The sequence below is a fragment of the Methylotenera sp. genome, assembly GCF_029945705.1.
Taxonomy (GTDB): Bacteria; Pseudomonadota; Gammaproteobacteria; order Burkholderiales; family Methylophilaceae; genus Methylotenera.
This window is the reverse complement of the sequence record NZ_JAQSDC010000060.1, coordinates 1-57,671: the sequence shown is the minus strand read 5'-3', so window position 1 is coordinate 57,671 and position 57,671 is coordinate 1. Positions and strand designations below refer to the sequence as shown.

Sequence of the window (57,671 nt, the reverse complement as noted above, 5' to 3'; positions counted from 1 at the left end):
TGCAATAGCCCAGCGTGGCGCGCGCGAAACAAAACCAAGTTCATTTTGCTGATTGAATTGATTGACTTTATAGACTACGCCATCAATATCAAAGGGTAATTTATCACGTAGCTGCCCAATCTTTTGATAATAACCACGTAAACCAGATACTCCCATCACCAATTGCCGCACTTCGCTAACAGGAAAATACAAACTCGCTAGATAATCCATCGCCATGCTATGGCTACTTAAGGCTGGAACTCCGTCTGCCACACCTAAGCCGTAAGCAAAAAAACTTAGTGGGCGTGTTGCGGTGATCTTTGCATCTAATTGGCGCAAACTGCCAGCTGCGGCATTTCGAGGGTTGGCAAACAACTTTTCACCTTTGGCCAACTGCGCTTGATTTAAGTTTTCAAAGTCGCTCTTAAACATCAACACTTCACCACGCACCTCTAGTAATTTAGGCGCTTGCGCACAATTAAGCCGCATTGGGATTGAATGCAGTGTGCGTAAATTATGGGTGACATCTTCACCAGTATAGCCATCGCCACGGGTTGCGCCTTGTGTAAAGATGCCATTTTCATAAGTTAATGTAATAGCTAAGCCGTCAAACTTTGGCTCAACTGCATATTCAACTTGCGCTTGCCCTAATGCTTCGCGGATGCGCTTATCAAATGCTTCTAATTCACTTTCTTCAAACGCATTATTGAGTGACAGCATGGCTTGCCTGTGCGTAATGCTATTAAAGGCATTGGCTGCGGAACCGCTTACACGTTGCGTTGGTGAGTCTATTGTAATTAAATCCGGGTGCTCTTGTTCTATACACTGCAACTCGCGGTAGACACGGTCGTATTCGCTATCAGGAACAGATGGAGCATCCAATACATAGTATTCGTGGTCATATTGGGCTATCAGTTGCCGTAATTGTTGGCAGCGTAATGGCAAATCAGACTGCCCTGAACTTGCAAATAGGTCTGGCTGCGCCATGGGATCTAACATAGGCTGTCTAACATGTGATGACCAAAATATTTAAAGTTAATTACAAAGATTAAAGACGTAACGCGTTAAGAGAATAATCTATGCGCGCTATCTGAGCCTGGGACGATACCACGTACCAACATGGTGGCTTGCAACACCTTAATCTGCTGGCGAATCTTCTCAACTTGAATATCACCCAACAATTTATTGTTACTATCTACCAATGTTGCGTTTAGGCCTATTTCCATTTGTCGCGCCACTTGTACCATCTGGTTGAAGGTTTCAGCTGACTGTTTAACATGTGGAATATCTAATTGAAAAGTAATGCCTTTTACCACGGATGACCTGAGCATTTCTGGGCTAAACGGATGGTCTTCACGATTAAACATCACAAAAGATGGAGGTTGCTTGTTAGCGAGTTCATCAGATGATTGATCAAAGTATTTAAATGCGCCATCTGATGCAAGTGTCAAACCTTGCGCCTCAGCCAAGCCACGTAACTTGGTGCCAGTAAATGCACCACTATCACCATGCACTAGATGAAAACCAATCGTTTTATCTACTTCTATACAAAATAAATCTAAAGAATTTGCCGTATTGAGAGCATCTCCTGCATTTTGCCACTCTACATGACCATTAATATCTAAACCCAACGTTTCAACCGCTAATTGAAAGCGATTTAAAGTGCTACGATCCACGGCTCCACCGCGGTCGGCAAGCTGCATGCTACAGGCTACTTTTGAAACCAGTCTGTTCAAAGCTTCTTGATTAGATTGCATTTCTTTTAATAAATGCCATTGTTTGTTGGCGTCTAAAACATGCACAAAAATTGGTTTATCAAAGTGATCAAATAATGAAGTCAAAGCCTGATTTAATGTACTAACAGGCGTATCTGTAGACAAATATAATAAAGCCGTTAAATCCATTTGCCCATGTAGCATTTCTGGCAAACTGAATGAAGTTTCTATTGGTAAAGGATTTTTTGCTTGTTGATTTTTTTCAACTGGATTTTCGATTGGTTCTTGATGCGTTAACGTTTGGTTAAACACAGCTTTGGAGTCACTAATTCGAGCACTCTCAACCTCTGCTAATTGCGCTTGTTGATGATAATCTTGTGAAACTAGCCTATCCAACTTTGAATTGATGAGCTCACTATAAGTATCATCAATTGACTCTTCTTCTTGCATCAGCAGTTCTGCTGCATTTTCATTTGGTAACTCTACAAATCTATCAGACTCTTCATCGTTTGTTTGTAATTGCGGCTTGCCAACTGTAGTGGCTTCATCGATAGAGAAGTGGCTATTAGCCCTATTATCTAGAGTATTGCTTGAAGAGTTATCAAATGCATTAGTGTGAAATTTTGGTTCATTTAAACTGCGCACATCAAAATTTGGTTCATGAGCACTAGGCTCAAAATTGGTATTGTCTAAATCATCTTCATTGTTGTCATCTAACAAAGCATCTCTTTGCAAGGGTGAAAAGCTCTTTTCCACTTGATTGTGAAATCGTTTTTCCTGCCACCAATTAATAATAAGCACTGCTAGAATAATCAGCGCACCTATGGCGATTAAGGCTATTTGTAATTCACTCATTTACATTTAACTTTCAAAATTGCTCTCATCATCATTGCTTTCCATAACGCTTTTAAAACGATAACTTTATTAAACTACGGCTTCTTCGATCATACGAACTGCAGCTTCCATATCCACATCCACAATACGTGAAACACCAGACTCTTGCATAGTAACACCTATCAATTGCTGCGCCATTTCCATGGTTATTTTATTATGACTTACGTATAAAAATTGTGTTTTCTCAGACATTTTTTTCACCATTGTGCAAAAACGCTCAGTATTGCTGTCATCCAAAGGCGCATCCACCTCATCCATCAAGCAAAATGGTGCTGGATTTAATCTAAACAAAGCAAATACCAAAGCTAATGCGGTAAGTGCTTTTTCCCCGCCAGATAACAAATGTATCGTGCTGTTTTTCTTACCAGGTGGTTGTGCAAAAACCTGCATGCCTGTATCTAATATCTCTTCACCTAACAGCTCTAATCTAGCTTGCCCACCACCAAACAAGGTAGTGAACAACTCCATAAAGTGGCGGTTAGCTTCATCAAACGTGGCTTGCAAGCGCCCTCTAGTTTCTTTGTCTATCTTGCGAATAGCCTCTTCTAATGTTTCGCTAGCATCGGTTAAGTCTTTACATTGACTATCCAAATATTGTTTACGTGTTTGTTCGGTTTCTAGTTCTTGAATAGCCGCTAGATTTACCGCGCCTAACTCTTCTATATCAAGAGAGAGTCTATCGCGTTTGCTTTCTAAATCAATCACTTTGAGCTTATTCTCACCACCATTTGCCGTTAGATGCTCAGTGAGTTCAGTTTCGCTCAATTGCGATGCTGATAACTCAGCCTGACATTGTTCAAAATACAAACGTGCTTCTTGCTCGCTTAGCCGACTTGCTTCCCGCTTATCTCGCAATGGATGCAACAATTGTTCGTTCTGCATGCGCATGCGCTCTTGCTGTTGCAAAGCCTGTTCACAATCACTCATTTGGTTCCGTGCATTGGTCAAAGTGAGCTCTTGCTGTTGTTTATTGTTAATCGCGGTTTCTAAATTAGCTTTTAATGCTTCCATTTTGGTGGCGGCTAATGTTGTTTCTACTTCATTGCAGCGTAATTTAAGACTTGAATTTTCCTCAAGTAAATAATTAATTTTATTATTTAATTCATTGATATTATTATTATTTAATTTAATATTAAAAGACTTTTCTTGATGCGAACGCTCCAACACTTGCAATTGATTTCGTGCTTCATTAAATGCCAACTCTGCTTGCTGCCTATTTTTATCAGCTAAGTCTTTTTCATGCTGTAACTGTTGAAGGCCATGTGAAATCTCAGCCACTAACTGCTCTTTCAATGTGGTTTCTGTTTTAAGTTTAAGTAATTTCTCATTCGCCAATGCGTTATCTGCTAGCAAGGTTTTTTCTCGCTGCAAAGCATTCGATTGCTGTTGTTTGAGCTGTTGTAGCGCCAAGCTTAATTGATGCGCCTGCTGCGTCACTGTTTTTAATTGCAAGTTGCGTGTTTGATGTTCATGGCGCAAGGTTTGCAATTGCTGCTCCAGTTCACTGACTTGATTACCAGCAAGCACTAAATTCCCTTGTAAATCTGGCAACCTTTTTACCAGTGCATCAAGTTGAGCCTGTCTTTCCAGCACACCGTGCAACATAGATTGTGCGCCAAAGTAGCTCACACTTTGCGTGGTATATATGTCACCTTGTTTGTTCACCAAGTACTCACCGTAAGCCAAGGTTTTACGCGAAACATTAATATCCACCCCATCCTCAAGCACATATGCATCTGCCAGCCAATCTTGCAGCACGGCTTGCAAGTCTGGTGTAATTCTTTCTATCAATGAATATAGTGTAGTTTGGTGCAGGTTAGCGGCAACATTGCCCGCAGTGACTAAATCAGACGTGATAGCTAAACTTAGCGCACTAGGTGGTCTATTCACTGGTAGCTTAGTAGCCATATTAACTTCAGAAGCAGTAAGCGCATTTAACCTTGCGCCCAAAGCCGACTCCAGAGCGGTTTCCCAGCCTGACTTAATACTAATTTTTTGCCAAATACGCGCATTATTATCTAGCCCAGCATTTTTTAGCCAGCTTGATAGCGCTGCCTCATTATTACCATTACGCATAGTTTGCTGAATTTTATTTAAAGAACCTATCTCAGCTTCTAATAAATTTAACTCTCGCTGTTGCGCTAAATGAGCATCTCGACTTGCTTTAAGTGATAGATTAAGCGATTGCTCATTTTGTAATACATCAGCCGCATGCTTTTCTAAGCTAGCAATCTCGGCTTCAGCTTTAGCCAGTTGCGATTCTTTCTCCACTAACACTTCATCCGAAGGAAATTGAATGCTATTCAAACTCTGCTGCAAGCGCTGCAACTGCCCGTTTGTTTCGGTTACGGTGCGCGCAATATGCCCAATATTAGCCTGCTCTAATTTTAAGCGCTGCTCAGCGTGAGTTAGTGCTGTTTGGCTAGCGTTAAAGGTCGTCAATGCTTGTTGATAGAGCTCAGATAAAGCTGGAACAGCCTCACGCGCTTCTTTTACTACTAATTCAGCCGCTGAAAAATCTGTATTCGCTAATTGCAATTCATTATTAGCGCTTAATAAATTTTCTTGGAAATTACTTCGCTGCGTGATGTTTTTCTCTAATTGAGTATTGATTTGCTGTAACTGTAACTGCATGCGCTCACGTGCATCAGCGGTATTTTTCACTTGATTTTCAAGATTCGAAACCTCTGCATTCGCTTCATAATACTTAGCCTGTGCCTGATTAACGGCCTCAGTTGCAGTAAAATTTTGCTGCCTAGCTATTTCCAACGCACTTTCATTGCTTCTCAAGCTAGCCATTTGCGCTTCAAGCTCATTCACTAGCTTTTCTACCTGACGCTGAGCTTTCTCCCATTGTGCGCTGGCGTCACGTTTTTTAAGCAGCCATACCTGACCTTTAGTAATAGTTAAAGCTGCTTGTAAACGATGATATTCCGTTGCAACAACTGCCTGAGACTGCAAGCGTGCTATTTGCTTATCCAACTCACGCAGAATATCTTCCACTCTAGTGAGATTCTCGCGCGTGTCACGCAAACGTAGCTCGGTTTCGCGACGGCGTTCCTTATATTTACTAATACCAGCTGCTTCCTCTAAGAAAATACGCAACTCTTCTGGCTTAGCTTCAACAATACGATTAATCGTATTTTGACCAATAATGGCGTAAGCTCGACCACCCAAACCTGTACCTAAAAATAAATCAGCCACATCGCGACGGCGCACAACAGTATTATTAATATAGTAAGTGGAACCTTTATCACGCTCAATCACGCGCTTAACGGAAATCTCCGCGTACTGGCTCCATTCGCCCGTCGCACCGCCCAAGCTGTTATCAAATATTAGCTCCACGCTGGCGCGTGAAATTGGTTTACGATTACCAGACCCGTTAAAAATAACGGCATCCATGCTGTCGCCACGCATTTCTTTAGCTGAAGACTCACCTAGTACCCAACGCACAGACTCCATCACGTTAGACTTACCGCAACCATTAGGCCCAACTACGCCCACGCGCTGACCATGGATATGCAACGTTGTTGGGTCAACAAACGATTTAAAGCCAGCCAGTTTTAAGTGAGTTAAACGCAAATTGAATAGAAATTAGTTAAGCTAAATTTTTGTAGAATTTTATAAGCTAGTATAATAACTTTTTTTAAGCAAAAACACCCCAAAAACACCATATGACTACACAATCAATCGGCGGCAAACCAACCGCACAACCCACTAAAACATTAGAAACGTTTGAAAATCCAAATCAGGCGCGTGACTTTCATATCCATATGGAAATTCCAGAGTTCACTTGTCTTTGTCCAAAAACAGGTCAACCAGATTTTGCCGTTATTTATTTAGACTACATACCAGACCAAACCTGCGTTGAATTAAAAAGCTTAAAGCTATATATGTGGTCTTTCCGTGATGAAGGCTGTTTTCATGAAGCCGTGACCAATATGATATTAGATGACCTAGTTGCAGCCACTCAACCAAAATTCATGCGTGTCACTGCAAAGTTCTATGTGCGAGGCGGAGTATTTACCAATGTAGTTGCTGAGCATCGCAAAACTGGTTGGCAACCACTACCTCGTGTTGAACTCACCCAATTTGAGAGTCAATCGAATATTCGCGGCTAGTTTTAAAGTACTAGTTTTTAAATGTAACTGTGAAATAAATTCGCAACAATTCAAAAATGCTGGTGAAAGTCATTGACAATAGTTCACACCATCATTAATATGGCGCCTCGCTGATGACGCAAGTAAATCAACAGCGAAATGGATGTAGATTTGGGGGTATAGCTCAGCTGGGAGAGCGCTTGCATGGCATGCAAGAGGTCAGCGGTTCGATCCCGCTTATCTCCACCAAAATGCAAAAATTACTAAAATTCTGCTTAGATAATTATGTGTTTTGTAGTATGATGTTGCACTTGTAATACGGTACAGAAATTCTTAGGTCCCCATCGTCTAGAGGCCTAGGACACCTCCCTTTCACGGAGGCGACCGGGGTTCGAATCCCCGTGGGGACGCCAATACAACATTAAGTGGTTGATTCGCAAAAAATCACACGTAAATCTATAAGTTAATCTTCAAAGTCCTGCACTTTAGATATAAACCTGCCTACACAAACACATCTAGCATTATTCAATGGTACCTCCTACTTTCGTAGGCAAACTCCATAGGGATTTATTGCCACACAACCTCCCAACCTTGAAGTTACTCTTCCTAAATTCGGCTTTAATATTACATGAAGTTAGACTTGGTTAATTGGTCAATGCCAAATCCAGAAACTTCCAGCAACCGATGATCACAGTGCGCGGATTATCTTGTTCTGCAGAAAAAATCACTGGCATAAATAAGATAGGCCACTCAAATTAATGCAGTGCTGATTCCTCGATTGCAGGAGTAGTGTCCTAGCCTTTCTACGAAGCGGCAAAACCACAAAAATCTGTTGTTTATTTCGCATAGTGAGTAGTTCAGAAAAAATCGCAGCATATAGTTTTGCGTGGCGGGTAATAATGATGGGGCTTTCCTCGCGCTGATAGACATCGTTATAGTTTAGAGCATCTATAGAAAGGATGTAATAGTAGATGTAGGCATCTATACACGCGTGTGAAATGGAAAAACCCAGTATTTTATAACCTATTGATTTGGTTATAAAATACTGGGTTTAGTGTGCTTGGCGGAAGAGGTGAGATTCGAACTCACGGTGGGCTCGCACCCACGACAGTTTTCAAGACTGTAGCATTAAACCGCTCTGCCACTCTTCCTTCATTTCCGCATCAATTTCAGCGAAAGCAGGATTATAGCAAAGAATTTGTAATATGGAAGCCTCAATCGTCAATAATATTTTGTCCAAGGAAAAACACTTCCGTATAGCCAAAATCTTTTAGATTTTTAATGCGCATTGGATATAGTACGCCATCCAAGTGGTCACATTCGTGTTGCACTACGCGCGCATGAAACCCGCTTACTAATCGATCAATAGGATTTCCGTATTGATCGAAGCCTGCGTAATGTAAGCGTAGATAGCGTGGCACTATGCCTCGCATGCCTGGCACTGACAAGCACCCTTCCCAACCATCTTCCACATCGTCACTTATTGGTGTAATCACGGGATTAATGAGTACGGTGTATGGCACTGCATCAGCGTCTGGGTAACGTGAATTTTTACTTTCATCAGTAGATTTTTGGCCAAAAATAACTACACGTAAGCTTTCGCCAATTTGCGGTGCGGCAATGCCCGCGCCACTCATTGCCTGCATGGTATCTTCTAAATCTTGAATCAAACTATGTAGCTCAGGCGTATCAAATTTTTCAACTGGAGCTGCTTTAAGTAGCAAACACGGTTCACCCATGCGTAACACTGGTTTAACTGCCATCTTGTTTAACTATCCTTTTGTTTAACTCTTATTGTGATTAAACCCGTTTTGTTTAACTAGCTGCGCAATAATGTTACGCACTCGCACCATGGTTTGATTTAAATTCTCAACTAACTCTTCGTATTGAATACCGTGCAGACTATCGCCACGCCCTGCTGCGTGGTTAGCTACAGGACAAATGGCTGCATAGCTGATGCCTAGCTCTCGAGAGAGGGCAGCTTCTGGCATGCCCGTCATACCGACCATTGTGGCGCCGTCGCGCTCAAGTCGATTGATTTCAGCAGCAGTTTCCAGCCTCGGGCCTTGCATGGCTGCATACACACCAGTGGTGACTAAAGGCTCGCCAATCGTCTTGGCTGCTTGCTCCCATTTTGAACGCAAGTCTGGACAATACGGCTCTGTAAAATCAATATGTTTGACTGGCAAATCAATACCATCAAAATATGTATTTTTTCTGCCATGCGTATAGTCAATAATTTGGTGGGGCATTGCAATAACACCTGGCGCTAAGTCTTTATGAATACCGCCCACCGTGGCTACAGCGGCAATTTCAGTAACACCCTGTAAATGTAGTGCTGAAATATTCGCCCGATAATTAACTTCATGCGGAGGAATGGTGTGTCCGTTACCATGGCGCGCTAAAAACACCACTTCACGACCTTCAATTTTGCCAAATATGAGTGGCTGTGAAGGCTCGCCATAGGGTGTGCGTACAATCAAACGTCTTGTGATTTCTAAATTATCTAACTGAGTTAAACCTGTACCGCCAATAATTGCTAACATTACTTACAACCTATCTATGTGTATATTTACCACTATGGCATGAGAAAACGTTGGTTGGCAAGTCCGAGAGGCTTTCAATTACCTTATATAACTTCAGCGAGGATAGTTAATTACAATTAAAAATATATGATTAAAACGTTAAGCCTTAACGGTAAACGATTTTAAAGTAGTGAAAACTTCCGCTTGAATTAACCATTCTCCATTCTGCTGCATTTGCCATTTTGCTGAATAAACTCCACCCACCAAAACAACTCTTTGATTTAGAGAGTATTTTCCCACCCAGCTTCCAAGCTCTTCAGCACATGCAAATTGCTTACGAACACTTAAACCTGTTGTTCGTCTTCTATAACAAACAATAGGGTCAGAATTAAATGATTCTGACCAGCGCCGATGCTGTTCTTGTATTCCTCTTGACTGAACACCTCGTCCTGTCATCACAAAATAGTCTGGGGCAAAGAACCTACAAATTGCATCTACATCTCGATGCAAAATAGCGTGGTTATAACGTCTTCTTGCCTTGCAAATTTCGTGTTGGGGATCTAGATTTTTCAATTGATTAACGTCCAGCCGACTTGGTCTATTTTTTTCTATGTGCCCAAACGGCTGCTTCTAGCCGACTGGTTAACTTTAGCTTACTCAGCAAATGTTTGATGTGTACTTTAACGGTTGTGTCACTGATGCCCAAAGAACGTGCAATAGTCTTATTGTTCAAGCCATTTGCCAAACACTCGAGTATTTCTCTTTCACGCTCAGTCAATGAAACTTCTTCCTCGCTTCGACTTAAAGACGGGCTAATTAGCGCGTTTTTAAGAATTTCTGTGAGGCTCTCATGTAAAACGGTAACGCCTGACATTGCCTTTTTTAAATTATCACAAAGGTCTTCTGGTTCCATATCTTTTAATAGATAGCCATCAGCACCTGCACGCAAAGCTTCAAGTAAATCCGCCTCAGCATCTGATACAGTTAGCACAATACATTTTGACTCTAGCTTCGCCTCTTTAATACGTGAGAGCGTTTCGATACCATTCATGCCCTTCATGTTTAAATCAATCAACGCTAAATCTGGCTTCAACTGCTCTGCCAATAACAAACCCTCAGCACCAGAAGCAGCCTCGCCAATGACAACGAACGCTGGATCTGCCGAGATCATTTGACTGACGCCCCGACGGAACAAGGCGTGATCATCGATAATGATGACAGATGTAGGTTTGGTCATATTGCTCTCCACTTATTTATGTTCACTTTTGTCTAAATTCATTTTTATTTACGCCTTAATTAATTACTAATCCACAGTGTTTATAGCTATTTTGGATGAAATAACAGCCTGACACGCGTCCCACCAAGGCGCCTGGGGAGAATGTCAATTTTCCCACCTAGGCAATGTGCACGTTCCGTCATAATCGCCAGGCCGTAGTGATGCGGTTTAGTCTTGTCAAACGCTACGCCGTTACCATCATCATCAATGGTTACTATCACGTCCCCGGAAGACTGTAAAACGAGTGCAATGGTGACTTTTTCTGCACCTGAATGTCGCACAATGTTTGATAATGCCTCTCGTACCACATGCAGTAAATGAAACTCTTCATTGACGCTCAGTCGACATTCTTGCAAACGATTATCAAGCGTAATATTCAAGCTCGATCGTTGGGAAAACTCTTCAATCGCTTCTTCCAGCACATGATCAAGCCCACGAACATCCATCTGCACTCTAAATGTAGTCAGTAACTCGCGCAATTCCCGATAGGCATTATCTAAGCCTTCACGCATGTCATTCACGATAGTTTCTGCGCCAGATTCAATCAATTGCGCGCTAAAATTAGTCTGCAAACGTGCAATTTGAAACTTCATATATGACAATGATTGTGCAAGTGAGTCATGCAGCTCTCTAGCAATCACTGCGCGTTCTTCTAATAATGCCACACGCCGACTTTCCTGCTCTTTGGCTTGGAATCCCATAGATAAAGCCAACATCTGAGCGGTCACTTCAAATAATTGTAATTCTGTATCTTCAAAATAATGATTTGCTTCTGTTTCTAATAATAATATCCCCAACCAACCATTAGGGCTTGGCAGAGGAATCGTGACGCATTGCACACACTCACCTTTAATTAACTTGGTTTCGTGATTGACCAAAATTTGATTATTACTTTCATCAAACATGCTCTCATCAAAAGTCAGTGGCCAATAGCTAGAGAATAGCGCGCGCTGCGCGGAGATTCTCGATCCTTTTTCACTAAAAACCAATGCTGCATTACTCACACCTAAAGTACGCTCAAGTGAATAAAGTGTCTTTTTAATTGTGAGCTCGCTTAATCCAGAGTTTCCAATCAATTTAGTGAGTTTTAACAAGAAATCCTGTGAAAGAATCATTTTCCGCATTTTTTCAGTGCTGGTTTTATTGATCCACTTAGTTTCAACCTGTATACCCTCAAGGCGGGCAGCCATTTCAGCAGTCAGCCTTTCAAGTAACTCAAACTCATCATCAAATTGCTTATTACCCTCACTTAAAATTAAACCATTGGGCACAGAAGCAATTATTTTGCCGAGTCGATTGACCAGAATATTCCATGACATCAACATAATGCAAGCGCCTATGCAAAACACCAGTATTAAGCAAACTAATTGAAGTAATGAAACTAAAGATTGCTTGATGACAATATCTTTTTCCGCAGCAGCAACAAAGTCGTCGTAAGCCTTAATAACGCCCTGCCCTTTATCAATCAATATGTCTTTTTCATCTCCATGTACTCTTGTATTTGCAAAATCTCTTCGCGCTGATAATAGTTTTTTGTATGCAATATCTAACTTTGTATCTTTTTGATTTTTAGCCCATGAATATAAAACATCTTCAAATTCACTTTGACTCTCATTTAATCGATTAAAAATTTCTTCCTTTTGATTAAAGTTGCTTTCGAGTTGGCTTACACCTAGTTTCCATGTTGATTGATCCTGATAGGCGCGATGAATGACGGAAAGATGATCTGGAATATAGTCAAACAAAAACAACGATCCCGCTTGCATCAATAAAACCGCCAAGACCATAGAAACAACTAATGCATGTAAATTCGCATAAAGCTTATGTTTGATTAAAGATTTGCGAATTAATCTAAGAATATTCAAAATATTTTGCATATTTACTCTGGTTCTTTTTATACTCTAATACTGTCATATTAAAGCTTCAAAATTGGGCATAACGTAATGAGTATATTTATTTTTTCTACGCTAATCATTGGCATTATTTTCTTTGTGATACTTGGTTCATGGTACAACATTCAAGGACCTTTTTTACTACATGTTGTCATGTTAATTTCAACGGCCGTTGCTATATTTTCTGCTGCACTTGTTATAGTTATTCAGCCCTTATTCACTTCGAAGAAATCACGTATCAATCAAAATCTGAATCAAGAAGCAGCTTGGGGACGTGAGGTTTCAAGTACCCTATCTTCACCAGCTGCCATGCTGGATGGCTATGTCGTAAAATTCATCAATACACCATTTCTCCAAATGCTAGGTATGGCCGATATGGCGGATCAAATTATCGGCATGCCCTTTACCAACTTGATACATCCTACAGACCATCAAAGCTTTGCTAACCTCAATGCTGAGGCTACAACAGGTAAAACTAACAATGACCCAACAAAAATTCGATTAATTTGCGCCGACGGCACAACCTTACCTTCAAATGCCAGCCTCACCCGTATGCGTGAAGATGGTCAAAACAGCCTTACTCTCTTTCAATTCACACCAATTTCTGCCACCAGCCCATTAACAAACGATTTTGAATCCCAATTTAATTACCATCTCATTATCGATAGATTAGAGGAAATCGTTTTTCAAATTAGTGCGGAAGGTAAAATAATTTTCCTTAATCCAGCATGGGAAAATTTACTCGAGCTCAAAGTTCATGACTGTCTAAATAAGTCACTTTTGGACTTTTTCCATCCCGAAGACAGACCTATGCTAGAGGCCAGACTAAATTCCTTAACACAAGGAAAAAGGCCCAACTGCACACTGGAAGCGCGCCTTCTCTCAGTACATGGCTACCCAAACTGGATTGTCATGCGCGCAAAAGCCACGTCCTCGTCTGCTGGTGAAAGAACTAGCGTAATAGGCACCATGACAAACATCCAAAACAATAAAGAGGCTGAAGCAAGCATATTAGCGAGTCGTCGAGCATCTAACTCTTTATTAAGTCATATTCCAGCCTTAGTCTATCGGGGTCGAAACGACCGTTTTTGGACATTTGAATATGTCAGCGACGGTTGTATAGACCTTACTGGTTATGACCCTCAAGATTTTCTTAATGGCAATAATCTTAATTTCAACTTAATCATTCACCCAGATGATAGGGCTGAAGTATGGGAATCAGTGAATCAGCAACTCGGACTAAGTGAAAAATTTAAACTCATTTACCGTATTGTCACCCGTAAAGGTGAAACCAAAGTCGTGCAAGAGTACGGTCGAGGCATCTTCTCTAGTACAGGTGAACTGTTAGCTCTGGAAGGTTTTATTACCGAAATTCCAGAGCAACAATATAAAGTGAAATCGCTACTTAATTAAAAGTTAACTAGATTAAAAGTTAGCCAGCGAAAACATTACTCTGGATGAGTTCCTAAATCCATAGCAGCACCGTCATCAAACTTAGAAAGCCACTCAACCATCATTGGGTGAAATTTAGTCATTCCTTTATATTCAATCAAATCTGGATGCATCGTTTTTTGAACGCGATGTAAGCGTTTTGCCCATCTTGGATAGCTGGAAAGCTCTTTTAAACTCATCAAGTAACACCGAATACTGAAAACAATGGCATTGCTGCGTGGCAATCTAAATAAAGATTGTAACTCCACGCGAAGATGTACTTTATCTGCAACGTTTTCAGGATTAACAGTATTTCGGTCGGTACCCCATAGTGGATAGTTCTCAGGTGAAGTGTCTAAACGTGGATTCACTGTCATTGTCCAATTAAGCCTGCGTACTGGACTGCCTAATTGTAGGTTGAGCAAATATTTAAGCGCTCTATCCATCACACCTAACTCGGTCGCGCGCGGCACTGGCGCATGCCATTCTCTCCATGACATTCCCACATCAAACGCTAAAGACCAGTCTGCCTGGCTCGTAACAAAACCGCCATCGGCATATAAAGTTTCATCGCGTTGGTCAAGTAACACAAAGTCACCTTGCACTTGTCGGCTCATAAATTCAAATGGATCCATTGGCATTGTTGAAGCATCACCAAATACAAAACTTTGCTTAATGTTTAATGGTTTGTTTTCCCATGTCCAATTTAAGCCATCTTTTATTAACGAAAAATGCTCAGGGTAATCATTTGATAGCGCTTCCATCGTCAGCTCAACAAAATCCCATTGCGCATCCATCATGTGCGGTAGAGTTTTGTATCTACCACGATCTAAGTCTAATGTAATCTGCTTATCTAAACATTCTCCAACATAGTGTTCATCTACGTCAAAAGGGAATTCGCATACAGTACCTTGCTTGCCTTTAATGTGTGGTTCAATGTTGACGGAATACATATACTGATCTTCTGCAAAGGGAAACGGAAAGCGTTTAATTGCATTCGGAGAGTTACTGTATTGATAGTCATTGCGAAATGTTTCTTGTTTAAATGCTAATGCCATTTTGTTCACCTTAATTTTATATTTTTAATATCAAGTGGTTTTAAACACTTAAGTCATTCAATCTCTGGTCAATCTGGCGTTAAAGATCTAAAACCAATCGGTCACATCTAGCGCGAGAAACGCAAGGCATAATCTTTTTACCAGAAGCTTTTTCGGCGTCAGTTAAAAAATGATCGTGATGTAAAAGCGCACCATCTGACTCAAGTACATTAACTTCACAACGGCCACAAACACCGCCTCGACATAAGTAATCAGCCTCAACACCAGCAGCCTCAATAGCTTCTAGCATGCTCATTTCTGCAGGCACGTGCACTTCAATATTAGATTTTGCCAGTTGGATTTTGAATGGCTCACCAATACCAGGTGAGAGGAACTGTTCACTATGAATATGATTTTCAGGCCAGCCCAAATTTCTGGCAGTTTCAATGACTGCCACGACCATAGGGTTTGGCCCACAAACGTATACATGGGTTCCTAAGGGTTGCTTGCTAAGTAAAGCAGTTAGGTCTAAACGTTCACCTTTACTATCAGCATAACAATGCAATTTATCATTGCAAATTGTCTTTAATTGCGTTGCAAATGCACCATGTTCGGGTGATCTAAATGCATAATGCAACTCGAAACTTGAATTCAAACGATTTAAATCAACCAATTGCGACATAAATGGCGTGATGCCAATACCACCTGCAATCAAGATATGTTTATGTGCTTTTTTTGCCAATGAGAAAAGGTTAACTGGATAAGTAATTTGCAGTGATGTGCCAACCTCAACACTCTCGTGCATAAACACTGAGCCGCCTCTAGACTGCTCTTGTTTGCGCACCGAAATATGGTAAGAGCCAGTATCTACTGGCGAGCCCATTAACGAATAAGGGTTGCGATGCACCCTTCCCGCTACATTCATAGAGACTACCACATGGCTTCCACCTGAAAATGCCGGGAATGGCGACCCATCCTGTTTAACAAAAGTGAAGTGTTTAACGAGTGGCGTTACCTGCTCAACGGCGGCAACTTTAATATCAATCATACTCATGGATATATTTCCTCTATATCTGGTAATTCACCTGGTGATTCAGCATCTATCATCAAGCCCATGTAGGCGCCTAGCTTGCGTGAAAAGTGGTCCCGAACGAAAAGCATGCGACCACAGCCGCTACATTCCCCAATATTGGTTGTGACGCCATGTGTTGTCGCTTTGCAATGTACGCAGTAGATTGGTCTTGCCAATGTGCCTGTCAGCTCTTTCATCATGCCAGCATCTTCAATGCCGAACTTATTTGCCACTTTTGCTACTGACCACATAAAGTCTTCAGAGCCAGCAATATAAAGCCGCATACCCATACACATGCCATGTAAGACGCTATCCAACTTAGCTAAAACCTCTTGCTCAGTTTCTAAGAGTTGCAAACCATCAGGTACTACTTTTATAAGCGTTTTAGAATAGTCGGCCTCAGCATGGGGCATATACAACACCGTGATTGCTTGCTTAGGATGCATTAACTGAAACAACTTCAACACCGCCATACCACCCTGACTTTGCGCTACGACTAAATGCGAAGTGGCTTTTTCATGCCACAATAATGAAGTGTAAACAGGCTTGCTTCTAATCCAATATCCACGTTCCATGATTAACCTTTCACCCTTTCTGGGTAGGTACGCAAGCGCATTGGATCGTAAAATGGCGTTTGTGCCACTCTTGCCTTGCAACTGGTAATTTTTCCCACTATTTCTACCTCAGTGCCAATGGCTGAATATTCAGGCTTGATATGCATCATCGCGATGGACTGCATTAAGTATTGGCTATAACTGCTGCTGGTGACCACACCAACTTCAATACCATTTTTCATGATTTTGGCGCCAGCTTCCACAGCAGTTGCACTTTGGCAAACAAGACCACCTTGTTTAACGCGCTCTTGACCTTTTGACTTTAATGCGGCCGCTTTACCTGTATATTCAGCCGCTTTATCAGAATCAATTGCCCAACCTAAACCCGCTTCCCAAGGCGTTGTGTCACCCTCTGGCATTTCAAATGGAAAGAACTGCAAAGCAGCTTCTACTCTAGTTAACTCCAGACAGTTCCAAGAGGCTGGCATGATGCCAAATGGCTTTCCAATCTCAAGAATTTTGTCCCAAATCGTGACTGTATTTTTTGCTGAACTGTATATTTCATAGCCGCGTTCTGCTGCATATCCACCACGGCCAATAATCACATGAATGCCAAATAAGGTGGTTTTCACAAAACCAAAATAGGGTAATTCTGACAATATAATGCCTACATGCGGCGTAAGAATTTCAAGAGATTTAGGACCTTGTAATGACAATACGTGCGTATCATCATCTTTTTGAACTTTAATGTTTTTGCCTGCAGATAACTTACTTAGATTGTCAGGTGTTTTACCACTTCCATGAGAAATTTTGAATTCATTGGCACCTAGACGAATAATCATAATATCGTCGCACAACTCCCCAGCTTCATTCATTTCCGCCGCGATAATGCCAGTGTTGACTTTAAGCTTGATGATATCTTTGGCAACCATAGCATTTAATACCGCCTCAGCATCAGTGCCAGTGACATCGACAAGATTTAGTGCTGAAACATCGAACAAAGCAGCGCGGCTACGCACCGCAATCGTTTCTTCATTTGGATCCGTGTGATAGCTCCAAGGAATAGCCATGTCGTTCCATTTGTCGCCATCTAAACTGGATCCAAGCGTCGCGTGTCTATCGTTAAGAATAGAATTTCGCATTATTTTCCTTACTTAATAAAATGAAATTGTTAAGAGATTGATTACACATTATCGGAATAGAAAATCAGAGAAAATTCTCTTGAAGGTGTACTACTTAAGAGGTACTGAATATTTAGGGATAGATTTTGAGGAAATTAATGAAAATGGCGTGTAGACTAGATCTTAGCCTCACGCCATTTGGAGAGTTTAAAGCTTGTAATTCTTTCGTTACTAAGCGGCCAATTGGCTGTTGAGTTCTTCTTCAAAATCAAAAATATCTGCCACGATACCGTACTTAGCAATCGTAAATATTGAAGCGCTCGGGTCTGTATTGATTGCAACAATAGTTGGTACATGCTTCATACCAGCCATATGCTGAATTGAACCAGAAATGCCTAAAGCAACATAAAGTTTACATGAGCCAACCACTTTGCCTGACTGTCCAACCTGCCTTGATTTCGGCAACCAGCCAGCATCGGCGATTGGGCGTGAACAACATAAAGTAGCGCCAGCAGTTTCCGCTAACTCTCTGAACTGCTCCACATTGGTTTCTTCACCAATACCACGACCGATAGACATAATAAAATCAACGGTTGTGATATCAATATCATTACCACCTCCCTGCTCAACAAACTCTTTGTTTTGGCTGCGCGATTGAACTGCAGGTAAATCAAAGTTTGATACAGTTGGGCTACCTGAACCTTCCAATGGTTTAAATACACTGGCGCGAATAGTCATGACAACAACACTTTTACCTGGAAAATCCACTTCAACATTCACTTTTTGATTATAACCACCACGCGTTGCGACTAAATCATTGCCTTGATATTCAACAATGAATACATCTGTAGCGAATCCATAACCAGCTTTACTTGCTAATGTAGCCGCATATCCAAGTGAGTCGACTGAATGTGGCAATAAGGCAACGCTAGGATTTTTAGCTTCTATTAAAGCCGACACTGCAGCTTCATAAACATCAGGATCAAATTCTGACACTGGCGCTGGAATAGTCAATATTTCATCTACACCACTCACAGACAACGCAGCAGTATATGTTTCAGCCTGGCTACCAATCACAGCCACCACCACTTTGTCATCTGCCGATTTTTTCAAACCTTGTGCCGCAGAGATAAGCTCAAAGGTGACAGGGCGCAACTCATTACGACGGTGCTCTGCAATTACCAAAATTGTACTCATGCTTAAACTCCTTTAAATTCGTTCATAATTTGAATCAACTTAGCCGCTTGCTCCGCTATCGTGCCTTCAATCATTTCTGCGCGACCTTTAGCTGGAATATACATGCGGCGAACGTGCGACATGGAGTTACCCGCTCCTACATCAGCACCAGACAAGCCAATATCAGACAAAGTCACTTCCTCGATAGGTTTTGCAGCCGCTTGTTTAATGCCACGCAATGAAGCGTATCTAGGTTTGTTAATGCCGAGTTGTATGGTTAATACTGCTGGGCAATTAATCTCAACTTCTTGTAATAAGCCACCTTCTAATTCGCGACGAACCACAGCACTTTTGTTGCCAGCTTGATATTGCAAGTCAGCGACTACTGCCGCATGTGGCCAGTTGAGATAGGCTGCGGTTGAAATGCCAGTGGATGCATAGGCTTGATCCGATGATTGCACACCAGCAAATATCATATCAGGCGCTTCTTTTTTTGCTACAGCGGCAAGAATACGTCCAATGGCAATGGCGTCTGAACCTTCAATGCTGTCATCCCAAACTCTGATGGCGCGGTCTGCACCTTTAGCTAAACATTTGCGCAGACTTTCATCCACGCGATCTGGCCCTACTGAAACGACTACTACTTCAACCTCTGTCGTGCCGGCCTCTTTAATTTTCATGGCCTCTTCAAGTGAGAAGTCATCCCACTCGTTTAAGTCATACAAAAGAAAGTCTTCATCGACATCTTTTTCATCTGCGCGGATTTCAAAGTCTTCATCTAATGCCGCTACTTGTTTTACCGCAACTAAAATTTTCATACTTCTCTTCTCCTTGAAACTTATATCAACTACTACTTTTTATAAAATGACCTGCAAAATACTTAAATGCCGTAAATCTGACCTGATAATCTGGATCAAAACACAAGTGCCATTTATCTTTATCTTTCAATTTACTATTCCCAACTAGCATTAATCGATGTAAGTAATAGGCGTCTTCTAATAATGGCAACAAAGTCAATCGTGTCGCACTCGGGTTTAAAATAACGCCGCGCCTAACATCAGCTTCTGCAGAAGCCGTTAACTTCTTCAATAATCGCTGTGGTGTATTCGGGTTATTCGCCACACCACTCAATACATCTACCGCCGTATCATCTGCAAGCTCTATTAACAACTGCTTCGACGTTCTGTGCTGATAAGCCACCGCAGAACGTACCCAATAATCCTCATCTTTAGCTAACAAATGCAGTAACTTGACTGGGCAACGAGGATTTCTTGCCACACCTCTGCGCACATCTGCTTGCAGGTCTTTAGATAACTTATCAAAAACTCCAAATGAAACAGTTGGATTTCGCGCTAACTTTTGCCTTACCCATACATCTTGGTCATTCATTAAGCGGCTAATGACGTGTGATGTTAAATCAAGCCTTGATGCTATAACTCGTCTTACCACGTCACTCTCATCAACTGCTAAGAGCTTAATTACATCATTCGAAGCGATTGCATTAGAAGCCACAGCACATCGCACCGACTTATCCTGATGCAAACTTAGGCGACTGATTACTTCATTATTCAAACGCTTATCAGCCGCCAGTTGGCGCTGAATAAAGACATTTTCCTCAAGTAAGGCTTTATCAATCAATTGCAAAGGACAATTGGCATGTCCAATCACCGCAGCTTTAACGTACACATCGCCTTTTTCATACAACTGCTCAAGCAACTGAGGAGAGGTAGACGGATGCTCACTTATATTCTTTTGCAGTGCTGCCAATATCGAACTTGACTCAAATCGGTCTAGCAAAATACTGAGCACTTCACTGTTTGCAGCTAGGTTTTTACTCACGGCTAACAAACTTGCTTCATCATCCTCAAACTGCGCAATATTTTTCAAAACGCTAAGCGAAGCATGCCGATGTTGTGCAACTAAAACCGTCAAACTAGCGCTACTTTTACTACGCTGATTTTCAGCAACATAAAGCTTTGATATCGCCAAAGTCGGTGTGTTCTGGTTCTTATCTAAGCGAACAACAATCGCATCATCAGAAGCGCTACAAAGCGCTTCTAATACCGATGCTGGCGTATGCTCCCATCGAGCCAACGCTAAAGCATCTCGCCGCTTACCAAACATTAACTCTTTCAACTGATGCTTTTGTTTACTTTCTGCAATGCTATAAACGGCAGCAGCACTATAGGAGTCGCCAGCTTTCAATGCTAAATCCACTAATGCTGTAGCACTGTTAGCAACTCGCATATCAAGCCGTCACTGCAGTGTCTTCCCAAACTTCATATTCAATACACTCGTCAATTAACTCAATCAGTTCGCGCACCACAAACTGTCCTTCGAAGCCTGATGTTTTAAGTGCATCTTCAAACATCGTGAGGTCTTTCGGGCATGACACCACAAATACTTGCAGCCCTTCAATCTGCCCAGCTTCTTTCATACGGTTAGCTGAAGGTTTTTCAATACCGACTGGGTCAGGAATCCAAATACGTCCACCACCAGCGCCGCAACAGAATGAGTTATCACGGTTTCGTGCCATTTCTACTAACTCACAACCCAATAACTTAATTACTTCGCGTGGCGCGTCATAGCCTTTGTTGTAGCGTCCTAAATGACAAGGGTCATGAAAGGTGACACGGTAATCGAGCTTTTTCTTAAGCTTAACTTGACCTGTTTCAATGAGTCGTTTAACCAAAGTTGTATAGTGTTCAATTTCAAACTTGCCACCAAAATCTGGATATTCGTTACGTATCGTATTAAACGAGTGCGGGTCAGTTGTCACGATTGATGCAAAGTCACAAGCTTGCAATGTGCCGATATTCGATGATGCAAGTAGCTCGTACAAACCTTCCTCACCAACTCGTCGTACATCATTGCCTGCATTAAGTTCAGCTTCAAAAAGCAGGCCGAAATTGACGCCTGCGTGATGCATTAATTTGGCGAAGGACTGAGTGACTTTTTGATTGCGTGGGTCAAAAGATGCATAATCTCCAACGAACCACAGCACATCGACTGGTTCTTTACGCGCATCTTTAATTTCAAACGGCAACTCTTTAGCCCAAGCGGCTCTTTTACGTTTTGATTCACCAAAAGAATTACCTGTTTTATGAATGGTTTGCAGTGTTTTTTCTAGCAAAGGCTCCATTTCACCAGCTTCAACTAGGTTGCGTCGCATCTGTACGATAATCGGCACATGCTCCACCGCAACAGGGCAAATCTCTACGCATGCTAAGCAAGTACGGCAAGACCAGAGCGTTTCCATGAACACTTGCCCAACATCTTTACCGTGAATATTTAACTCAGCTTCTTTTGGTAGCTCCTTAGCGCTCAATGCATGATTCGCAAACTCACGTAAAGAAAGAATGACGTCTCTTGGCGATAATGGCGCGCCAACTGCATTGGCCGGGCATGCTTCTTGGCAGCGGCCGCATTTAGTACAAGCATCAAGATGCAGTAAGTTTTTCCAAGTCAGGTCGGTAATAGTCTTATAACCTGCAGTTTTTTGGTCATCTGGTACTTTTGGCAATCTTCTACCTGCTAACGGATCCTTGAACATCAATGAGGTCGCGGCTGTGAAGATATGTTTGATTTTTGTGTATGGAATACATGCAATAAAAGTCAGTGAAAGCAAGCCGTGAAACCACCATAAGTATGGACGGAATGCTCCAGCACTTTCAGATACCATCCCAAATGTCTGCATGATTTGAGCAAGCAAAGCACCCACTGGTGACCACATACGGTAATCCCAGACCTCTGGCCTATCGTTAAGCCATACTAAACGTGTTGCTTCTAAAATAAAGCCAGTGATACCTATCAAGATAAATGACCAGAGAAATGCCCAGTCTTCGCGGCGATATTGGCTGCGATCAAAGTCAGGATCACCTTCTTGTCTATCAACTCTTTTGTAATCAAGCTTAGGTAAGTGGAGCCATTTACGTCTATACATCATATAGATAAGGCCAACAATTAAACCTAAACCAGCTAAATCCAACACGAGTGAGAAGAGTAAGTAAAAGTTACCGTACCAAAACTTAACGCCAAATAACGGCTCTAGAATGTCATATTCCAGCGTAATGGTAGAGGTGCCAATAAATAGCAATACAAAACCTAAGAAAATTAAGCCATGCGCGCGCCCTGCACTTTTATCACGTCGCACCAAGGTGCGATGTGTCGCCATTGTTTTGACCATATCAACAAAACGATGAAATAGCTCGTTCCACGAACCATCTGGTTTACCACGGCGATATTTACGTATCTGAACATAAACGCCATAAGTGAAAACCGCAATTGCCAAATAACCGATGGCGTAGAATAAATGTATCGCCTGTGGCTGAAAGTTCTCAAACAGCACTCGGGTGATTTCTTTAGAATTATCCATTTAGCTCCGCCTATTGATGGGGTTTAAAAGTTGTTATTTTTAGAATTTATATTTTTTTAATGAATGTATTTAAATGGTTTAATCAAGCTCGCCGTAAGAGATTACGACAAGCTTGATTATTCCAATCTAAACCTTGTACTCGATTTTGAAGGTACCGCCTGGCATATGCGGTGCGCCCCAAACAGCTACTTCACGCTTGTATGGCAGCGCAATTTGCGGATGAGCTTCTTCAATCTCACGCGCTACACGGTGACCTGTAAACGTTGCATCTGCAATCAGGCGTGGCGCTTCAGCATCACCAATTAAATAGATGCCTTTGATATCATTTTCTGCCCATTCTGATTCTCGTGCTTTCAGCTCATTCCATAATGCATTTTCAGAATGACGACCTGTAACTAGGATCAATGAATCAAACTCTAACCAACGATGTGTTGTGTTTGCATCGCGAGGTGAAACACCTGGGCCGCGATAGGTACGTTTAGACCCATCACCCCAAATGTTGTAGATTTCAAGACGTCCGCTTTCAATTTTTGAACAGAAATGATCACCAATCTCTTCCACATGCAACTCATGCAAACGACGCATCATGTTTGGGTACTCAAGGGTGAAATGCATATAGTTCGCCATGTGTACACCTGAAACTACCGTCACTTCATGGCCAGCAGTCGCTAATTTTTCAGCTAGGCTAGGTGCCATAAAATAAGTATCTGCGTTTAAAATAACAACGCGTTTACCAATTTTCTTTTTACCTTCAAGCACTTGTTCTGGCGTCAATTGATCTGGTAATGAGGCATCTGCACCTGGAATAGGGTCATGTGTTAAACAGTTAGTGCCATCTGTATTCCATGAGGAGCCTGTGGCAATAATCACTTTATCAGCGCCGTATTGCAGCACTTCATCCGCAGTGATGGGTTTTTGACCGAGTGCAACTTGGCTTTCCTTGTTCTTTTTCACCAGTTTAGTAATTTGAGTTTCACGATAATCACGGTGATAACTCCATTCACCCAAGCCTGGTAATGTTGTCACTGAGTTTAAATGACCGCCAATTTTTTCAGCTTTGTCATACAAGTGAACGGTAAAGCCTTTTTCTAACAATACACGCGCGGCTTCTGAACCAGACGGGCCTGCGCCAACTACTAGCACTGAATCTTTTGATGTAGTTTTAGCGAATTTCTCTGGATGCCAACCACGACGGTACTCTTCACCTGCCGTCGCATTTTGCGTACAGATCATTGGAGGACCACCAATTTCCCAGCGAGAAATACATACGTTACAGCCGATACATACACGAATATCGTCATAACGACCTTGTTCAATTTTTTGTGGCAAAAATGGATCAGCAATTGAAGGGCGTGCGCAACCAATAATGTCTGCGTAGCCTTTGGTCACGATCTCAGTCATTTTTTCTGGATCTACAAAGCGGCCTACACCCAATACTGGCTTTTTAGAAACCTGTTTAACAAACTTAGTCCAAGGCACTTGGTGACCTTGTTGATAGAAACGTGACGGGCCTGCATCTTCACCCCATTCCGCAATGTCACCAACATCCACATCCCACAAATCAACTAAGGGGTCAGCTAGCTCAATGAACTTCATACCGTCAACTTCAACTTCAATTTGACCTGGGCCAGACACAGTATCAACGGCAAAACGTGTTGCAATGGCACACTCGCTGCCAACTGCATGTTTAACTTTTTCTAAAGTCTCTAACCAGAAGCGCGCGCGATTCTCTAATGAACCGCCGTATTTATCAGTACGTTTGTTGTAGTACGGATTTAAGAATTGAAGCGGCAAGTATGAGTGAGCGCCGTAAACATAAACGATATCAAAACCAGCATCGCGTGAGCGTTTAGCGGCATCCACATAATATTGCTGAACTTGAGCAATGTCACTTAAGTCCATTTCTTTACAATATGATAAGGTTTCAAACTCTGAGGCATATTGGCTTGGGCCGCGAGGAGTTGCACGTGATTCCATGTTTGGTGCATGCGCACCGCCGTACCATAGCTCTACACCTGCAAGCGCACCATATTTGTGTACTTCATCCGTCATAGCACGTAAATTTCGCACATCACCTTCATCCCAAATACGTGCTGACAAGCGATGCGTATCATCGGATTCTGGATTGATAGAGCAATATTCAGTGTTCATTGCCGCCCAGCCGCCTTCGGCCTTCATTGAGCGATGCGCAGCTTGGAAGCCTGGCTTATCTGAACCAGCACCAATACAGTGAGGCACTTGATAGAAGCGATTGCGTAAAGTTTTTGGGCCTATTTGAATGGGTTCAAACAGAATGTCATGTTTTGGATCACGTGCCATATTACTCTCCGATGTGTTTAGGAATTAACTGTATGGCTATTCTCAATGTGATGAGCAATGTAAACAATTACCCTCATGGCTTACTACTTAGGTGTTATTGATAAAACCTGGAATGACAATAAAAAAAGCGAACGGACAATATGCCCGCTCGCCATTATTTCAAGCTCAATTACTGTTAATTACAGGCTATGTAAGTACCAAACCAATCCAATACCTGCAGCTAATGCAATGTATGGTAGAACACCAGCCCTATTTGCTACGCCATCTTCATGCTCGTCTAAGTGCATATCCTCTAACATTTGTTTAGGAAACACGCCTTTATCCTGAATATAGTGACGATAGATAAACACTGGAAGTATCAAGGATGCAAATAACAACCCAACTTTCAATGTTCCTGCACCCCATACATCAGCACCTAAACCCATGATGCCAAGGTTAACGAAGCCAAGAATACCGCCTAATACCAATAGTATAGTTGGTGCTTTATATGGGCGATCCCACTTTGGTCTATCTATACGATGGATCCAACCAGAGTTAAGGTTGAGAAAGTTGAAAATAATATAACCTACGTTTGATGCTGCAAGAATGAATACATAATCTGACATCATCAAAAGCAGTAAATTAAAGCACAGGTCTGTCCACATTGCCCTTGTAGGGGCACCATGATCATTCACATGGGATAAGTACTTAGGCAACCATCCATCTACAGAAGCTTGATATAAAGTACGTGAAGAACCCGCCATTGAGGTCATGATAGATAACATGAGTGCAAGTACCATCATAATCACCATCACATTCGCAACGAAAGCACCACCGCCTACAATATCTGAGAACGCTGCTGCTACACCCATACCGCTGTAGATTGAAGCTTCTAGCATACCGTCATAAACAGCTGGGCTAGTCACTACGCCAGCAGCATCAATGACAGCAGGTGTCACCATGTGACCCAAACCTAAGTGACTTTGGAAAGCAATTGGCACTAACGTAAATACCGCTACACATAGCAGACCAGAATAGAAAATAGCCTTAAAGGTATCTGTTTTTGGGTTTTTGAACTCACGTGTGTAGCACACTGCGGTTTCAAAACCATAGGTAGACCATGCCGCAATAAACAGCCCGCCTGCCATTAGTTTCCAGCCTTCTATTCCCCACACACCATCAATCACATTACCTGCTGCGTCATGCGCAAGAGGTGCTAATGGGAAAAAGTTGGCTTGAGAAATGTCACCTGTCATTAATGGCACCAATCCAATTAACATCAATGGAATTAATGCAATCACGCCAAGAATCATGGTGGTTTTAGCAGAACGCAAAATGCCGCCATGTTGAACTGCAAATACTGATAGCAGAACAGCAGCACCTACAATAAACGTTGCGTTTATTCTTAATGCCAGCCCATCTTTAACCATACTTAAGTCTAATAAGGTAATCTGCCAAGTATTGATTACTGCATCGGGTGCGAATAAGGCGCTGAGCATATAACCTGCTGCAAGCCCAGAGCCAATGGCTAACACTGGCGACCAAGCAAACCAATTACACCAAACAGAGACTGGTGCAATAAACTTACTGTACTTTACCCATGCAACTGCACCATAGATTGAAGCGCCGCCAGACTTATGCGGAAACAGGCCTGCAATTTCTGCATAAGTAAATGCTTGAATAAAACCAAAAGCGATCGAAATTGCCCAAATCATCCATGCTGGCTTACCGACCGTTGCCGCAATCGCGCCAATTGAAAACAGAACAAGTGCAGGAACGCCACTTGCCACCCAGAATGCGCCTTGCCAGCCAATCTTTCTATGTAACGTTGCATTTTGCGCTGCAACGTTTTCAGAAAGATCAGCTGAAATCGCATCAACCGAAGAAATTACACTCAATTTAAGTCCCCTTTTTATAAAATCCCCATTACAGCTCAAAATCTAAATAAGGAGCTGCCCACCTGGGTCAAGCAACAGAATTAGCCTGTGTCACCAAATAAATAAAACAATTTTTATATCAAAACATAGAAAACAACTGCATATAAAACACTTACTTATAAACCTTCTACGGAGTCTAAAAAAACTTGCCGCATTGATATGCATTTGATGACAATCATTAGTTGAGTGCAATTCTCATAACGGATTACTCATAAAGTAGTAGTTTGCTTAACACTAGACCTCGTCCATTGTGCACCCGATTTTGTTCAGCCAAATACTTCTTAAGTATTACACCTTCAAGATAGTGTTTATTCGCAATTTCACTGTTTACTATTACGTCGTATATATAAGTTAATCAATAGTGAAGAAAGCGACCAATGACAAGTGTTCAGCCAACAATGCGTGATACTGCAAATAGCTCTTTATATGATTTAGTCGGTGGAGAGGCTGGCGTTTTGAACCTAGTAAAGGTTTTTTATGACATAGTTGAAACTGAAAATTTTGCTCATAAGCTGCTCTTACTACATCTAAGAGGCAACGGCTTGGCACACTCACGTGTTGAACAATTCAACTTTCTTTCAGGGTTCTTAGGTGGACCTAAATTATATGTAGAGAAACATGGTCACTCGAATGTCAGAACCATGCATGAGCACGTAGAGATTAATGTTGAATCAAAAGACATTTGGCTTGAGTGTATGTCAATGGCGATTGATCAAATTGGGCTAGAAGACACAACAAAAAATAAGTTAATGCGTAATTTCACTGCTGCAGCAGAACGCCTAGTGAATAGATCTGATTAGTGCCAAATTTCCCTGAAAGAGTTTTATTTTGAACAGCGCCGCACTGAATAACGCCTTACAAAAACATTATGCTCGAAATCAACGCTGGGGCTTTATGTGGGCGCTTTGGACAGCCATTCTTTGGGGCGCTTGGTATGTGCCTGGAACAGCACTTTGGTCTGAACATCCCTACGTTGATATTTCAGCAGATCAGCAGTCATTAAGGCTAGCTGCAACAGCTGTGATGACTTGGATACATGCCATAACCGTATTTTTCTTTCTACTACTTTGGAATATGGTACTAGGTAAGGTTAAAGATTATGGTCGAACCATGGTGCGCTTTAGCAAGATTTCCAAGTGGTATGCCCTCGCCTCACTTTGTGGCGGTCCTTTAGCCATCTTTGGCTCTTATATGGCGATGGGCTTTGTTGGTCCGGTGTTTGCAGCCATATCCTCATTATTCTATCCAGTCATAGGCGCCGTTATTGCTAGGCTTTGGTACAAAGAAAAAATCTCTAAACGTGCTGCGATTGGCATGTGCATCATAATTTTTGGCGGCATGGTGATTTACGGCCCTAGCCTCTTTGGTGAGGTGGATGCGAGCAACCCTAATGCCTGGCTAGGCTACGTAGGCGGCATTATGTCTGCGATTGGTTGGGGTACAGAGGGCGCAGTCGCAGGACGAGCTATGGATGTTTCTGACCCAGATGTTGGTATTCATTGTCGATTTTCATTTGAAATATTATTTTGGGGCTTACTCATCTTACCCTTTCTCGCCATATTTACTGACTTACCTATCAAAGCGCTGATTGTCGATACGTTTACCCATAGCAAAGCCATGTTATGGATAGTGCTTGCGGCAGCTTGTCATGCATATTGTTATACGTCTTTTTATAAGAGTTTTAGTTTAATTGGTGTGGGTCGAGGTGAAGCGATTGGCAACTTATATGCAGTTTTTGCACTTATCTTTATCGCTGCTTTTACGCTACAACTGCCTCAATGGTATTTCATTGTAGGTTTGTTTCTAACGGTGTTTGGCAGTTTTGTTATGTTCAGCGAATCTGCTGAATCTATTGCAGAGCTACGCGACAACAGTGACGCCCTTAGCAATATTAAAGTACATTCATGAAGCTACATCACAAAGGATTTCTATTAGTCTCCATCTCAAAATCGGGTGGCATTTGGGATCAACAACTCATTGAAAAAGTGTTGACTGAGTATGATGAGTCTGGGAGTTTCAGAGAAAAAACCTTACGTATCGCTCTAGATGAATTAGCTTCCGCTGGGCTAATAAAGCGCATTGAAAGTAAACTTGAAACCATCAATGGTAACGCAAAGTTAATTTTTAAATATCAAGTTTCAGATTTTGGAATAACACGAATGGTAGATACTGGGCTGCTACTACCATAACAAAAGGAATGATGATGAGTGAGTTTTGGGGTTATGCAGGCGCAGATATTTTAGCGATAGTTGTGATAGGCGCAGTAAGTTTTATCTGTTTAATGTGTGCCAGAGTATTTGTTTCTAACTATGGAGAATAGCTGCACACAAAGTGTACAGCTATTTAGCATATACTGCTTTAAGCACAGCATCCAGCCTAAGACTTAAGCTTCGTAGACTATAAACTCAGTCACTTCCAAGCCGAATCCTGCCATGCTTGGAATCTTACGAGGCTCTGCCATCAGGCGCATTTTTACCACTCCCAAATCTCGTAATATCTGCGCACCAATGCCATAATCTTTAAGCGTATATTGATTGTCAACTGGCTGACCTGCGGATTTGATTGCATGAACAATATCCTCACTCTCTTCTTTTCGTCTAAGCATAACAATGACGCCAGACTCTGCTTTGCTAATGTGTTCCATTGCGTGCGGCAAACTCCAGCTGTGGCTCTTACTACTTGCATCTAACAAATCTATGATAGTTATAGGCTCATGCACTCTAACCAGTACACTTTGATCAGCGCTTACCTTACCTTTAACTAACGCCAAATGTGTTTCGTTGGCAGCAGTATCATTAAATGCGATTAATTTAAACTCGCCATAAGCTGTCTCGATATGACGCTCAGCAACCCTAGTCACCAAACGTTCAGTCTGACTTCTATAGTTAATTAAGTCGGCAATCGTCCCTACTTTCAAATCATGCTTCGCTGCAAACTCAAGTAAATCTGGCAGCCTTGCCATCTCGCCATTATCTTTCAATATTTCACATATCACGGACGCTGGCTCAAGATCAGCAAGCTTAGCAAGGTCGCAACCAGCCTCAGTATGGCCAGCACGCACTAATACCCCACCTTTTTGTGCGATTAAAGGAAATACATGGCCAGGACTCACGATGTCTGCTGGTCGAGCATTCACATCAACTGCTGTTTGTATAGTATGCGCCCTATCGGCAGCTGAAATACCCGTAGTAACGCCTTCAGCAGCTTCAATAGAAACTGTGAAATTGGTACCCATTTTTGTACCATTTTTTGTCACCATAGGCTCAAGATTGAGTTGCTTACCTCGCTCTTCAGTCAGTGTTAAACAGATCAATCCTCGTCCATGTTTAGCCATAAAGTTGATGTCTGCGGGCGTCACAAATTGTGCCGCCATAACTAAGTCGCCTTCATTCTCGCGATCTTCATCATCCAATAACACCACCATACGACCTTGGCGCATTTCCTCAATAATTTCAATCATTGGGCTAATAGAAACTGTAGGATTTCCCAATACCTTAAACGCAGGTATCGTTTTTACTTGTTCTAAATAACTTAGGTTAACAATATCGTTCATCATTTACTCTCAATATCCATTTTCACTAGAAACACAGGGACTCACAGAATTAGCCTTATGCTCTTTAGCGGGCTTATCTTCAGCATCTACAGATAGCTCACTTGATATACATGCATACGCGGAATGGTTATGTATAGACTCAAAATTCTCACATTCAATCACATAGCTTTTTACTCGAGGATCATTTTTAAATACTGTCGCGATATCTCTCACCATATCTTCAACAAACTTTGGATTATCGTAAGCCAATTCAGTCACGTATTTTTCGTCTGGCCGTTTTAGTAGGCCGTACAACTCAGAAGATGCTTGCGCCTCAACCATCTTGATCATATCTTCAAGCCACATAAATTCTTTTAAGGCAATGGTAATAGTGACGTGCGAGCGTTGATTGTGTGCACCATACGCAGATATTTTCTTAGAGCATGGGCAAAGACTAGTGACAGGAATTAACACTTTTACTTTAACGTCATGTTTTCCATTTTTTATTTCACCAATCAGGGTAACTTCATAATCGAGTAAACTTTTTACGCCAGAAACAGGTGCTGACTTGTTGATGAAATATGGAAAAGTCATTTCAATATAGCCAGATTTCGCCTCTAATCTTGTTGCCATTTCCTGCAAGATACTCTTGAAACTCTCTACAGATATTTCATGCTCATTTTCGTTAAGTATCTCGACAAAACGAGACATATGCGTGCCTTTAAAATGCTTTGGCAAATGCACGTACATATTAAACATGGCCACTGTATGCTGCGCACTACCTGCTTTATCTTTGATAATTACGGGATGACGTATTGCGCGAATGCCAACTTTATCAATCGCAAGTTGGCGAGTATCCGCCAAGTTTTGTACATCTTGAAGTGAAAAATCTATCGGCAAATTCATCTATATCTTCTTTCTTAAATTACTATATTCATACCAATCGTTTGAATTATGTACTGAGCCACAATGTAAAAGTCCTTAAAAAAAGAAGGAGGCAAGTGCAAACTCAAATGTAAACAGCTTGCCTCCTTTAAGGTTGCTACTTAACGTAAGATTAGGAGATGACTTATCGTCAAACTTACGTAATACATTCTCATTCTTGGTTGCTTTCTAAACAATTCTCTTTAAGTACTACTACGTTTGGGTAGGTATGCCAAACACACGTTAACGCTTAATCAATGCTCGCTTGAAAATATTCCATGCGATATTTTGCCCAATAATAAGCATCTAAAATAGAAATCGCATAAATGAAAATTCCACCAGAAAGCTTGCCTACCATTGAAATATGCGGTTGCGCTAAGTTAAAAGTGATCAGTCCGAGAATAATCATAAAGCACGCCATAAAGAAACCTCGCTTTGGCGCATTATTGATTACCTGCCCCATCCCTGGCAGGAAAATAGCGACAAGTAATACTAGTTTTGCGTCTAACGGTTTTTGTAAAGGTTGGTGATCGTTTAATGTCATATATTCCTTTGTTTAAGCCGCTTGGGCTTTTAAAACAGCTCCTGAGCTTTCTATGTTTATCCGTATAGCGATAGCCTGCTTTAGTAAAGCTTCTACTATATTTTTAGCAACTGGAGTGTTTTCGTAAATAGCATTTCGCATGATGAGGTATTCACCTCGTTCAGCCTGCTTAACCATGTAGGTCAATCTAATAAAGTTGGGGGTGACTAATAACTCCTTCATATTTGCATCAGCAAATAGTTTAGGTAGGAACGAGTCGATTAAATCCAAATCAACAGCTTCATGTTGATACTTCAGAATTGCATGTTGCGGCCAACTTGCTGGAATAGCTAAATTGCCATTCCATTGCCATGAAGGGCTATAGAACTCGTTATTTGATGGCCTAACAATGTAATCTAAGGTGCCCATACTTTGCACATGCGCGTCCACTTTAATTAACAGCCATAGTGGAGGCACTTTTCGCCAGCCAAGTGTATCTTCAACAATACTTAGTGATACCTTGTAGCCGCTGTAATCACCTTCAAGTATTGGTAGATTTGCTTTATCTAAACGTTGCTGCGTATTTGCCAGTAATGGCGCACACTCGTCAAATATCCGACCTCTAGCATCGGCTCGGTAACTTACTGCATGCTGATATTTGCGATATAACATCACAAGCATCACACTGAGTAACAGCAAAACGACTATATTCATATTAAGCCTTATGTGGCAGCGGTGTTTAAGCCGCTGCCAATGGTTTATATCAATGGGTAAGCTTAATAACCTTTTGGGCGAGGCCAAGGCATTGTGAATTGATCTGCACGTTTTACGTATTTGTAACGACGTAATACAAACCAGATAGATGCCAAGATATAGAACGCCATGATTGATAACAGTGATGCACCGTAACCCAAGAACGTTGCAAAATAAGTCGCGCAACATAAGGTTAGTAATGTAATCGCTGGTATCGGATGAAACGGATGAATATAACCACGGTGTATTGATCCTAATGGCCACATTTTTCTGAATTTAATCATGTTAAACGTCATGAAAGTATAGCCAAGCAAGCCAGATAGGATAGAGAATGTAATCACTTGATCCAACAACCCAGTAAACGCAAACGAAATCGCAATTGGCACTAAAAATAGTACTGAACGATAAGGTGTGCGGTATTTAGGATGAATAGCACCAAAGAAAACTGGCATGTAACGGTCACGACCTAATGAGAACCAAGCGCGTGACGCATCGTTGATACAGCCATTTGCTGAAGCAATCGCAGCAAAAGCCGTAGCCACAAATAACATCAACTGCAACTGACTACTACCTAACAAAGTTGCCGCATCGTACATAGGTGTGACTGCTTGCCCTAAATATTGCCAAGGCATCAAGCCTGTTGCTACAAACCATGTAATCGTCGCAGCGACTAACAAAGTCATCATACCGCCCATTGTACCAAGTGGAATAGAACGACCTGCTGAGCGAACCTCTTCTGCCGCCTGACACGTACCTTCAATACCCAAGTAATACCACATACCAAATTGCAGGGCAGCCACTACACCAATCCAACCATATGGCAAATCTGTGAGCAGTGCTTGATGTTGAAGTATCACGCCTTGATGTAATGGGTCTACTGATAGAAATAAAACAATCAAAGAGGCAAAGGCAAGAAAGGTAATGACTAAGTTAAGCGTCAGTGTGGCAAACACGCCGCGATAATTGAGCCAGGCAAGAAAAGCCACCGTCAACACCACAAATGGCTTGGTATCTAAGTTGGCATATCCCATTACCTCAGCACCAGACTTCATGAGGTCACCCACCACCAAGGCATCGGCAGCACACAACATGGTATAAGCCATCACTAGGTAAAGCCCCACATTAAACGCCATTAGCGGCCCGACAATATGCTTAGCCTGCGTATATTGCCCGCCTGCCGCTGCCACTGTTGAAGTAACTTCCGAGTCTATCATCGCTACACAGGTGTATAGCAAACCAATCACCCAACAAGCAATGAGTGAGGCGTAAGCGCCGCCCTTGCCTACCGTAAAGTTCCAGCCCATAAACTCACCCACCAGCACAATACCAACACCCAAAGCCCATATATGGAATGGGTTGAGTACTTTAAGCATCGCGATAGGCTTACTATTAGAAGTCGTAATTTTATCTTTAGCCATTATGAGTTCCCTTCTTCTAAATGAACGCCGTGAACGACATCGTCTTCACCACCTTCACGTGAACTCATCAAATATTCTTCGTCGTATTGCGAAGAAATCATAAATGCATCTACTACCATCCAAACCAACATGACCGCTGATATGCTCCATGCTGCATACACCAGAATATCCCAAAACTTCATGATATTTCTCCCTTTAAAGTGAGCAACTATTTATTATCGAATTTTTCTCTAATGACTTCGCGGTATTGTTTATCTGACACCTTCAACATAAAGATGAAGTAGCCAGCAACCACAAGTATGGTAATAATCAACATTAGTGGATCAATGGTGTAATCGAATCTGCTGTTAATTAATGTTGCTGCCTTTTCTGGGTCATAGCCAAGTTTCACCCATTGCTGTTGCTGTATTTCATTCTGACCTAACGACTGCCAACTTACCTGCACATGTGCTGATGCACTTGCTGCTGCGGCCTCAGCTTTTGCTTCTGCCTTAAATAGCAATGGCACCATCAGGCTGGCATAAACCAAGACTAGCACTAAAATTGTGTCAAAAATTTGACCAAACATGCCCTGTTTTGGAGGGGTATAGTTTTTACTCATACGTTTCTCCTAATGGCTGATTTTAGCGGCACGGTTGGCGTCTAGATGTTTGATGTCTAAACCATAGATGAAGTCTTTATCTTCTTTGAAGTGCTTGGTCATCGCAAAAACTGATGCTGTATTAAAAAGCATCAACATAAAGCTAGCCACGTACAGTACTGAGCGAATGTTGTCGTCTTTCACTATGCCTAATATTGCGATTAACACAAAAATGACAGCAGCCCATAACAATGCAACATCGAACCAAGCCATCAGGCAGTCTCGCATATACATGTCATTCATTCGTTTTTTATTATCATCTCTCATAACACTCTCCTCATATTTTTTATAAATTGGAATACCTGTGAAATAAAACGTGTGACAAAAACCTGTTAAAAGAACGATTACCGTAGTCACCAAAATGGTAAGTTAATTAAATATCGACATGGGTTTGGTAATGAAGCAGTTTGTATAGACGAAAAAAATGCAGCTATGGTTAAGCCGCACAAATAAAAAGTGAGGGTATGCGCATTTAATATGAATGTTTTTTCTACCTTAATTTGGTAGTTGGAGGATGAACCCGCCTTAAAGTAGAAAAAACTATCCATTACGCATACCCTCATAAAGCCCAATAAAATTGGGTAGGGAAAACTTTTAGAAAAGAATTAGAATTTAGTCACTCCTGGAATCCAGCTTGTACCAGCTAAAGGCACTTGTGCCATTGCTGAGGCTTCGATTGTTAATGCCACCAAATCTTCTGGCTCTAAATTATGCAAATGTGACTTACCGCAAGCACGTGCAACTACTTGCGCTTCCATGGTCATCACCGCAATGTAGTTAGCCAAACGATGACCAGCTTTGATAGGATCAACACGTTTCATCAATTCAGGATCTTGCGTTGTAATACCTGCAGGATCTTTACCTTCATGCCAGTCATCATAAGCACCAGCAGTAGTACCAAGTTTGTTGTATTCAGCTTCTAAATGCGGGTCATTGTCACCTAATGCGATCAATGCAGCTGTACCGATTGCTACAGCATCAGCACCTAAAGCAATCGCCTTAGCCACGTCCGCACCGTTACGAATACCACCAGAAACAACCAACTGAACGCTATCTTTACCGTTGCGATAAACACCCAAATCCTGCAATGCTTTCACTGCTGGACGAATCGCAGCTAAAATGGGTAAGCCTACATGCTCAATAAACACCTCTTGAGTTGCAGCAGTACCGCCTTGCATGCCGTCTAGCACCACTACATCAGCGCCTGCTTTAACCGCAAGTGCCACATCGAAGTAAGGGCGAGTCGCACCAATTTTCACGTAAATTGGTTTTTCCCAATCGGTAATCTCACGTAGTTCAGCGATTTTAATTTCTAAGTCATCTGGACCTGTCCAGTCAGGGTGGCGACATGATGAACGTTGGTCGATACCTTCTGGCAAGCAACGCATTTTTGCTACACGCGCAGTAATTTTTTGACCAAGCAACATACCGCCGCCGCCTGGTTTAGCGCCTTGACCAATCACCAACTCAATCGCATCTGCTTTACGTAAATCGTCTGGATTCATACCGTAACGTGAAGGTAGGTATTGATAAACTAGCGTTGTAGAATGACCACGCTCTTCTTGTGTCATACCACCGTCACCAGTCGTTGTACTTGTACCAGCTGCGGTTGCACCGCGACCTAATGACTCTTTAGCTGGACCTGATAATGAACCAAAACTCATACCAGCAATGGTCACTGGGGTTTTCAAATGAATTGGTTTTTTAGCAAAGCGTGTGCCCAACACTACATCTGTACCGCACTTTTCACGGTAGCCTTCTAATGGGTAACGGCTGACTGATGCGCCTAGGAATAGCAAGTCATCAAAGTGCGGCAACTTACGTTTTGAACCTGCACCACGAATGTCATAAATGCCGGTTGCGGCTGCACGTCTGATTTCCGAGTTGGTATATTCATCAAACGTTGCAGAGTAACGCGGCGTGGTTTGAGGAATTTTATGTATTTCTTTAGATTTATCGTCACTCATTTTAGTATGCTCCTGCATTATCAACATGGAAGTGGTACAAGGTGCGAGCAGAGCCGTATTGCTTAAAGCTATCTGGGCTGACATCTGCGTGACCTGATTTTTTCAACAAATCAGCTAGAATTTGCTTATCTTCTGCATTCATTGTTTTTTCTTCGCAATCCGCGCCTAGGCTTTTGACCGTACCGCGAACAAATAACTTAGCTTCATAGATTGAGTCACCAAGGCCATCACCAGCGTCACCCAAGATAACAAAGTTACCTGCTTGCGCCATGAAAGCTGAGAAACTACCTACAGAACCACCAACCACAATGTCAGCCCCTTTTAAGGCAATACCACAACGTAAACCAGCATCACCATCAATGATGAGCAAGCCACCGTTGGCGGTTGCACCAGCTGCATTTGAAGCAAAACCTTTCACATGCACAACACCTGACATCATGTTTTCAGCTACACCACTACCAGCACTACCTTCAATAGTCACTTTAGCGATTTGATTCATACCTGCTGCGTAATAACCAGCATGGCCTTTAATCGTTACGTCTACATCGGCTTTTAAACCTACTGCTACGTTATGCGCGCCATTTGGATTCTCAATGACTACTTTTTTCCCGTTTAGACTACCTGCATCACCGTGAAGGAATTGATTCACTTCACGTAGTGGTTTGGTATCCAAATCAAATTTTAGAGTTTCCATACATACATCTCCTTAGGTGAAGGCTCGAACACCTTCGCGTTTTTAATATCTGGCAAATGCGCTAATGAGCGGAACTCAGAAGCAATTGCAACATAGTCATCATGCTCAGCAATAATCGCTGGTTTGCAACCATATGGGTCGCGTACTAAAGCAAGCTCAGTGCTTGTACCCATTAACAATGTGTAAAAACCATCAAGCTCTTCAAAGCCATGATTCAATGCTGTTTTAAGATCATCACCTTCACGCATACGCCATTGCAAAAAGCGGCATGCAGCTTCAGTATCGTTGTCTGTTTCAAAGTTGATGCCTTCTTTTTCTAACTTGCGACGTAGGCTATGTGCATTTGATAAAGAGCCGTTATGCACTAAGCACCAGTCTTCACCCGCAGTAAATGGATGCGCATGTGCAGGTGTTACAGCAGATTCAGTAGCCATACGTGTATGACCAACCAAGTGCGTACCTTTGAAATTTTTAAAGTCATAACGATCTGCCACTTGTTGCGGTGTTCCAATGTCTTTATAGATGTCCATTGACTGACCAACAGACAATAAATGCAATTGAGGGTAATGTTCATTCACCCACGCTTTTACTGTTGCTGGCTCAAGGGTTGTTGTTAACACAGCATGATTGGCTTTTGACTCGACCGTAGCCTTGATGCTTAAATGTGTTTCAAAATGATGGCCTAATTTAGCCCAGTTGAAATCTGGTGCGCCAGAAAACAAGCTGAACTTTCTAGCATCCGCCGCTACTGGCGCCGTAAACATCGCCATACCAGCTGAGTCAGGTCCACGCTCAGTCATGCCGATTAACATAGGCATCATGAGTTCACCAATTGAGTCACGCAATTTGGGATTTCTAACTAATAATCCGACAATTCCACACATACTTTTCTCCTTACAAATATAGTTAAATTTTACTTTTACAATAAAGCCTGTAACTAAAGCCTAGAAAAACTCTACATAGCGATTGATTTCCCAATCAGAAACATGGCGCTGATATTCCATCGATTCCGCACGTTTAATTTTGATAAACTCTTCTGATAGTGAATTACCCAATGCATCACGAATGACTTGATCGCCTTCAAATTCATCTATAGCTTCACTTAAACTTTGTGGCAATATTCCGATACCTTGTTCACGCATTTGTGCAGGTGATAAATCATATAAATTGTTAGCATGACCAGCGCCTGGATGTAGTTCGCGTTTAACACCATCTAGACCTGCGGCAATCACTGCCGCTGTGGCTAAATAAGGGTTGCAACTACCATCTGGTAAGCGCAGTTCTAAACGACCATACGGAATACGTACCATGGTTGAACGATTGTTATTGCCATATGAAATATACGCGGGCGCCCATGTAGAACCTGTGAGTGATTGACTCACCACTAGACGCTTATATGAGTTAACAGTTGGGCAAGCTAGCGCCGTAATTGCAGGCGCGTGAGCAAGAATACCGCCCATAAAATGATAGGCTAATTTTGATAAACCATGACCAGTGGTATCGCTGTCGTCATGGAACAAGCTTTTTTTACCATCACCAATCGACATATGCATATGCATACCATTGCCTGGACGATTACCAAATGGTTTAGGCATGAATGAACAAATCATTCCTAACTCATTGGCAATATGGCTAGCTGCCATTTTGAACATCAAGTAATCATCTGCACTTTTTAGGCAGTCTGCGTAGGTGTAATTGATTTCAAATTGACCATTTGCATCTTCATGGTCGATTTGGTAAATATCTAGCCCCGCCGCAATGAGTGTTTCAGTTAATCGCTCTAAAAACGCAGATTGTTTTGACATGCTTTTATAGTCATAACAAGGCTTTTGTAAGGTATCAGTTTCATCATAAGGATGAATACCGCCCTTTTCATCTTTACGTAGTAAAGAAAATTCAGGCTCTAATCCTGTGTAAAGAATCCAGCCATTTTTAGCAAGACGATCAGTTTGAGCCTTGAGTACCACACGCGAGTCGTGGCCATAAGGCTTTTCATTAACGTGCCCATCACAAACAATGCGCGCATACCCTGGTTGCCAAGGTATTAAAGTCAAGGTTGATAAATCACCAACCGCCATATAATCTGGACCATTTGGCGCGATGCCCATGCCCCAAATTGCGCCGCCAGCAAAACCAGCGCCGCCTTTAAGAATACTGCCGAGATGTTCGGCAGGCACTGACTTAACCTTAGCAACACCATGTATATCAACAAACTGAGCTAAGATGTACTTAACATCATTATCTTTTAGAAACTTTTTTGCTTCATCAAACGTTTTCATTCATTTCTCCCTGAAAATTCAATGCATCTAAACTATAGATACATCAACCTTAAATTAAGTCATCTCCAACGGTTTTCTCAGCACTAGCTTTATTTTTAATCGCAAGCTCTTGTTCTGTTTATAAATTTCATTTTTGATACTAAGAGCTTTGATACTGAACAAGCCCAACTGCGCCACCACCTAACTCAGTAGCAATTTCTATTAGAACTTCCCACATATAAGGTCCGTAAGTACCATCACACCAAATGCGGTAAACTGGCTCACCATTGAGTGTTTGGCGTATCACTGTTGCTGATATCCCAGCTACCTGAGTCATAATGAGATCTTTTGCTGCTAATGATTTTTCACGTAAATCGAGCGAGCAAAGTTCTGAAAGCAAGTTTAGAGCTTCGCTACCACTCACAATAAAAGCAGCATCTGCACGTGGTACTTTATAAACACTCGCCACACGATTTGTATCGCTGGCTAATCTGCTACAAGCAGAACCACCTAATTGATCTTCAATTAAAAACTCGCTAGAACCGAGACGTAACACCAATGTTTTTTGTTCACACATCGTCCATGAGTTTGGGGTAGTTGGAATCGCAATCCCGCGCTCAAGCAACCATTGCGTTGCATTCGGGCCTTTTACGCCATATCTTGCTAAACAACTTACATCAGCAACACCTAGCACTTTTTTTCTAGCATCTTCAATTGCAGCACTAGCAAATTGCACTGCGGTATCCATGCTATTAATCACTTCCCATTTAGCAGAATCTCTTGGCTGAGCATGGGCTACAGGTGATGTTTGGATGATACTTTTGACGTCAAACTGTTGCATATCATGCTCCCTTTAAAGTCTTGATAAATGGGCTTTTAACCACTGTTGCAGCTACCAACGCGCCACTATCTGCACGAATTTGAAATACACTACCTACTTCTTTTCTAGCGGGTGTCACGTAGGCAAAACCTATGCAACGGTCTAAATATTTGCTGTAACTGATACTCGTAACACGGCCTAAAATATCGCGTCCATCCACTACCAAGTTGCAATCCATAGGCATTTCGCCTTTGTAGTTTTCCGCCAATACAAAAGGCACTAGTTGTTTTCTTAATGGGCGTTTAGCTAAAATTGTTAAGCTTCTTTGTCCAATGAAGTAAGGTTTATCCATTTTGATTGCCCAGTCAGCGCCAATTTCAAATGGATTTGTTAAACCATCTGTATCAACACCAGGCATTGCGTGACCCATTTCAAGGCGTAACAAGCGTTGCGTATCACTACCAAAAGGACGCAAAGCATGTTTTTTACCTGCTTCAATTAAGGCATTCCAAAGGTGTGGAATTTGTCCCATCGGTGCATGTAACTCATAGCCATTGTCTGCCACGAAAGCCACTCTAATCATGCGTGTTTCTACGCCTGCCACATGGCTTTCACGCACACTACTCATCGGAAATGACTCGTAAGAAAGATCTAAATCAGTAAGGGTTGAAAGGATTTCACGAGCAGCCGGCCCAGCTATATTGATAGCACCAAAGGCACCCGTTACGTTCACCAAACCAATATTGAGTTGCCACATTTGTTGTGAGCGCTGCATTTCACGGTAAACAGCGGCTGCGTTGGATGTTCCAATAGAAAGATAGAACAAATCATCCGCAAGGCGGCTTGCAATACCATCATCAACCACCACGCCTGTCTCATCAAGCAGCATCACATAGCGGCAAGAACCCACTTTTTGATCTGTGTATACACCAGTAAAAAAACGCTCTAAGAATAAGGCTGCATCTGGGCCATGAATCTCAATCTTACCGAATGAGCTACCATCAATGATGCCTGCTGTTTTGCGTACTGCGAGCGCTTCTGTTTGGATTGCATCTTCTTTAGATTGACCAGCTGCAGGATAATAAGCCGCACGTTTCCAAGCGCCAATATCGGTAAATACTGCGCCGTTTGCCTGATGCCAATCATGCAAGGATGTTAAACGATGTGAATGGAAACCGCGTCCTCCTAAATGTCCGATTGGCGTGGGGTGGAAGAAGGGTCTTGATGTCGTTGTACCAATTTTTTCAACTGGCAAACCACGAATTCTAGCTAAGATTCGAATTGCATTCATATTAGAATGCTTACCTTGGCTAGGACCCATGCCCACCGTAGTAAAACGCTTCATTAATTCAATATTGTCAAAGCCCTCTTTAGCTGCATTCACAAAATCTTTTATTTGAATGTCTTCATCAAAGTCGACAAAGTTTTTGCCTTTGGGATGAGGCACCATTGGGTAAGCGTGACTTGGAGAAATGCCCACATGCTTCTCAACATCATTTTGTGGAGCTTGCCCACCTAAATGACGAATCACATCATTAGCGGCCCGTACACCGTCACGCAAGCGTTGCTCAAGCTCAAAAATACCGTTCACTTTACCTGCGGCAAACATGCCGTTGGGTAAACGGCTTGGTACAAATTGCTCTACGCCATAATCAAACTGCATACCCGTACCTGCTTGATACAGCAAAGCCCCTGCTGGCGCCCAGCCTGCGCTCATAGCGATACCATCACACTCAAGCGTAAATTTGGTATCAGTTAAAGCAATGCTTTGTTTTTCGTCATATGCGCAAATGATTGCGCCGCGTACACCAGATTTATCTGAAGAGGCAATCGCTTCATAAACACAATGACCGGTATAGACTTTCACGCCACGTTTTGCAAGTGCTGCGGCATAGGCAGTACTTCCTGTTGGGCGCATATCTACCAAAGCCACAATCTTGGTACCCGCTTGAAATAAATCTAATGCAACACGATAACCATAATCATTGGCTGTCACTACGATGCCATTGTTAAATGGCTTTACTGCATAGCGGTATAACAAACGCTGCGCTGCTGAGCCAAGCATCACGCCAGGTAAGTCGTTATATCTGAATACTGGTGGCTGCTCAAAAGCACCGCTTGCAACAATGACAGATTTAGCGCGTACTTTATTGATCCCGGCTTCACTTACAATTGGAATTAGATGATCTGGATAGTAGCCAGCTGCATAAGCACCAGTCATCACTTTAATGTTTGGCAGACTAGCGACTTTGCTCATTAAGCTATCCAACTCTGTCACTACGCTTGAATCACCCGCACGGTTATAGCCTAAGCTTCCGCCAAGCTGACGGTTTTCATCCACAATCGTTACTTCAAGACCCGCTTCAGCAGCAGTACAAGCTGCGGTCAAACCAGTTGGACCAGCACCAACCACCAACACATCGCAATGTGAGTGTGTTTTACGTTTTAAGATACGAGGATAGTCAAAATTGACAATACCTAAACCCGCAGCCTTACGGATGACGCTTTCCCAAAAGGGAAACAAGCGGCGTGGTGTATGAAATGCTTTGTAGTAAAAACCAACAGGTAAGAGCGGTGAAATTGAATCAATATAGCTATTCTTATCTTTTTTTACACCACCGCTTGTGTTCACGGCGGTCAATACCATGCCCTGTTTCACTTCAACGACATCTGCACGAATATTAGTATCGATGCCGTCAGTCACCAAAACATTCACGTCATGGTTTGCTAAGCTCAATACTCCACGGGCACGGTGATATTTAAAACTACGACCCAAAACCTTTTGACCTGCAGCCCATAATGCACTACTAATGGTATCGCCCTCGAATGCTGAGAACTCTTCACCTTCAAAAGTAAAGTTGATTTTTTTAGTTCGGTTAACCCATTCCCCGACTTGCTTGGGTGTACGAAAAATCATTTACCTGCCTCCTGCGTTGTATCTTTTTGACCGAGAAGATAGGTGCTAGTGACCTTATCTGTCAGCGTATTACGCTCTGCAATAAACCATGTACCGCTTGGTGAGTGATACCACCACTCTTTTTTGTCGCCAGGTGCGCCGCTACGGTTGTGCACAAAAGCCGCCCATTGGGCATCAGTACATGTATCTTGATCTGGCGCTTGGCGATATTCGCCTCCGAAAACAAACTCGCTTAGCGGTCTTGTTCCATTCATTGGACAGGTGAGTAATTTCATTTCATATTCCTCTAGTTATCTAACTTGCATGAATAAGCCACTAATGGCCTACTGACGCAGCACCCTTTTCCCCAGTCAGTTCGTAATCTTCAAAACGTGACAAGCGGAATGAGTGAATTAAATCTGGCGCACTATCATTTGCAATGGTTTGTGCCATGGTTTTGCCACTAATAGGCGTAGCTTTGAAGCCCCAAGTACCCCAACCAGCATCTAAATAAAAACCTTCAATCGGTGTTTTACCCATAATCGGCGCAAAGTCTGGCGTCATATCAGCCATACCAGCCCATTGACGGACCACTTTTACATTTGATAGGAATGGGAACATATCTAACATATGAGAGGTAAGTCCCTCCACGAAATCTAACGTAGAGCGTGTTGAATGCACTTCGTATGGATCTAATGATGAACCCATCACCAACTCTCCACGAGAAGATTGACTGACATACACATGTAAGCTACCTGAAACCAAGATGGTGTTTAGCCAAGGTTTCATAGGCTCCGTTACACAAGCTTGCAATGGATGAATCACAATCGGCGTTTCTAGATCAACCATTTCTGTAATACGTGGTGTGAAACCTGCAACTGCTGAAAGCACTTGCTTAGTTTCGATATAGCCTTTATTAGTCTTAACGCCACAAACTTTGCCATTTTTAACATCAATACCAAGCACTTCAGTATTTTGATAAATTTCGGCGCCCAAACGGTCTGCACCGCGGGCATAACCCCAAGCTACACCATCATGACGAGCTACTGATCCAGGCGCATGAAACAAAGCGCCTAAAATTGGCGCTTGACCACTACAGCTCAAATCTAACTGTGGACAAGCCTTAGCAATTTCATCAGGGCCAACTACACGGCTTTCAACGCCTACATGTTTATTCACTTCAGCACGCCATCTCATGGTACGCATCGCAGATTCAGTATGAGCTAGCGTGAAGTGACCACGTGTTGAATAGAAAAGGTTTAAATCTAACTCTTCAGAAAGACCTTCGTAGATCTTGACGCTGGCATCGTAAAAATTAACGCCTTCTGGTGTGAGGTAGTTGGAACGAACAATAGTCGTGTTACGGCCTGTATTGCCGCCCCCAATGTAGCCTTTTTCAAGCACACATACATTAGTAATACCATGATCTTTAGCCAAATAATAGGCCGCCGCCAAACCATGTCCGCCACCGCCAATAATCACTACATCATAGGATTTCTTTGGGGTCTCGTGTGACTTAAAAAAGCGCGGTGCTGGATGCTCTTTTGATAGTGCGAATTTAAGTAATCTTAAGGGCATTTCTTAACTCCATGAAACCTAATTATTAATCTTTAAAGATACTAACGACTTCGTAGCTACTCATTAAGTTTCATTAACTTTTTTAATCTGTATGAAACTTTGTTGACGTATTAAGCCATATCCTAATATCGCATGTCAATACATAAATGAAACTTTTTTAATCATAATGAAACTTTACCTTAAGGCATAGTATGATTACTATATATATTAGCTACTTAGGTAGATTAGGAACTTAGCAGTACTACTAAAGTGGTAGGTTGGTGAGTGTATAAAGGACTTGTTAGCGATGGATAAAACATATAATTTTTACAGTGGAAACTCTCCCCTGCTTATCTCTATGCCGCACGCTGGAACTGGCATACCTGAAGATATGAGATACAGGCTTACACCCGAAGCGCTACTGCTACCAGACGTTGATTGGCACTTACCAATCCTATATGACATGGCGAAAGACTATGATGTTTCTGTTATATCAGCAGAATATGCACGTTACGTGATAGATCTAAACCGATCACCCGAGAATACTTCGCTCTATCCTGGGCAAGATGTGACAGGACTGTGCCCAATTGACACTTTTGCTAAAAGTGCAATCTATCAAGATGGGAAGGAGCCAGATGACAATGAGATAAAAGATCGCATTGAAAAATATTGGCAGCCTTATCACCAAAAATTAGCCACTGAGCTTCAAAGAATACATGCTATTCACGGCGTGGCAATACTGTGGGACGCGCATTCGATTGCATCTCATGTACCAAGATTCTTTATTGGACAATTACCCGACCTAAATTTTGGTACCGCTGACTCAAGCTCTTGCAACATTTCATTGCAAAATGCGCTAGCAGCAACCATGCAAGAATTAATGCATGCTAAAAACTATAGCCATGTATTCAATGGACGCTTTAAAGGTGGCTATATCACTAGACATTATGGAATGCCTAATATGAACATACATGCAATACAGCTGGAAATGAGTCAATGCATTTATATGGATGAAAATTCTCCATATAAATACAATGCTAAATTAGCGATGAAAGTTAAGCCCTTGTTAAGCGACCTACTTAAAACCTGCTTAAATTGGGCTGAGACTCAAAAATAAACGATGAATGATAAAGCTTAAAGCTTACCGTCTAAACCCATTTGATAGTACTTATGAGTAATCTTATCTTGGTTATCAAGTAACCAATCAATATCAGGTTTATTATTCATTGCTTTATGAATAGCCATCGCCGTGGCCTTGCGATGAATATCAAACAAAATCTTATGGTCTAACTTATCGTCTTTTGTCACCATCGGATTTAACCAAACCGAAACAATAATACCTAAATCATTTGCACGCTCTTTAGGAATATCACCTGCGCGAACGGCATCAAGCACGCCATTAGCGATAGCAGCCTGCACCGTGCCCATCAAAATATTAGTATATTTAGTTTCTTTAACAGTCACTTTACTCACCATCAATGTCACTGGCCTTACTTGAATATCTGTATTCAACAAAGCAAAAACACGCGTGTGTCCAGCGACCTGATCACCAGTCAAAGTAGCAATTGCAGTTCCAACTGGCCCATCTAATTCGCCAATAATAACTTCTGGTTCCGCAGCCGTACCTGGAGGGCCGCCTGCTACTAAAGCTTCACCAGTTCTCATTACAATACGTTCACTCACAATACTCTCCTAATAATTAAGTCACTTGCTAATAAGCATTCAATGCAGACATTAAAGAAACATCTATAAAATACAATTTTTTAATTTTACATCAACTATTATTACCTGAGTGAAACTTTTGTGAATGTTTGTTATAATTTCTGCAACTTTAGTGAATAAAAAGAATTTATTTACAAGTAATGCTAAAGTCTCTTGTAATATTCGGGTTGTTAATAGCTTCGGACACTCAAAATGGCTGCAAAAAAAGAAACTGAAGATGTAAAAGTAGATGAGCGCAATAAATCGCTCGGGCGGCATTTGGGCACGACCATACGCCAACTTAGGTTAGAGCATAATCTAACTATTGCAGATGTATCCGAACGCGCAGGAATAAGCCGTGGCATGCTAAGTAAGATTGAAAATAGCCTTGCAGCCACCAGTTTAGAAACTTTAGAACAGTTAGCCAATGCTTTAGGCGTTACCCTCTCCAAACTCTTTCAAAACTATAACTTACCGCGCGGTGCCGCGCAGCTTGTTAAAAAAGGTGAAGGCATGGAAGTCGTTAGGAGAGGCACGCGAGTGGGCCACACCTACCAATTACTGGCTTATGACCAAGGCCCGCACAAGACCTTTGAACCATTCTTAATCTCCCTAGAAGACTCATGCGAAGAGTTTCCTGCGTTTGAACACCCAGGCACAGAGTTTATCCATATGCTTGAAGGTACACTCGAGTATAGAGTAGGTAAAGATACCTTTGTATTAAACAAAGGCGACTCTCTTACCTTTCAGGGCGAAATTCCACATAGGCCTGAAAACTTGATTGAAACCCCGATTAAGTTTTTAGCCATTATTCATTACGATGCACCGGATAAAGAAAATTTTGAAGAATAAGTAAGACTCAACTTATGGAAAATATTAACTATCAAGTAGCCAATGAGTCTGATATTGATGACTTGGTGAGTTTGTTATCAGATTTATTTACGATTGAAAAAGACTTTAACCCAGATTTATCTAAACAAAGAAAAGGACTTGAGTTAATCGTTAAAAATCTCGACACAGCAACCGTGCAAGTGGCTAAAAATAACGCAGGCAAAGTAATTGGAATGGTGACCGCTCAGCTAGTCATCTCAACCGCACAAGGCGCAGCTTCAGCGTGGATTGAAGACATGGTCATCCACTCATCCTATCGCGGACATGGTATAGGCAAAAAACTGCTTCAGCGGACATTAGATTGGGCCAAAGAAAATGGCGCCACACGCGCTCAACTTTTGGTAGATATTGAGAATAAAGAAGCTTTAGGTTATTACGAACACTTAAAGTGGGAATCTACCCAATTACAGGCACGTAGAGTTTTTCTATAAGCCATAAAGAAAATAGCATCTGCAATACATTTGACAGCATTGCAGACGTATTTTTTACAGAAAACTATAACGGTACGCGTTGACCACAGAAGAAGCCAATTGCATAGTCAGGCGTTTCAAACTTAATGTTACTTCCAGATGGGAAATAAAGTACATCACCCACGGTTGCAGTCACTTGTTGACCAGTATCATCAGAAATAATAAATGTACCTTCTACAACAATTTTCATCTCTTCATAATCGTAGCTGTAATTCAGAGCGTTACCTTTCTCTAAACGAAAGAAGCCTGCACAAATTCGTTTATCAGCATCTGCAGATATAAATGTGTCTCCAAGCCAAGCAGGAACGCCAGCTACATTCATCGACGGCTGAGAATCTTTAATAGCCTGTTTTTTGTATTGAAACGGTTTCGAACTCATTGCACTTCTCCTTATGGTTGATTAACTGTGTTGTATTTAATCTCAACGCCTCTAATCTCACAATTACACCTAAGAGGTACTCACTAAGAAGGATAAAAAAGTAGCTAAATAACTTTCTTATGTCAGGCATTTAAATCTCTAAAAATCAACTTATAAAGTTCATTTCGTCACAAAAAAATATCAAGTTTATGGCATACTCACACCATGACAGACATGCATTCCCCCAACATCCATACCAATAAGGGTATCGTCAATAATAGTTTGGAAGTGGCAAACAGCCATTATGAAAACTTTCCAGTCGCCTCCGTATTTTTACCGCAATATTTGCGTGAGCCTATAAGTTTAATTTACAGCTTTGCTCGCCAAGCCGATGATTTTGCGGATGAAGGTGATTTAAACATTGAGCAACGTTTAGGTTTGCTTAACGGCTTTCGAAATGAATTAGAGTTGTTACAGGCGTACATAAAACCAAAATCTAGCTTTTTCAATGCATTAGGTACAATGATTAAGGCTAAAAAACTGCCTTTTGAGCCATTTTATGATTTGCTAAATGCTTTTAGCCAAGATGTAACTAAAACGCGGTATGCGGATTATGACGAAGTACTAGATTACTGCACGCGTTCAGCCAACCCGATTGGCAGATTATTGTTACATCTTTACGGTCAATCCAATCCTAATAACATCAAACTCTCAGACAACATTTGCACGGCATTGCAAATCATCAATTTCATACAAGATATTGCGATTGATTTTAAGAAAAATGACGGCAAACAACGTATTTATTTATGCCAAGATGAAATGGCTGCGTTTAATATCACTGAGGCACAAATTCAAGATTTTGTAGATGGTACGCAAGAGATAGATGAAAATTGGCAACAATTTGTTCTTTTTAACCTACACCGAGTAAATGCCCTACTTTACTCAGGAAAACCGCTTGGACGCATCCTAACTGGCCGCATTGGCTTTGAGATGCGCATGATTATTGCAGGGGGCGAATGCATCATTGCCAAAATAAATAAAGTGAATGGTGATATATTTAACTTTAGACCGACCCTCAATTATGGTGATTGGTTAATCGTATTTTTTAAAGCGTTGATGAAAGTATAAAAAAGATAATGACGCCACAGCAATATTGTGAAGAAAAAACCGCTAAAAGTGGCTCAAGTTTCTACTACAGCTTTATGTTTTTGCCTAAAGACAGACGCGAGGCAATTACTGCACTTTACGCTTTCTGCCGTGAAGTAGACGACATTGCAGACGAATGCACAGACTTTAATATCGCACAGACTAAACTTAACTGGTGGCGTACGGAAATTGAAAGTCTATATGACGGAAAACCACAACATCCAGTTTCCAAGGCCTTAGTAAATCCCATTAAAACTTATCAGCTTGATTCTGAACACTTTATAGAAGTCATCGATGGCATGGAGATGGATTTAAAATTCAATCGCTATGAAGATTTCAAGCAATTACAGCTTTACTGTTATCGCGTTGCCAGTGTCGTTGGCCTACTTACAGCACAAATATTAGGTTTTAATAATCGTAAAACGCTCAAATATGCACATGATTTAGGCATGGCATTTCAATTGACGAACATCATTCGTGATGTAGGTGAAGATGCGCGCCGTAACCGCATTTACTTACCGTTAGATGAGTTAGCCCAATTCAAAGTCACAGAAGACGACATTTTGCATAGCCGTGAATCAGATGCCGTTAAAAACCTGTTAGATCACCAAATTGAACGTGCTGAGACTTATTACGACCGTGCTCTACGTGAATTACCTACAGAAGACCGTAAAAATCAGCGTGTCGGGTTAATGATGGCGGCAATCTACCGTACTTTATTACGTGAAATTAAGGTGGATGGTGCGCAAAAAGTATTAAATTCGCGCACTTCGCTAGGTGCATTACGCAAGATTTTTCTGGCCTTTAATGTTTGGATAAAAACTTAAATGAATATATCAAATACGCATGTGGCAGTTATTGGCGGTGGATGCGCTGGTTTAAGCGCCGCAGCGGCTTTACTTGAAAAAGGCTTTCAAGTCACACTATTTGAATCTAGCTCTCAGCTTGGGGGCCGTGCTCGCACAGTACTGGTAGAAAATAATAGCCTGATGCATGTATTAGATAATGGCCAACACATCTTATTAGGTGCATACCACGAAACTTTAAAATTATTAAATAAAGTTGGCGTGGATGAAGAAAAAGCATTCATGCGAGTACCCTTGCGAATCAATATGCATGCAGTGCCATTTAAGTCTGTATTTTCTTTAAAGTCCGCCAACTACTTACCAAGCCCATTAAACATGCTTGTTGGGCTAATCGCCTGTAAAGGGATTAGCATTTCTGAGCTAATCACTGCGATTAAGTTTATGGTGCATTTGAGACGCACGCGCTTTCAAATTACTGGTGACAAAGTATTAGAAAACTACCTCCTCGAACAAAATCAGCCCATAAAACTCATAGAGATGTTATGGGAGCCCTTATGTTTAGCCGCACTTAACACACCAATCGCCATTGCGAGTACGCAAATTTTCTTGAATGTGTTAAAAGACAGTTTCTCGAACGACTCATTAACAACACGAAAAAAAAATAGTGACTTTTTGTTACCTCGCTCCGATTTATCAAAAATCATTGCAAATCCAATCGCGCACTACCTACAAGTCAATGGCGCTGAAATAAAGCTTAATAGACGCATTCGCCAACTAGAAATTGATGGTGATGGCTTTAGCTTAACAACACGTGACGGCAAAGCATATTTTAGTCATGTAGTCATTGCTGCACCAGCGGCCAGATTAGATACACTTATAGAGTCTATCCCCAAGCTACAAAATGTGTACAAACAAACACAAAACTATAGTTACCAACCCATCTATACTGTTTATTTACAATATCCACCAGATTTCAAACTAGAAAATGTGATGCATGGTTTGTCCGGCACATTAGGGCAATGGGTGTTTGATAGAGGTCAACTTTGCAACCAAAAAGGTTTGCTGGCGGTGATTATAAGCGCCACTGGCAAGCATCAAAAACTTAGCCAAGACGATCTTGCATTGCATATTGCTAAAGAGCTTCATCATGTATTCCCCGATATGCCAAAACCCTTATGGCACAAAGTGATTGCTGAAAAACGTGCAACTTTTTCATGCGGGCCAAACTTAGCTAGACCAACCAATAAAACGCTACAACCTAGACTGTATTTAGCGGGGGATTATACTTATGCTGACTACCCAGCGACCATTGAAGGTGCGGTAAGAAGTGGATTGGCTTGTGCCAACTTAATTGCGAATGACTAAAGTCACGCAGAATAAATAGCTTTAGCCATTTCTTAATTGATTTAAAGCCTGTTCTAAACGTTCTACAGCAATCACTTCCAGCCCAGCGATTTTGCTTTTTGGTGCATTCGCCTTAGGGACGATTGCCTTCGTAAAACCTAATTTAGCAGCTTCTTTTAAACGCACCTGACCGCCTTGCACAGGCCGCACTTCCCCTGCCAAACCAACCTCACCAAACACTATAAGTTTGTTATCTAATGGCTTGTTTTTTAATGAAGAAACGATTGAAAGTAACACAGCTAAATCGACTGCTGGCTCAGCAATTTTAACGCCACCTACTGCGTTTATAAATACATCTTGGTCAAAACATGGGATGCCGGCATGGCGATGTAAAACGGCCAACAACATCGCTAAACGATTTTGCTCTAAACCAACACACAATCTTTTTGGGCTAGGTGCATGGCTTTCATCGACCAAAGCTTGAATTTCAATTAATAGTGGACGTGTACCTTCCATTGTCACAGTAATGCAACTGCCAGCCACTTCACCTTCATGATGCGATAAAAACAAAGCGGATGGATTAGAAACCTCACGTAAACCATGCTCAGTCATGGCAAATACACCTAACTCATTCACCGCGCCAAAACGATTTTTGAAGGCGCGAATTAACCTAAAGCTAGAGTTTTGATCGCCCTCGAAATACAACACCGTATCCACAATGTGCTCTAACACGCGCGGCCCAGCTAAAGAGCCCTCTTTAGTTACATGACCGACTAAAATGACAGTGATGCCTAATTGCTTAGCCAAACGAGTTAATTGCGCAGAGCATTCGCGCACCTGCGCCACAGAGCCAGGTGCTGATTGCAAGGCTTCAGAATATACGGTTTGAATAGAATCAATGACCGCAATATTTGGCTTGTGCGTTTGTAACGTCGCTAGAATTTTCTCAAGATTGATCTCTGCTAAAAGCTCGACCTCGCTTGCGTCAAGCCCTAAACGTTTAGCGCGCATAGCAATTTGTTGCGGAGATTCCTCACCGCTCACGTAAATGGCTTGGCTAGATTTTCCTAAATGACATAAAACCTGCAATAGTAAAGTCGATTTACCGATACCAGGGTCACCACCTATTAATACCACCCCACCCTCTACCAAGCCACCCCCTAGTACTCGGTCAAACTCACTGATACCAGTCGGCTTACGCGCGATATCTGCGGCTTTAATACTGCTAATTTTTTGCAATGTGCTGCTTTGTGCTAAACCTTCAAACTTGTTGGCATAGCGATTGGTCGAAGTGCTGCTTTCTTCGACGCTCTCAACCAGAGTATTCCAAGCCATGCAGCTTGGGCATTGGCCTTGCCACTTAGGCTCGCTGGCGCCACACTCTGTGCAGCTATAAATGGTTTTAGCTTTTGCCACGCTAGCCTTTAGTATTCATCAGCCATATGACCACTGCCAGCATAGTTTTCAAAGCGTGTATGTTGACCCATAAACGTCAGACGAACACGCCCAATCGGGCCATTACGCTGCTTACCAATAATGATTTCAGCCGTGCCTTTATCAGGACTATCGGGGTTATATACTTCATCGCGATAGATGAATAAGATGACATCCGCATCTTGCTCAATCGCGCCAGATTCACGCAAGTCACTCATCACAGGGCGCTTATCAGGGCGCTGCTCAACACTTCGATTAAGCTGTGAAAGGGCTACTACAGGACAATCTAACTCTTTAGCTAAGGCTTTTAGCGAACGTGAGATTTCAGAAATCTCAGTCGCACGATTCTCGCCTTGCCTACCTGCTGGCGCAGCCATTAGTTGTAAATAATCGATTACGATTAGGCCTAACTTGCCAGTTTGGCGGTGTAATCTACGCGCTCTTGCACGCACATCAAAACTGCTTAAACCTGCGCCTTCATCAATAAAAATCGGTGCTTCGTTTAACTTACCTAATGCGGTTGTAAGCTTTTCCCAATCTTCATCTTCGAGGTTACCATTACGCATGCGATGTTGATCTAAGCGCCCTACTGAACCAATCATACGCATCGCGAGTTGCGTGCCGCCCATCTCCATAGAGAAAACCGCGACTGGTAATTTTGTATCCAGCGCCACATTTTCTGCAATATTCAATGAGAATGCAGTTTTACCCATCGAAGGTCGACCCGCGACAATAATTAAGTCGCCACCTTGCATGCCTGAAGTCATCGCATCAAGGTCAGCAAAGCCTGTAGGAACGCCAGTCACGTCTGATGGGTTATCTCTTGAATAAAGATAGTCAATGCGGTCAGCTACTTGTGGAAGTAGAATTTTAATATCCACGAAACCTTGTGTACTCTTTTTACCACCTTCAGCAATCTGAAATATTTTAGCTTCAGCTTCATCTAAAAGTTGCTCAGCATTACGGCCATTAGGTAAATAAGCACTTTCAGCAATGCCAGAACCAACTACGACTAACTGGCGCATCACAGCGCGTTCATGAACGATTTCGGCATAGCGTCTGATATTAGCTGCCGTCGGCGTGCTTTGAGCCAGTGCGCCTAAATATGCAATGCCACCAACACCTGATAATTCGGCCGTACTTTCTAAGGACTCAGCCACTGTGACAATATCAGCGGGTCTATTATGCTCAACCAGTTTGGCAATATGCATAAATATCGCCTTATGGTCGTGTCGATAAAAGTCATTGGGCGAGAGTATGTCCGCGACTTTATCTAAAGCTTCATTCTCAAGCAATAAAGAGCCAATCACTGATTGCTCAGCTTCGACAGAATGTGGGGGGATTTTTAATGCATCTAATTGTTGGTCAGCCATGCAGTGATTATACTCAATAACACTGTATGGCTAGCAGACAAACTTTAGAAAATCGCAATAAAAAAGGCTACCGAGGTAGCCTTTTTTAATTCAAACACTTGAAGTTTTCAAGTGAATGTTAATTACGCTTCACCAACTACTGTTACTGTGATATCTACAACAACATCATGGTGCAATGCCACTGTAACCACGTGGTCACCGATTGTTTTCAATGGGCCATTTGGCATGCGTACCAAAGCTTTAGTTACTTCAAAGCCTTGAGCAATTAAACTTTCAGCGATGTCGCCGTTAGTCACAGAACCAAATAAACGACCATCAACACCAGCTTTTTGAGCCACTGTCATTGTGAATGAAGCTAATTTTTCACCACGTGCTTGCGCAGCAGCTAAGATTTCAGCTTGTTGTTTTTCTAACTCAACACGGCGAGCAGCGATTTCAGCTTTGTTAGCTTCTGTAGCGCGTTTTGCTTTACCTTGTGGAATTAAAAAGTTACGACCGTAACCATCTTTAACTTTAACGATATCACCTAAATTACCTAGGTTACCTACTTTTTCTAATAAAATAATTTGCATGGTAGCCTCCGATTATTGATGTTTATCTGTGTATGGAAGCAAAGCCAAGAAACGAGCAAGCTTAACAGCTGTCGTTAGTTGACGTTGATAACGTGCTTTAGTGCCCGTCATACGTGCTGGAATGATTTTTGCGTTTTCAGAGATGAAATCTTTCAATAGATCTACATCTTTGTAATCAACTTCTTTGATGCCTTCTGCTGAAAAACGGCAGTAACGGCGGCGTTTGTACATTTCTCTTGCCATTTGAATACTCCTAAATACTTACTATATGGTTAATGTGCATCACCAGCTGTGTGCTTTTAAGGCTGCGTTTGGCTAAAAAACCACTCGCTTGAATGTGTGAGCCTATTGCTAAGCCTTTCAATGCTAAGTCACCCAAGGTAACCGCATTCACTTCACATTCCACCTTACGCTTCATGCCAGCTTCAATTTGCTCTGAAACATGACGCAATACAACACTTAACAACGGTATGCCTGCTGGCGTGTAACGAAGCGGCTCAATTTGCACAACTTCTGCTTGCAACACCAGTTTATTCACTTGTTTTACTAATTAAGCTGCAGAAGCCTCTGTTGCAGCTTCAGCTGGCGCGGCTATTGGAGCTGCATCACGGCTTAATACTGATCTAGATTTTTCTTCTTTCATCATTGGTGATGGTGCTGTAACAGCAGTTTTCTTAGACATTAACAAATGACGTAAAACAGCATCATTGAATTTAAAGCCATGCTCAAGCTCAGCTAAAACTTCAAGATTGCACTCAATGTTCATTAACACATAGTGTGCTTTGTGGATTTTTTGGATTGGGTAAGCAAGTTGACGGCGACCCCAGTCTTCTAAGCGGTGAACTGCACCGCCGCTAGCTGTGATAAGCGTACGGTAACGCTCAATCATCGCTGGTACTTGTTCGCTTTGGTCCGGATGGACGATAAACACTAGTTCATAATGTCTCATTAGTACTCCTTATGGATTATAGCCACCTGCAAAATGCTTTATTTTCATAAAACATTACCAATGTGTTTGTTAAAAACACTTCAACAAACGGTTAAAACTGATGCAGTGTGACAAGGTTAAATTGTATTTGCCTGATAAGACTACCAAGCAAGCGCGCGATTATAGACAAAAGTCCAACGACAATCAACTAAATCAGCATATTAAGCGTATTAAGCGTATTTAAGACACTATCTTATGCTTTATCTGTTGAAAAACATGCTTAGAAAGAGAAATTTCACGGATAAAACAAGCCAAGCCTGAAATCAAACTCGCCATCGCCACAATAAATAGTATTGACACCAGCAAAGACGAATCCCAATTGATGGCGGATCCTAAAAATAGCAAACCAATCACCACCGCCACCAATAACAGTGTGAATGTGCATAGCGTGATAGACCAATGCACCCAATTAGCACGGCATGACAATATATCAAGCTCTTGAATATAATAACCATGCCTAGCATCGTCAGCTTGCATGGTAGCAAGGCTTTCGTTTAACACTCGAAACCTATCCACCACGCGCCCCAGACGGCTAGTTAGCACACCCAATAATGCACTAACACCCATTAATAGAAACACAGGCGCAATGGCAAGCTGTATCACCTCTGAAGCTACTGTAACGCCATGAATAGAACTTTGCATAAACCATCCTTTAGTTTCAAACGTCTAATATACTATCTTAGCTTGTTAGTGGTGCAACAAACGTAAAGGTGAAAAGCGCCAATTAGTAATTTACAGTTTATTGCTATAAAAATAACTTAAACTAGTTTACTTAAAAATCATTTTAATCTGATAATGCAAACAATAACTAGAACAAATATAAAAGGTGTTCAATGGGTTTAATGCAGGAGTTTCAACAAGCCGATATTGCTGTGAAACGCCTAGGCGATTTAATGGATGCACCACCAGAACCCTACTCACCCATCCCAACAAGAGCCAATACTCCCTCACCCTTTAAGGGAGAGGGCTGGGGTGAGGGTAATAATGGCGGTGATAGTAATAACGAAACCAACGGTAAAGACATCCGCTATCTATCAGCCAATGAACTGAGAAACACCTTTGGTGTAGTTCCGCAAGAAACCTTATTGATCTCTGGCAGTATTTACGACAACCTCACCTTAGCTAACCCACACGCCAGCTTTGAACAAATCATTCAAGCCTGTCAGCTCGTATGTAATGGTCTAATAAAATGCGACACAAGTTAAGAGATTATAATTACTTAAC

55 protein-coding genes and 3 tRNA genes (1 of these 58 running past the window's edge) are annotated in these 57,671 nt (G+C 41.9%); 14 read left to right on the top strand and 44 right to left on the bottom strand.

All coding sequences use genetic code 11. From position 1 onward, the window contains the following. The 3 genes from ligA to smc all read right to left on the bottom strand — a co-directional run. Positions 1 to 978, bottom strand: the beginning of a protein-coding gene (gene ligA, locus PSU78_RS13950) for an NAD-dependent DNA ligase LigA (RefSeq protein ID WP_300389017.1). The gene continues 1,071 nt to the left of window position 1, outside the view; only the first 978 of its 2,049 coding nucleotides appear in the window; its start codon is at positions 976 to 978; its stop codon lies off the left edge, out of view. Positions 979 to 1,043: 65 nt separating this feature from the next. Beyond that, positions 1,044 to 2,549 (bottom strand): cell division protein ZipA C-terminal FtsZ-binding domain-containing protein, encoded by a 1,506-nt coding sequence (locus tag PSU78_RS13945; protein ID WP_300389015.1) that lies wholly within the window; start codon positions 2,547 to 2,549, stop codon positions 1,044 to 1,046. Between the two features lie 69 nt (positions 2,550 to 2,618). After that, complete coding sequence (smc, locus tag PSU78_RS13940) at positions 2,619 to 6,170, bottom strand: chromosome segregation protein SMC (RefSeq protein ID WP_300389013.1); 3,552 nt, start codon at positions 6,168 to 6,170, stop codon at positions 2,619 to 2,621. Positions 6,171 to 6,262: 92 nt separating this feature from the next. Here smc and queF point away from each other — a divergent pair, with 92 nt between their 5' ends. The 3 genes from queF (at position 6,263) to PSU78_RS13925 (ending at position 7,101) form a co-directional block, all read left to right on the top strand. Further along, a complete protein-coding gene (gene queF / locus PSU78_RS13935) occupies positions 6,263 to 6,709 on the top strand; it encodes a preQ(1) synthase (protein WP_300389011.1) in 447 nt (148 codons plus the stop codon). A 152-nt stretch (positions 6,710 to 6,861) separates the two neighbouring features. Further along, positions 6,862 to 6,937: transfer RNA gene (locus PSU78_RS13930), tRNA-Ala, on the top strand. A gap of 88 nt (positions 6,938 to 7,025) precedes the next feature. Then, a tRNA-Glu gene (locus PSU78_RS13925) sits at positions 7,026 to 7,101 on the top strand. A 648-nt stretch (positions 7,102 to 7,749) separates the two neighbouring features. Here the strand turns inward: PSU78_RS13925 and PSU78_RS13920 are convergent. From PSU78_RS13920 to PSU78_RS13895, 6 genes are all read right to left on the bottom strand, one after another. Next, positions 7,750 to 7,839 (bottom strand) — tRNA-Ser (locus PSU78_RS13920). A gap of 63 nt (positions 7,840 to 7,902) precedes the next feature. Beyond that, entirely contained in the window at positions 7,903 to 8,451 is a 549-nt protein-coding gene (def, locus tag PSU78_RS13915; RefSeq protein ID WP_300389009.1) for a peptide deformylase, read from the bottom strand. Between the two features lie 21 nt (positions 8,452 to 8,472). Next, entirely contained in the window at positions 8,473 to 9,234 is a 762-nt protein-coding gene (locus tag PSU78_RS13910; RefSeq protein ID WP_300389008.1) for an S-methyl-5'-thioinosine phosphorylase, read from the bottom strand. Positions 9,235 to 9,372: 138 nt separating this feature from the next. Further along, complete coding sequence (locus PSU78_RS13905; protein ID WP_300389007.1) at positions 9,373 to 9,786, bottom strand: nuclear transport factor 2 family protein; 414 nt, start codon at positions 9,784 to 9,786, stop codon at positions 9,373 to 9,375. Positions 9,787 to 9,811: 25 nt separating this feature from the next. Further along, the gene (gene narL / locus PSU78_RS13900) at positions 9,812 to 10,450 is read right to left on the bottom strand and encodes a two-component system response regulator NarL (protein WP_013148084.1); all 639 of its coding nucleotides are present in this window, start codon (positions 10,448 to 10,450) and stop codon (positions 9,812 to 9,814) included. A gap of 86 nt (positions 10,451 to 10,536) precedes the next feature. After that, positions 10,537 to 12,366: a histidine kinase gene (locus tag PSU78_RS13895; RefSeq protein ID WP_300389006.1), complete on the bottom strand. Its 1,830-nt coding sequence runs from the start codon at positions 12,364 to 12,366 to the stop codon at positions 10,537 to 10,539. Positions 12,367 to 12,432: 66 nt separating this feature from the next. Between PSU78_RS13895 and PSU78_RS13890 the strand changes: the two genes are divergently transcribed. After that, entirely contained in the window at positions 12,433 to 13,794 is a 1,362-nt protein-coding gene (locus PSU78_RS13890) for a PAS domain-containing protein (RefSeq protein WP_300389005.1), read from the top strand. 35 nt (positions 13,795 to 13,829) lie between these two features. Here PSU78_RS13890 and PSU78_RS13885 read toward each other — a convergent pair whose 3' ends face one another. The 10 genes from PSU78_RS13885 to PSU78_RS13840 form a co-directional block, all read right to left on the bottom strand. Next, positions 13,830 to 14,870, bottom strand: a complete 1,041-nt coding sequence (locus PSU78_RS13885) for a DUF3445 domain-containing protein (RefSeq protein WP_300389004.1) — start codon at positions 14,868 to 14,870, stop codon at positions 13,830 to 13,832. Positions 14,871 to 14,949: 79 nt separating this feature from the next. Then, positions 14,950 to 15,903 (bottom strand): PDR/VanB family oxidoreductase, encoded by a 954-nt coding sequence (locus PSU78_RS13880; protein ID WP_300389003.1) that lies wholly within the window; start codon positions 15,901 to 15,903, stop codon positions 14,950 to 14,952. Beyond that, positions 15,900 to 16,496 (bottom strand): dimethylamine monooxygenase subunit DmmA family protein, encoded by a 597-nt coding sequence (locus PSU78_RS13875; protein ID WP_300389001.1) that lies wholly within the window; start codon positions 16,494 to 16,496, stop codon positions 15,900 to 15,902. Before PSU78_RS13875 ends, PSU78_RS13880 begins: the two co-directional genes overlap by 4 nt. A gap of 2 nt (positions 16,497 to 16,498) precedes the next feature. Next, positions 16,499 to 17,620, bottom strand: coding sequence for an aminomethyltransferase family protein (locus PSU78_RS13870; RefSeq protein ID WP_300389034.1), 1,122 nt, complete (start codon positions 17,618 to 17,620; stop codon positions 16,499 to 16,501). Between the two features lie 207 nt (positions 17,621 to 17,827). Beyond that, positions 17,828 to 18,793: an electron transfer flavoprotein subunit alpha/FixB family protein gene (locus PSU78_RS13865; RefSeq protein WP_300388999.1), complete on the bottom strand. Its 966-nt coding sequence runs from the start codon at positions 18,791 to 18,793 to the stop codon at positions 17,828 to 17,830. Positions 18,794 to 18,795: 2 nt separating this feature from the next. Further along, positions 18,796 to 19,590, bottom strand: a complete 795-nt coding sequence (locus PSU78_RS13860; protein WP_300388997.1) for an electron transfer flavoprotein subunit beta/FixA family protein — start codon at positions 19,588 to 19,590, stop codon at positions 18,796 to 18,798. Positions 19,591 to 19,615: 25 nt separating this feature from the next. Further along, positions 19,616 to 21,019 carry a hypothetical protein gene (locus PSU78_RS13855; RefSeq protein WP_300388995.1) on the bottom strand — a complete coding sequence of 468 codons (1,404 nt, stop codon included), beginning with the start codon at positions 21,017 to 21,019 and terminating at the stop codon, positions 19,616 to 19,618. A 1-nt stretch (position 21,020) separates the two neighbouring features. After that, positions 21,021 to 23,147, bottom strand: a complete 2,127-nt coding sequence (locus PSU78_RS13850; protein WP_300388994.1) for a heterodisulfide reductase-related iron-sulfur binding cluster — start codon at positions 23,145 to 23,147, stop codon at positions 21,021 to 21,023. Positions 23,148 to 23,273: 126 nt separating this feature from the next. Further along, positions 23,274 to 25,466 (bottom strand): FAD-dependent oxidoreductase, encoded by a 2,193-nt coding sequence (locus tag PSU78_RS13845; RefSeq protein WP_300388992.1) that lies wholly within the window; start codon positions 25,464 to 25,466, stop codon positions 23,274 to 23,276. Positions 25,467 to 25,645: 179 nt separating this feature from the next. Then, positions 25,646 to 27,343, bottom strand: a complete 1,698-nt coding sequence (locus PSU78_RS13840; RefSeq protein ID WP_300388990.1) for an APC family permease — start codon at positions 27,341 to 27,343, stop codon at positions 25,646 to 25,648. 416 nt (positions 27,344 to 27,759) lie between these two features. Between PSU78_RS13840 and PSU78_RS13835 the strand changes: the two genes are divergently transcribed. The 3 genes from PSU78_RS13835 to PSU78_RS13825 are packed head-to-tail and all read left to right on the top strand — an operon-like array spanning position 27,760 to position 29,571. Next, a complete protein-coding gene (locus tag PSU78_RS13835) occupies positions 27,760 to 28,182 on the top strand; it encodes a group II truncated hemoglobin (RefSeq protein WP_300388989.1) in 423 nt (140 codons plus the stop codon). Positions 28,183 to 28,210: 28 nt separating this feature from the next. Continuing rightward, positions 28,211 to 29,290, top strand: a complete 1,080-nt coding sequence (locus tag PSU78_RS13830) for a DMT family transporter (RefSeq protein WP_300388987.1) — start codon at positions 28,211 to 28,213, stop codon at positions 29,288 to 29,290. Further along, positions 29,287 to 29,571, top strand: coding sequence for a hypothetical protein (locus PSU78_RS13825; protein ID WP_300388985.1), 285 nt, complete (start codon positions 29,287 to 29,289; stop codon positions 29,569 to 29,571). Before PSU78_RS13830 ends, PSU78_RS13825 begins: the two co-directional genes overlap by 4 nt. Positions 29,572 to 29,765: 194 nt before the next feature. Here the strand turns inward: PSU78_RS13825 and ribBA are convergent, their stop codons facing one another. From ribBA to PSU78_RS13745, 16 genes are all read right to left on the bottom strand, one after another. Next, positions 29,766 to 30,842: a bifunctional 3,4-dihydroxy-2-butanone-4-phosphate synthase/GTP cyclohydrolase II gene (gene ribBA / locus PSU78_RS13820; protein ID WP_300389032.1), complete on the bottom strand. Its 1,077-nt coding sequence runs from the start codon at positions 30,840 to 30,842 to the stop codon at positions 29,766 to 29,768. A gap of 102 nt (positions 30,843 to 30,944) precedes the next feature. Further along, positions 30,945 to 31,820, bottom strand: a complete 876-nt coding sequence (folE2, locus tag PSU78_RS13815; RefSeq protein ID WP_300388983.1) for a GTP cyclohydrolase FolE2 — start codon at positions 31,818 to 31,820, stop codon at positions 30,945 to 30,947. 268 nt (positions 31,821 to 32,088) lie between these two features. After that, positions 32,089 to 32,382 (bottom strand): hypothetical protein, encoded by a 294-nt coding sequence (locus PSU78_RS13810; protein ID WP_300388981.1) that lies wholly within the window; start codon positions 32,380 to 32,382, stop codon positions 32,089 to 32,091. A 12-nt stretch (positions 32,383 to 32,394) separates the two neighbouring features. After that, the gene (locus PSU78_RS13805) at positions 32,395 to 33,075 is read right to left on the bottom strand and encodes a hypothetical protein (RefSeq protein WP_300388979.1); all 681 of its coding nucleotides are present in this window, start codon (positions 33,073 to 33,075) and stop codon (positions 32,395 to 32,397) included. A 62-nt stretch (positions 33,076 to 33,137) separates the two neighbouring features. Further along, positions 33,138 to 34,532 (bottom strand): APC family permease, encoded by a 1,395-nt coding sequence (locus PSU78_RS13800; RefSeq protein ID WP_300388977.1) that lies wholly within the window; start codon positions 34,530 to 34,532, stop codon positions 33,138 to 33,140. Then, on the bottom strand, positions 34,532 to 34,714 hold the full coding sequence (locus tag PSU78_RS13795) for a hypothetical protein (protein WP_300388975.1): 183 nt from the start codon (positions 34,712 to 34,714) through the stop codon (positions 34,532 to 34,534). Before PSU78_RS13795 ends, PSU78_RS13800 begins: the two co-directional genes overlap by 1 nt. 26 nt (positions 34,715 to 34,740) lie before the next feature. Then, positions 34,741 to 35,133 (bottom strand): hypothetical protein, encoded by a 393-nt coding sequence (locus tag PSU78_RS13790; RefSeq protein ID WP_300388973.1) that lies wholly within the window; start codon positions 35,131 to 35,133, stop codon positions 34,741 to 34,743. A gap of 9 nt (positions 35,134 to 35,142) precedes the next feature. Then, positions 35,143 to 35,439, bottom strand: a complete 297-nt coding sequence (locus tag PSU78_RS13785) for a hypothetical protein (protein WP_300388971.1) — start codon at positions 35,437 to 35,439, stop codon at positions 35,143 to 35,145. 338 nt (positions 35,440 to 35,777) lie between these two features. Next, positions 35,778 to 37,139: an FMN-binding glutamate synthase family protein gene (locus PSU78_RS13780; protein ID WP_300388969.1), complete on the bottom strand. Its 1,362-nt coding sequence runs from the start codon at positions 37,137 to 37,139 to the stop codon at positions 35,778 to 35,780. A gap of 1 nt (position 37,140) precedes the next feature. Next, the gene (locus PSU78_RS13775) at positions 37,141 to 37,833 is read right to left on the bottom strand and encodes a protein glxC (RefSeq protein ID WP_300388967.1); all 693 of its coding nucleotides are present in this window, start codon (positions 37,831 to 37,833) and stop codon (positions 37,141 to 37,143) included. Beyond that, positions 37,821 to 38,717, bottom strand: a complete 897-nt coding sequence (locus PSU78_RS13770; RefSeq protein WP_300388965.1) for a glutamine amidotransferase family protein — start codon at positions 38,715 to 38,717, stop codon at positions 37,821 to 37,823. The genes PSU78_RS13775 and PSU78_RS13770 overlap by 13 nt, the downstream gene beginning before the upstream one ends. A 60-nt stretch (positions 38,718 to 38,777) precedes the next feature. After that, positions 38,778 to 40,112 carry a type III glutamate--ammonia ligase gene (glnT, locus tag PSU78_RS13765; RefSeq protein WP_300388963.1) on the bottom strand — a complete coding sequence of 445 codons (1,335 nt, stop codon included), beginning with the start codon at positions 40,110 to 40,112 and terminating at the stop codon, positions 38,778 to 38,780. Between the two features lie 139 nt (positions 40,113 to 40,251). Then, positions 40,252 to 40,932, bottom strand: a complete 681-nt coding sequence (locus PSU78_RS13760) for a sarcosine oxidase subunit gamma (protein WP_300388961.1) — start codon at positions 40,930 to 40,932, stop codon at positions 40,252 to 40,254. 1 nt (position 40,933) lies between these two features. Next, complete coding sequence (locus PSU78_RS13755; RefSeq protein WP_300388959.1) at positions 40,934 to 43,828, bottom strand: 2Fe-2S iron-sulfur cluster-binding protein; 2,895 nt, start codon at positions 43,826 to 43,828, stop codon at positions 40,934 to 40,936. Then, on the bottom strand, positions 43,825 to 44,103 hold the full coding sequence (locus PSU78_RS13750; protein WP_300388957.1) for a sarcosine oxidase subunit delta: 279 nt from the start codon (positions 44,101 to 44,103) through the stop codon (positions 43,825 to 43,827). The genes PSU78_RS13755 and PSU78_RS13750 overlap by 4 nt, the downstream gene beginning before the upstream one ends. A 40-nt stretch (positions 44,104 to 44,143) precedes the next feature. Continuing rightward, a complete protein-coding gene (locus PSU78_RS13745) occupies positions 44,144 to 45,385 on the bottom strand; it encodes an FAD-dependent oxidoreductase (RefSeq protein WP_300388955.1) in 1,242 nt (413 codons plus the stop codon). A gap of 286 nt (positions 45,386 to 45,671) precedes the next feature. Here PSU78_RS13745 and hutG point away from each other — a divergent pair, with 286 nt between their 5' ends. Continuing rightward, positions 45,672 to 46,481 (top strand): N-formylglutamate deformylase, encoded by an 810-nt coding sequence (hutG, locus tag PSU78_RS13740; RefSeq protein WP_300388953.1) that lies wholly within the window; start codon positions 45,672 to 45,674, stop codon positions 46,479 to 46,481. A gap of 17 nt (positions 46,482 to 46,498) precedes the next feature. On the opposite strand, the gene fae is transcribed toward hutG, so the two are convergent. Beyond that, complete coding sequence (gene fae, locus PSU78_RS13735) at positions 46,499 to 47,047, bottom strand: formaldehyde-activating enzyme (RefSeq protein ID WP_300388951.1); 549 nt, start codon at positions 47,045 to 47,047, stop codon at positions 46,499 to 46,501. 231 nt (positions 47,048 to 47,278) lie between these two features. Between fae and PSU78_RS13730 the strand changes: the two genes are divergently transcribed. Together PSU78_RS13730 and PSU78_RS13725 are read left to right on the top strand one after the other, a co-directional pair. Further along, positions 47,279 to 47,917, top strand: coding sequence for a helix-turn-helix domain-containing protein (locus tag PSU78_RS13730; protein WP_300388950.1), 639 nt, complete (start codon positions 47,279 to 47,281; stop codon positions 47,915 to 47,917). A gap of 14 nt (positions 47,918 to 47,931) precedes the next feature. After that, complete coding sequence (locus PSU78_RS13725; protein ID WP_300388949.1) at positions 47,932 to 48,387, top strand: GNAT family N-acetyltransferase; 456 nt, start codon at positions 47,932 to 47,934, stop codon at positions 48,385 to 48,387. Positions 48,388 to 48,451: 64 nt separating this feature from the next. On the opposite strand, the gene PSU78_RS13720 is transcribed toward PSU78_RS13725, so the two are convergent. Beyond that, positions 48,452 to 48,805, bottom strand: coding sequence for a cupin domain-containing protein (locus PSU78_RS13720; protein WP_300388947.1), 354 nt, complete (start codon positions 48,803 to 48,805; stop codon positions 48,452 to 48,454). Between the two features lie 204 nt (positions 48,806 to 49,009). Between PSU78_RS13720 and hpnC the strand changes: the two genes are divergently transcribed. The 3 genes from hpnC to hpnE are packed head-to-tail and all read left to right on the top strand — an operon-like array spanning position 49,010 to position 52,101. Next, entirely contained in the window at positions 49,010 to 49,912 is a 903-nt protein-coding gene (hpnC, locus tag PSU78_RS13715) for a squalene synthase HpnC (RefSeq protein WP_300388946.1), read from the top strand. Positions 49,913 to 49,920: 8 nt separating this feature from the next. Beyond that, positions 49,921 to 50,757, top strand: coding sequence for a presqualene diphosphate synthase HpnD (hpnD, locus tag PSU78_RS13710; RefSeq protein ID WP_300388945.1), 837 nt, complete (start codon positions 49,921 to 49,923; stop codon positions 50,755 to 50,757). After that, positions 50,758 to 52,101 (top strand): hydroxysqualene dehydroxylase HpnE, encoded by a 1,344-nt coding sequence (gene hpnE, locus PSU78_RS13705; protein WP_300388944.1) that lies wholly within the window; start codon positions 50,758 to 50,760, stop codon positions 52,099 to 52,101. It abuts the gene before it with no gap. Between the two features lie 21 nt (positions 52,102 to 52,122). On the opposite strand, the gene radA is transcribed toward hpnE, so the two are convergent. From radA to PSU78_RS13670, 7 genes are all read right to left on the bottom strand, one after another. Beyond that, positions 52,123 to 53,496, bottom strand: coding sequence for a DNA repair protein RadA (gene radA / locus PSU78_RS13700; protein ID WP_300388942.1), 1,374 nt, complete (start codon positions 53,494 to 53,496; stop codon positions 52,123 to 52,125). 8 nt (positions 53,497 to 53,504) lie between these two features. Then, positions 53,505 to 54,887 carry a replicative DNA helicase gene (dnaB, locus tag PSU78_RS13695; protein WP_300388940.1) on the bottom strand — a complete coding sequence of 461 codons (1,383 nt, stop codon included), beginning with the start codon at positions 54,885 to 54,887 and terminating at the stop codon, positions 53,505 to 53,507. Between the two features lie 122 nt (positions 54,888 to 55,009). After that, positions 55,010 to 55,459, bottom strand: coding sequence for a 50S ribosomal protein L9 (rplI, locus tag PSU78_RS13690; RefSeq protein ID WP_300388938.1), 450 nt, complete (start codon positions 55,457 to 55,459; stop codon positions 55,010 to 55,012). A 12-nt stretch (positions 55,460 to 55,471) separates the two neighbouring features. Next, on the bottom strand, positions 55,472 to 55,702 hold the full coding sequence (rpsR, locus tag PSU78_RS13685) for a 30S ribosomal protein S18 (RefSeq protein ID WP_013148128.1): 231 nt from the start codon (positions 55,700 to 55,702) through the stop codon (positions 55,472 to 55,474). A 10-nt stretch (positions 55,703 to 55,712) separates the two neighbouring features. After that, a complete protein-coding gene (priB, locus tag PSU78_RS13680; RefSeq protein ID WP_300388936.1) occupies positions 55,713 to 55,997 on the bottom strand; it encodes a primosomal replication protein N in 285 nt (94 codons plus the stop codon). Between the two features lie 12 nt (positions 55,998 to 56,009). Continuing rightward, complete coding sequence (rpsF, locus tag PSU78_RS13675) at positions 56,010 to 56,408, bottom strand: 30S ribosomal protein S6 (RefSeq protein ID WP_300388934.1); 399 nt, start codon at positions 56,406 to 56,408, stop codon at positions 56,010 to 56,012. A gap of 219 nt (positions 56,409 to 56,627) precedes the next feature. Further along, positions 56,628 to 57,089, bottom strand: a complete 462-nt coding sequence (locus PSU78_RS13670) for a DUF2721 domain-containing protein (RefSeq protein WP_300388932.1) — start codon at positions 57,087 to 57,089, stop codon at positions 56,628 to 56,630. Between the two features lie 191 nt (positions 57,090 to 57,280). Between PSU78_RS13670 and PSU78_RS13665 the strand changes: the two genes are divergently transcribed. Beyond that, a complete protein-coding gene (locus tag PSU78_RS13665) occupies positions 57,281 to 57,652 on the top strand; it encodes a hypothetical protein (protein ID WP_300388930.1) in 372 nt (123 codons plus the stop codon). The last annotated feature ends 19 nt before the right edge of the window (positions 57,653 to 57,671 follow it).

Excerpts from the sequence above, each read along its gene's own strand:
- PSU78_RS13750 (WP_300388957.1), bottom strand. The coding sequence starts at position 44,103 with ATGAAATTACTCACCTGTCCAATGAATGGAACAAGACCGCTAAGCGAG.
- PSU78_RS13835 (WP_300388989.1), top strand. The coding sequence starts at position 27,760 with ATGACAAGTGTTCAGCCAACAATGCGTGATACTGCAAATAGCTCTTTA.
- PSU78_RS13755 (WP_300388959.1), bottom strand. The coding sequence starts at position 43,828 with ATGATTTTTCGTACACCCAAGCAAGTCGGGGAATGGGTTAACCGAACT.
- rplI (WP_300388938.1), bottom strand. The coding sequence starts at position 55,459 with ATGCAAATTATTTTATTAGAAAAAGTAGGTAACCTAGGTAATTTAGGT.
- PSU78_RS13845 (WP_300388992.1), bottom strand. The coding sequence starts at position 25,466 with ATGGCACGTGATCCAAAACATGACATTCTGTTTGAACCCATTCAAATA.
- PSU78_RS13890 (WP_300389005.1), top strand. The coding sequence starts at position 12,433 with ATGAGTATATTTATTTTTTCTACGCTAATCATTGGCATTATTTTCTTT.
- PSU78_RS13745 (WP_300388955.1), bottom strand. The coding sequence starts at position 45,385 with ATGCCCTTAAGATTACTTAAATTCGCACTATCAAAAGAGCATCCAGCA.
- ribBA (WP_300389032.1), bottom strand. The coding sequence starts at position 30,842 with ATGATTGAAATTATTGAGGAAATGCGCCAAGGTCGTATGGTGGTGTTA.
- PSU78_RS13790 (WP_300388973.1), bottom strand. The coding sequence starts at position 35,133 with ATGAGTAAAAACTATACCCCTCCAAAACAGGGCATGTTTGGTCAAATT.
- PSU78_RS13665 (WP_300388930.1), top strand. The coding sequence starts at position 57,281 with ATGGGTTTAATGCAGGAGTTTCAACAAGCCGATATTGCTGTGAAACGC.
- hpnC (WP_300388946.1), top strand. The coding sequence starts at position 49,010 with ATGACAGACATGCATTCCCCCAACATCCATACCAATAAGGGTATCGTC.
- dnaB (WP_300388940.1), bottom strand. The coding sequence starts at position 54,887 with ATGGCTGACCAACAATTAGATGCATTAAAAATCCCCCCACATTCTGTC.
- PSU78_RS13805 (WP_300388979.1), bottom strand. The coding sequence starts at position 33,075 with ATGAATATAGTCGTTTTGCTGTTACTCAGTGTGATGCTTGTGATGTTA.
- PSU78_RS13945 (WP_300389015.1), bottom strand. The coding sequence starts at position 2,549 with ATGAGTGAATTACAAATAGCCTTAATCGCCATAGGTGCGCTGATTATT.
- PSU78_RS13720 (WP_300388947.1), bottom strand. The coding sequence starts at position 48,805 with ATGAGTTCGAAACCGTTTCAATACAAAAAACAGGCTATTAAAGATTCT.
- PSU78_RS13825 (WP_300388985.1), top strand. The coding sequence starts at position 29,287 with ATGAAGCTACATCACAAAGGATTTCTATTAGTCTCCATCTCAAAATCG.
- PSU78_RS13850 (WP_300388994.1), bottom strand. The coding sequence starts at position 23,147 with ATGGATAATTCTAAAGAAATCACCCGAGTGCTGTTTGAGAACTTTCAG.
- hutG (WP_300388953.1), top strand. The coding sequence starts at position 45,672 with ATGGATAAAACATATAATTTTTACAGTGGAAACTCTCCCCTGCTTATC.
- PSU78_RS13855 (WP_300388995.1), bottom strand. The coding sequence starts at position 21,019 with ATGCGAGTTGCTAACAGTGCTACAGCATTAGTGGATTTAGCATTGAAA.
- PSU78_RS13860 (WP_300388997.1), bottom strand. The coding sequence starts at position 19,590 with ATGAAAATTTTAGTTGCGGTAAAACAAGTAGCGGCATTAGATGAAGAC.
- PSU78_RS13880 (WP_300389003.1), bottom strand. The coding sequence starts at position 15,903 with ATGAGTATGATTGATATTAAAGTTGCCGCCGTTGAGCAGGTAACGCCA.
- PSU78_RS13760 (WP_300388961.1), bottom strand. The coding sequence starts at position 40,932 with ATGCAACAGTTTGACGTCAAAAGTATCATCCAAACATCACCTGTAGCC.
- hpnE (WP_300388944.1), top strand. The coding sequence starts at position 50,758 with ATGAATATATCAAATACGCATGTGGCAGTTATTGGCGGTGGATGCGCT.
- queF (WP_300389011.1), top strand. The coding sequence starts at position 6,263 with ATGACTACACAATCAATCGGCGGCAAACCAACCGCACAACCCACTAAA.
- PSU78_RS13910 (WP_300389008.1), bottom strand. The coding sequence starts at position 9,234 with ATGTTAGCAATTATTGGCGGTACAGGTTTAACTCAGTTAGATAATTTA.
- rpsF (WP_300388934.1), bottom strand. The coding sequence starts at position 56,408 with ATGAGACATTATGAACTAGTGTTTATCGTCCATCCGGACCAAAGCGAA.
- glnT (WP_300388963.1), bottom strand. The coding sequence starts at position 40,112 with ATGAAAACGTTTGATGAAGCAAAAAAGTTTCTAAAAGATAATGATGTT.
- PSU78_RS13795 (WP_300388975.1), bottom strand. The coding sequence starts at position 34,714 with ATGAAGTTTTGGGATATTCTGGTGTATGCAGCATGGAGCATATCAGCG.
- PSU78_RS13865 (WP_300388999.1), bottom strand. The coding sequence starts at position 18,793 with ATGAGTACAATTTTGGTAATTGCAGAGCACCGTCGTAATGAGTTGCGC.
- PSU78_RS13730 (WP_300388950.1), top strand. The coding sequence starts at position 47,279 with ATGGCTGCAAAAAAAGAAACTGAAGATGTAAAAGTAGATGAGCGCAAT.
- folE2 (WP_300388983.1), bottom strand. The coding sequence starts at position 31,820 with ATGAATTTGCCGATAGATTTTTCACTTCAAGATGTACAAAACTTGGCG.
- PSU78_RS13780 (WP_300388969.1), bottom strand. The coding sequence starts at position 37,139 with ATGAGTGACGATAAATCTAAAGAAATACATAAAATTCCTCAAACCACG.
- PSU78_RS13770 (WP_300388965.1), bottom strand. The coding sequence starts at position 38,717 with ATGTGTGGAATTGTCGGATTATTAGTTAGAAATCCCAAATTGCGTGAC.
- def (WP_300389009.1), bottom strand. The coding sequence starts at position 8,451 with ATGGCAGTTAAACCAGTGTTACGCATGGGTGAACCGTGTTTGCTACTT.
- hpnD (WP_300388945.1), top strand. The coding sequence starts at position 49,921 with ATGACGCCACAGCAATATTGTGAAGAAAAAACCGCTAAAAGTGGCTCA.
- PSU78_RS13810 (WP_300388981.1), bottom strand. The coding sequence starts at position 32,382 with ATGACATTAAACGATCACCAACCTTTACAAAAACCGTTAGACGCAAAA.
- PSU78_RS13670 (WP_300388932.1), bottom strand. The coding sequence starts at position 57,089 with ATGCAAAGTTCTATTCATGGCGTTACAGTAGCTTCAGAGGTGATACAG.
- rpsR (WP_013148128.1), bottom strand. The coding sequence starts at position 55,702 with ATGGCAAGAGAAATGTACAAACGCCGCCGTTACTGCCGTTTTTCAGCA.
- PSU78_RS13800 (WP_300388977.1), bottom strand. The coding sequence starts at position 34,532 with ATGGCTAAAGATAAAATTACGACTTCTAATAGTAAGCCTATCGCGATG.
- PSU78_RS13785 (WP_300388971.1), bottom strand. The coding sequence starts at position 35,439 with ATGAGAGATGATAATAAAAAACGAATGAATGACATGTATATGCGAGAC.
- narL (WP_013148084.1), bottom strand. The coding sequence starts at position 10,450 with ATGACCAAACCTACATCTGTCATCATTATCGATGATCACGCCTTGTTC.
- PSU78_RS13725 (WP_300388949.1), top strand. The coding sequence starts at position 47,932 with ATGGAAAATATTAACTATCAAGTAGCCAATGAGTCTGATATTGATGAC.
- PSU78_RS13885 (WP_300389004.1), bottom strand. The coding sequence starts at position 14,870 with ATGGCATTAGCATTTAAACAAGAAACATTTCGCAATGACTATCAATAC.
- PSU78_RS13895 (WP_300389006.1), bottom strand. The coding sequence starts at position 12,366 with ATGCAAAATATTTTGAATATTCTTAGATTAATTCGCAAATCTTTAATC.
- PSU78_RS13775 (WP_300388967.1), bottom strand. The coding sequence starts at position 37,833 with ATGGAAACTCTAAAATTTGATTTGGATACCAAACCACTACGTGAAGTG.
- PSU78_RS13875 (WP_300389001.1), bottom strand. The coding sequence starts at position 16,496 with ATGGAACGTGGATATTGGATTAGAAGCAAGCCTGTTTACACTTCATTA.